Origin of the sequence: Xanthomonas rydalmerensis (genome assembly GCF_033170385.1) — a bacterium.
GTDB lineage: Bacteria > Pseudomonadota > Gammaproteobacteria > Xanthomonadales > Xanthomonadaceae > Xanthomonas_A > Xanthomonas_A rydalmerensis.
Genome location: NZ_CP126170.1, coordinates 56,854 through 112,358 on the forward strand (window position 1 = coordinate 56,854; position 55,505 = coordinate 112,358).

Sequence of the window (55,505 nt, forward strand, 5' to 3'; positions counted from 1 at the left end):
GTCTTCGCGGTCCCTTGGACACGGCGGTGTATGCGCTCTGCCAGGTGCTGTGGGCGCCGCAGGGCGACTATCGCAAGGTGGTCGGCTTCTGTGTGCTGGAACATCAGGCCTCGGCCCCGACGCTTGGTCCGTCGCCGGCACGGCCGCTGCCGGTGCGCGATGGCGACAAGGACATCCGATTGCTGTTTACCGGCGCCCAGAAGCTCAAGAGCGGCGACTGGCAACTCATCGGCCACGCGCCGCTGCCCAGCGACGCCAGGGAACGGCTGACCTTCCACATCACCGGCGCCTTGCACGAGGGCGATACCTTCGTGCGGATGTTGTCGGTGGACGAGTACGCTCGCTATCCGTCGATGTCGGTGCTCGGATTCGAGCTGGTGCAACGACTGCTCAGCGACAGCCGGTGATCGAGGGCACCGGCCGTTGACGGGCACTTGCCGCTCGGCGAGCATCGCATGCAGGTTCAACGGGGCGTGGCCGGCGCCGCACATCACGTCTGTCTGGATCAGGTGACACCATGCCCGCAAGCCTGCTGACCGAGGTTGTGCTGCGCCCACTGTTCGAGATCGTCCTCTACGGCCTGTGCTACGTCGTCGGCATGCTCGTGGTGCCGGCGTTCTCGTTCGGCTATTACAGCGTCGAACCCTGGAGCAGCAAACGGCGCAGCAAATCCGGCAAGCGCAGCGCCTATCTGGCCCCACGCGTGGTCTCGGCCGACGCGGCGGCCTTCTGGGGCGGGTTCGCCCTGGTGGGATTGGGGCTGTCGGGCTATGCGCTGTGGAGCGCGGCGGGCGCTTAACCTCGAAGCGGCTGTATCGCGCTACGCTTTCTGGCCTTGGACTGCAATGGATTGCACCTATGCCGCATTCCGGCACCTGCTTCATCACGCGATACACGCTGTCGGCGCTGCGCGATCAGATTCACCAAAGACCCGAACTGGTGATGGCGCTCGAAGGCTTGATCGAGGTGGAAGAGGAACACTTCCCTGATCCGCCGACCTACGCTGCGCTGTCGCATCTGGCGCAATGTAGCGCTTGCCAGGCCTGGAGTGCGCTCTGGCTGGAGGCACAGTTTCCCGAGAGCGGGGCGTGGCGCGAGCGCGTCGCTCGCTATTGCTGCTTCAGCATGTTCGAGGCAGTGACCAAGCCGGACAGGGTGGTGCGGATCGGGTTCGAGTTGTTCCGTGGCGAGGATCCGACCTGGTACCTCAATGACGCGATCTGCGTGCAGTTCTGCCCGTGGTGCGGGCAGCGACTGCCCGATCGTCCGTTCGAGCCGGATCTGGAGCCGGAGCCGGGGCAAACACCATGACGCCGTGCCGCCGCAGCGTCGCTTTGACCGCTTTAGCGCAACCGGAACGGTTGAACGCCGTGCAGGGTCCTGTCCCCACCTGGCCTTCGCCTCGTCCTGCTTCAAGGTCGCCGGCGTGTGGCTCGCTGCCGCGATCGGCATCTGGGCGTCTCTGGGTGCGCGTGCCTGTCTACGAAGGATGCGATGACTTGTCATGCACGCGTGCTGCAATGGGTCCGGCCGGTTGCGGCGATGGCGTCCGGTTCTGGCCGCCGGACGCTGCGAGCGCGGCACCAACAGCGCCGCGTCCGCTGGCCGCAGGCGATTGCGCCGGGCCGCACGACGCACCGCGCCGCTGTCCACCCTGGACCGACGCGCCCGCGTTTATCCTCCGGGACTGCGCATCCGCGCCTGCACGCATAACGCAGTCGCGCCGATGCGTGCGTCCGTCATCCGATCGTTCGAGAGTCAAGCTGCCGCATGCATCCTGTTATTCACTTCCGCTCCCGCCTGTTCGAGGTGAGCGCCGAGCCGGAAAATCCGATCAATCCGATCCGCGGCAGTTCGCTGCTGGACTGGCTGCGCGTGCGTGTGGGCCACGCCATGGTCCTGTCCGAACCGGACCCGGAGGATTGGGGCTGGGCTTCCGAAGCGGAATGCCAGGGGCGCAGCTATCTGGTCGGCGCCTACGCCGAGGAAGAGGTCGATGGCAACCATACCTGGATGCTGCAGATCGAAAAGCAGCGCTCGTTCTGGGAGCGCATCCTCGGCCGGCATGCGATGCGCGACGACGATCCGTGCTTTGCGCAGTTGCATGCGCTGATCGCCGCCGAACCGCGGTTCACCGAGGTCGTGGTGGAGCGCGAACCCTGACGGCCGGTGTGGTCTCGGCGGCAACGCCGTACGGCACACTGCGGTGATGCCGCCGGGCTGCAGTACGGCCGCCATCGCGCTTGGGTATGCTCGGCGGCCCGTCTCCATCCGCGTGCCACGATGCTGATCCGAACCCTGTCGCTGTTTCCGCTGCTGTCGATCGGCATTGCGCCCGCGCTGATGGCAGCGCCCAAGCATTGCCTGCCGTACGGGCCGACCCAGGTCACTTTGTCCGGCACGCTGGCGCCGTCGTCCGTCGAACCCGCCGCGCCGCATGCGCACACGCATGCCGATGCCGGTGCGGCAGCCACCCAGGAAGAGGTGCTGATCCTGCCGCAGCCGTTGTGCGTGGCGGCGTCGGCGGACGGACGCCAGCCGCGGCACGAGCAGGTGCGCCAGCTGCGGCTGGCGGTCACCGTGGACCAGGCGGCGCATCTGCGCGAGGAAGGCACTGGGCAGGTGGTGCGGGTGACGGGACGATTGGCGCATGCGCCGGCCGGCCCGGACGCACCGCCGCTGCGCCTGAGCGTACTCGGAGTGGACAGCGATTGAGGCACGCCCTGATGACGTGCTGGCGCGCGCGGCCGCGCCCGCATTGACGGCGCGCAGCGCCTGGTCGAGGATCGCCGGGCCGCGCCTGGCGGCCCAAGGGGTCGGCGATCCATGAGGGGAATGCGGTTCCTGTATGCGATGAGCCTGTGGCTGAGCGCGTTCGCCGCCACCGCGGGCGAGTCGCCGGTGAGTACGGTCCAGACGTTCTATGCCTGGGCGATCGCGCCCGAGCATGCCGACGGCGACGTCGCGCAGGTACGGCATCTGCTGGGGCGGGAATTGTTCGCGGCGCTGGAGGCGCAGCGCGCCTACGAGGCGGCCTGCGCCAGGCGAGTGCCGGCAGACGTCAAGCCGCACATGCTGGACCAGAGTCCGTTCTTCCTGTGGCCGGACCAGCCCACCGCGATGGTCTCGACGATCGCGCAGGTCAAGGGCGACACCGCCCGGGTGCGCGCCCGCCTAGCCGTCGATAGCCTGCAGTGGACGGACACGGTGGTGCTCGGCCGGCAGGACGATCGCTGGGTGATTCTCGACATCGCCTGGCGGGAAGGAACGCTCACCCGGCGCCTGGCCGAATTCGCCGCGCAGCGCTGCACGCCTTGATGGGCCACTGGCGCGGGCGAGGGCGTCCGTGCCCAGGGTGTCTGCGCGATGTGGTGACGCGCAGGCCTGACCAGGTGGCGGCGCAGTGAGATGCAGGTCCGCGGATGTCCGCTTCGCGGCGTGGCGCGACGTGAAGCGGTCACGCGCCGCCGCGTCGTGGCCCTGGCGCCGCCATTGCAATGGCCGTGCAACACAAACGACATATCGTGCCGCGCTGCGCCACCGTATGGCGCATGCCGTCGCGGGCTGCTGCGCAAGCCGAACGGACTCGATTCTGCGCGCTCACAAGGATCCGACATGCTGCATCCCCAACTCTCCCCGCGGCCGCTGACCGCGCGCGCCGCGCCGGCCCGTACCCGCCTGGCGCAGGCCTGCGCCGCCCTGGTGCTGGCCTCGGTCGCCGCCGCTGCCGCCGCGCAGGACAGCGCGCCGTCGCTGGCCGGCAGCGAGACGCGGCCGGCCAATGTCGCCGGCAATGGCGATGCGGCAACCTCGCTGGACACCATCATCGTCACCGCCGAGCACCGCGAGCAGAACCTGCAGGAGGTGCCGGTGTCGGTGGGCGTGGTGCAGGGCGAGGCGATGCGCGACTTCACCGCCGGCGGCGACGACACGCTGCTGGCGCTGTCCGGCCGCGTGCCCAGCTTCTACGCCGAAACCACCACCGGCCGCATCTTCCCGCGCTTCTATATCCGCGGCCTGGGCAATATCGACTTTTATCTCGGCGCCTCGCAACCGGTGTCGATCATCCAGGACGATGTGGTGCTGGAGCACGTGGTGTTGAAGTCGAACCCGGTCTACGACGTGGACCAGGTGGAAGTGCTGCGCGGCCCGCAGGGCTCGCTGTTCGGCCGCAACACCACCGCCGGCATCGTCAAGTTCGACAGCATCAAGCCCAGCGACGACTACACCGGCCGCGTCACCGCCAGCTACGGCAGCTACAACACGGTCTCGGTCGACGGCGGCATCGGCGGCCCGATCAACGACGTGCTGTCGTTCCGCGTGTCCACCTTGTACCAGCACCGCGACGACTGGGTGGACAACACCTACAACGGCCCCAGCGCCGACGGCACGGTCACCCCGAAGAAGGACGCGATGGGCGGCTACGACGACCGCAACGCGCGACTGCAACTGCTGCTGAAGCCGAGCGAGAACTTCTCGCTGCTGGGTTCGTTCCACACCCGCGACTACGACGGCACCTCCACCCTGTTCCTGCGCGGCGCGCTGACCAAGGGATCCAACAAGGTCGACGTGCCGCGCGACCAGGTGGCCTACGACGAAGCCCACGACAACCCGCAGGCGTACAAGACCCACGGTGCCTCGCTGAAGGCGATCTACGACTTCGGCGGCGTCTCGCTGACCTCGATCAGCGCCTACGAGACCACCTCCGGCTACAGCCGCGGCGACACCGACGGCGGCGCCGCGGCCAACTTCCCGGTCAACGGCGTACCCAACGGCTACGGCCAGTCGATGGGCCAGGTGCGCGACCTGGACCAGTACACCCAGGAACTGCGCCTGGCCAGCGAAGGCGACGCGCCGCTGCAGTGGCAGGCCGGCGCGTTCTACTTCGACGGCAAGGACACCACCGATTTCTACCAGCGCGCCTACTTCCTGCAGACCGCCGCGCGCAATCCCAACAACTGGGTGCGCCTGCACAACAGCAACACCTCCTGGGCCGGCTTCGGCCAGCTGACCTACAAGGTCACCGATGCGCTGACCCTGACCGCCGGCGTGCGCCAGACCCGCGACAGCAAGGAGACCAAGCTGCTCAAGACCGCCGACACCGCGGCCGGCGTGGTCACCTACAAGGGCCGCCGCGACGTGCGCCTGGCCGACACCCAGCCGAGCTGGGACCTGAGCGCGATGTACGAGCTCAACCCGAACGTCAACGTGTACGCGAAAGTCGCCCGCGGCTTCCGTGGCCCGACCATCCAGGGCCGTTCGGCGGTGTTCAATTCCGACTTCACCACCGCCGACTCGGAAACCATCCTGTCGTGGGAAGCGGGCATCAAGAGCAACCTGTTCGACAACCGCCTGCGCCTGAACGTCACCGGCTTCACCTACACCGTCGACGACATCCAGCTCAACGGCAACGACTCCAACGGCAACGGCGTGCTGTTCAATGCCGACAAAGCCAAGGCCTACGGCATGGAAGCCGATCTGGACTGGCGCCCGATCCCCAACCTGTCGCTGACCGCCGGCCTGAGCCTGCTGCACAGCGAGATCCAGGACAAGCGCGTATACGCGCAGGTGTGCGGCCTGAACGGCGTGGTGGTGTGCACGGTGAAGGATCCGACCATCCGCATCGGCAGCAACACCTTCGCCCAGATCGACGGCAACCCGCTGCCGAACGCACCCAAGTACAACGTCAACCTGGCCGCCCGCTACGACATCCCGGTCAACGACGGCGGCGCGTTCTTCGTCGCCACCGACTGGAACAAGCAGGGCTACACCAGCTTCGTGCTGTACGACTCCACCGAGTTCACCTCCGACGGCAACTTCGAAGGCGGCCTCAAGCTGGGCTACACCGGCGACTACGGCGCATGGGAAGTGGCCGCGTTCGCCCGCAACATCACCAACGAGAAGAACCTCAAGGGCGTGATCGAGAACTACATGGCGGCCGTCTACAACGAACCGCGCATCGTCGGCGTCTCGTTCAACCTGCACTGGCACTGATCGCAGGGCGTCGTAGCACCACGTCGGCACCACCTGCCGGCGCCAGCGGGCGGGAGGGCGAGAGTCCTCCCGCCCGTTTGCGTTTCTCAGAAGCATGTTGCCGTAGCTGTAGCCCAAGCCATATCCCTGGCAGTTGCAGTTGCCGTCGCTGTTGCTGTTGCTGGGCTTTGGCTGTCGCTTTTTATCTGCCGGGTTCCCTTCCGAAGCGGCGGCCAGTTCGGGGAAAAACCCGAAGGGCGGCGCACAGGGATGTGCGCCGTTCGCGGCAGGGGCAGGATGCCCCTTCCGCGAATCCCCGGGCTGGACGCGGACCCGGAGCGCGCAGCGCGGAGGGCGCGTAGGCAGGGCGCGCTTTCTTTTGGTTACCTTTTCTTTGCGCGAGCAAAGAAAAGTAACTCGCCCGAAAGGGCGAAAGCCTTTGCTTTTGCTTGACATGACTGTCGGAAAAGAATGACCGTAGGAGCGGCATCAGCCGCGACCGCGACCTTCGCGTTAAAGCCCGGTCGCGGCTAAAGCCGCTCCTACGACCGCTCGCGACCCCCGCGACCCCGAGGCCCAACCCCAAGGCCCGAGGCAAACCTGCCGCCCATCCCAGATCCCATGGCGACCCAGCCCCTGCTCTGCTAAAGTCCGCGCCCAGCGCTGCCGGGTCCGGCAGCCGGGCACAGCCGCCGCCATGCCTTCATCCGTGAGTCTTTCGGGGGGAGTGGTGCATGCGCGTCGCGCGGTCGGTGTTGTCCTTGTCTGTGGTGTCCGTCTTACTCGGCTTGGCGCCGCCAACGCGGGCGGCTGCCGCCGATGCCGCACCTCCCCCTGATCCCACCACCCTCGACCAGATCGTCGTCACCGGCGAGAAGAGCGGGCGCAGCGTGCAGGACACCACCAGCTCGGTCGCCGTCACCACCGAAGCGCGCATCGAGCAGGAGAACCTGCAGAGCGCCTACGAGGTGTTCAACCGCACCGCCAACATGGCGCAGACCTACGGCGACGCCGGCTTCAGCATCCGCGGCATCCGCAACATCGACGGCGGCAGCGATGCACCGCTGGCCACCATCTACCTGGACGGCGCCGCACTGCCGTGGAAGGCGATCAGCTGGGCGCCGCTGAGCCTGTGGGACCTGCAGCAGGTGGAAGTCCTGCGCGGTCCGCAGTCCACCCTGCAGGGCGAAAACGCCCTGGCCGGCGCGATCGTCCTGCGTACCGCCGAGCCGACCATGGACTGGCAGGGCAAGCTGCGGGTGCTGGCCTCCGATCCGTCCGACCGCAGTCTGGCCGGCGCCGTCGGCGGCCCGATCGTCGCCGACGAGCTGGCGTTCCGCGCCTCGGTGGAGCAGCGCAGCTTCGACGGCTACAACTGGAACCTCACCCGCCAGGCCGCCGACGATGCGCAGGTCTCGGCGATCTACCGCGGCAAGCTGCTGTGGACGCCGTCGGCGATCGCCGGGCTGAAGGTGCAACTGGGCTACACCCGCTCGCACCGCACCGGCCCATACATGTACAGCTACGTGCGCACCGACCTGCCCGACTATGCCGAGCACCGCTACGCCACCAACAACACCCCGGACCGCACCCGCAGCGACAGCGACATCGTCACCCTGCAGGCCGATTACGCGCTCTCCGACGCCTGGTCGCTGTCCTCGGTCAGCGCCTGGAACAAGGTCACCTCGTCCAGCATCTGGGACATGGACCATGGCCCGGACAACGCCGGCTACGCGCAGCGCCAGCTCGACGACACCACTGCCTCGCAGGAACTGCGCCTGCACTACGCCGGCGCCTCGGTGCAGGGCCTGATCGGCGCGTACTGGGCGCGGCATGTGGAAGACAACGACGCGCAACTGCTGAACAACGTCGCCACGCCGACCACGACCATCGCCGGCCTGCTGCGCGGCGCCGGCTTCCCGGCCGCCACCGCCACCGCGATCGCCACCCGCTACGCGCAGGCCTTGCCGGTGATTCCGGTCGACTACGTCAGCGCCAGCCCGACCCGTTCCAGTAACCGCGCGCTGTTTGCCGATGGCCAGTGGCAGGTCGGCAGCGGCTTCTCGCTGCTGGGCGGGCTGCGCTACGACCGCCAGCGCTACGCCATGGCTTCCGACACCACCGCCGCCTTCGCCGGCCGCTATCCCGACCCGGCCGCCTTCGCCGCCAGCGGCACTGCGCTGTACCGCGCGATCGTTGCGATCAACCAGGGCGTGGCCGGCATCGTGCGCTCGGCCAACGGCGAAGTGGCATGGAACACGCGCGACTTCGATGCGCTGCTGCCCAAGCTCGGGGCGCGCTACGACTGGAGCCCGGACCTGTCGACCAGCCTGGTGGTGCAGCGCGGCTACCGCTCCGGCGGCTCCAGCTTCAACTCGGCGCGCAGCCAGGCCTTTCCCTACGACCCGGAATACACCTGGAACTACGAAGCCTCGCTGCGCTCGCAGTGGCTGGACCGGCGCCTGACCCTCAACGCCAACGCCTACTACATCGACTGGAAGGACAAGCAGACCACCGCCTACTTCGGCCTCAACAGCTTCGACTACAACACCGTCAACGCCGGCCGCGCGCATCTGTACGGCGCCGAGCTCGAGGCCAGCCACCGGCCCAACGAGGCGTTCGACTGGTACGGCTCGCTGGGCTACGCGCGCACCCGCTACGACAGCTTCACCACCGTCGCCGGCGCCTCGATCATCGACTACGCCGGCCGCGAGTTCGCCTACGCACCGCGCTGGACCGCGGCGCTGGGCGCCAACTGGCGCTTCGCCGACGGCTGGCTGGCCAACCTCAATGCCAGCTTTCGCGACAGCGTCTACACCGATGTCGGCGCCGGCGCGGTGCAGCTGGCTTCGCGCACCGTGGTCAATGCCAAGTTCGGCTACGAGACCCTGGACTGGAGCGCGTGGATCTTCGCCAACAACCTGCTCGACCGCCACTACGTGCAGTACCGCTGGGCCACCGATCCGATCGCCATCCTGGGCGCGCCGCGCGTGGTCGGCATCGGCTTCGAGGCGCGCTGGTGATGCCTGCCGTTGCCACCGCCGGCTATCTGCTGGCCGCCGCGCTGGCGGCGCTGGCGTTCTACCTGGCCACCGCGCACCAGCGGCTGTGTCCGGCGTGGCGGCGGCACGCACGCGCGCTGCGCGTGGCCGGCACGCTGTTGTGCGTGGTGGCGCTGGGCGCGGCGGTCGTCGCGCTGGGCGTGTGGGCCGGCGTCTTCGCCGCGTTGAGCGCGACGATGCTGGCGGCGGTGGCCTTGCCGTACCTGGATGCCTGGCGGCAATTGCACGGAGGCGATGCCGATGTGGGCTAGGTGGCTGGCGGCGATCGTGCTCGGCCTGCCGCTGGCGGTAGGCGTCATCGGGCTGTGCGTGCTGCTGTGGCCGGGCGACCTGCAGGTGCACACACTGCCGTGGCTGTTGCTGGTGTTCCCGGCATGGATCTGTGCGATGTCGCTGGCCTTCGTGTTCCGCAGCGGCGCACGCGCGTGGCTGTGGCTGGGGACGGCGACCGCGCTGTGCTACGTGGCGCTGTTCCTGCTCAAGGCCAGTCATCTCGTGCAGGTGACCCCATGAAGGCCGCGACCCTGCGCCAGTTCCTGTCGGCGCACAGCTGGATGGGCCTGCTCGCCGGCATGGCCTTGTTCATCGCCTTCTATGCCGGGGCGATCAACGTGTTCACCCACGACCTGGAGCAGTGGCCGCGGCCGCCGGCGGTGCACGCGCCGGCGCTGCGGCCGGAACAGGCCACGCAGGCGCTGGCCGATGCGGTGCTGGCACGGCATCCGGCGCTGGCCGAGTCCTACACGCTGATGCTGCCCGGCGAAGGCCGCACGTTGCCGCAGTTCTATGCGTTCGGCCCGGCCGCGCAGCAGGCCTTCGGCGGCATCGTGCAGTTCCAGCCCGGCGCCGATGGGCAACCGGTGCAGCTGCCGCAGCGCAGTGGTTTCGTCGACTTCCTGTACGACCTGCACTTCACCGCCGGCTTGCCGCGCACCTTCGGCACCTACCTGTTCGGCGTGGTCTGCCTGCTGTACGGGCTGGCTCTGGTCAGCGGCGTGGTGCTGTACGCGCCGGTGCTGCTCAAGGACCTGTTCGCGCTGCGCCGCGGTCGCAACGTCAAGCGCCTGTGGCAGGACGCGCACAACGCCATCGGCATGTTGTCGCTGCCGTTCCACGTGATCTTCGCCTGGTCCGGCGCGGTGCTGACCCTGGGCGTGCTGTTGCTGGCGCCGTTCCAGTACCTGGTGTTCGACGGCAAGCTGATGCAGGTGCTGCAGCCGGACTTCGAACTGGCCCCGCACGTGCAGCCCGCGCACGTGGCCGCACCGATGCTGCCGGTGGCCGAGCTGGTGGCGAGGGCGCGCGCGGCCAATCCCGGCTTCGTGCCGGAGAGTCTGTCCTTCCACGATGCCGGCGACGCCAACGCGCAGGTGGAACTCTACGGCCACCAGGACCAGCGCCGGCTCAATACGCTGGCCGGCGTCGCCCTGCGCGCGGCCGACGGCAAGGTGCTGCGGGTGCTGTCGCCGCAGACCATGTCGCCGGGCGTGGCGTCGCTGCGCGGCCTGCAGACCCTGCACTTCGGCAACTACGGGCGTTGGCCGCTGCAGTGGCTGTACTTCCTGCTCGGGCTCGGCGGTGCGTTCCTGTTCTACAGCGGCAACCTGCTGTGGGTGGAGGCGCGGCGCAAGCGCCGCCAGCACGCGCAGCCGCTGCGCACCCACGTCATGGCACGGCTCACCACCGGCGTGTGCCTGGGCTGCGTGGCCGGGGTGTCGGCGCTGTTCGTGGCTGCGCGCCTGTTGCCGCCGGGGATGGAGCGCGGTGCGTACTACGCCGTGTTCGCGCTGGGTGTGGCCTGGGCGCTGCTGCGGCCGACCGCGCGTGGCGCCTACGAACTGCTGCTGGCCTGCGCGGTGCTGACTGCACTGGTGCCGTTGGCCGGCTTGCGCGGCGCCACCGGTTGGGTGGCACCGTGGAGCAGCGGCACGCTGCTGGCGATCGACGCCTGTGCGGTAGTGCTGGCCTGGGCCTATTGGCAGATGGCGCGCGCCGCGTACCGCCGCGGGCAGGGCGGCGATCCGCACAGTGTGTGGGCGTTCCCGCCGTTGCGCTGATGCTTGCCTGCCGCGTCACGCCGGCGCGGCAGGGCACCACTGTCACGCAACCGATCGTCCCAAAAGTGGACAATCACGCGCCGGTGCTTTTTCATGGTCGCGACGTGGGCACCGCAGCGTCCGCGCGAACCGAATCGGGGCACACGATGTGATGTGACCTGATCCGCACTTCGCGCCGCGTTGCCGTCGACAGGGGACTGCATGCACGAGCGTTACCAGGAGCCAAACGACGCGCCGCCGGGCGAGGCCTACGCGGCGCAATTGCGCAAGGGATTCGCCGGGCTGCGTTTCGATCCTCCGCTGGAACGGGCGTATCGCCACTACACCGCCGCCACACTGGGCTTCGCGCAGCGCGTGGCGGCCTCGCTGGGCGTGTTGATCGCGCTGCTGCTGCTGGGCTGGGACGCGGTGCATTTCGGCTGGCGCGGCGGCGGTCTGCCCGGCTATGCGGTTGCGGTGCGAGCAGCGACCCTGTTGGCGCTGTTGTGGGTGGCCGCCGCGATCCACCGGGCCGACACGCACGGGCCCGGCCGTGCCGCGTTGTTGTTGCTGGTCGGCGGCACCGGGCTGGTGCTGTCGAGCATCGGCTACCCGCCGCAGGAGCTGCGCTATGCGGCGGCGGTGATGACCCTGGTGATCGTGGCCGGCTTCTTTCCGCTGGGCATGGCGCTATGGCAGAGCGTGGCGGTGGCGCTGCTGCTGTGCGCGATCAGCGCCGTGTCCGGCCACCTGCTGCTGGACGGCGCGGCGCACGATGCCTACCTGCGCCTGCAGTGGCTGCTGTGGACCGCGGTGCCGGTCGGCGCGGTCGGCGGCTACCTGCGCGAACACTCGCGCCGCGAAGGCTTCCTGCAGCGGCGGGTGCGCGACGACGAAGCCTTGCGCGACGCGCTCACCGGGCTTGGCGACCGCCGCCGCTTCGACGAACACCTGGCGGTGGCGCTGGCCGAGCGCGGGCGCCTGCAGCGCGGGCTGGCGCTGATCCTGGTTGAGTTGGACGGCTTCGCCGCGCTGGCGCAGCGCAGCGGTGCCGGTGCCGCCGACCGCGCGGTGCTGGAGGTGGCCGAGGCCATGCAATGTCTGCTGCGTCCGCTGGATGTGGCCATGCGCATCGGCGCCGACCGCTTCGCACTGGTGCTGTACGACGCCAGCGGTGCGCACCTGCGCCAGGTGGCGCCGGCGCTGCGCGACATGGTCGAGGTGATGGCGATCGCGCAGGAGACGGCGGACGCGCGGCCGCTGACGGTCAGCGTCGGTGCGCTGCTGGCCGCGCCCGAGGACACGCCGGCCACGCTGATGCAGCGCGCCGAGGCGTTGCTGGACTCGGCGCGCGCCGTCGGCAACCGCGTGGTGCTGGCCGAGGACACCGGCTGGTAGCGCGCGATGCGCGCGCGTGCACGGTGCCGGATGCGGCGACAATCGCCGGCGCTGCCGGCGCACGTTCACTCCGCTGATCGCGACACCGGCGGGCGCAGCACGCAATACGTCGCCGCGCTCCAGCCAGCGCCATCCCTTCGCCCTTGGGCGCCAAGGCTGGAACCCGTACTTGGCGTACTAGTCCAGCGCCACGGTCTGGCGAGGGCTTGGCCAGAACAGGGCGGCCTGGCCCCACCCCGCGGCGCTGCCGAAGCCCAACTGCCAGATTTCGCCATCATGGATGAGGAAGCTGTTGCCCAGCTTGTCGACCCGTGGCCCGCTGTAGCCGCCGGTCAAGCCGTTGCGCGTGACGGTCTCGAGCAATCGTTGCCGTTCGGTGCGATCGGATGGGCCGGCGCTCAGGCGGGACGGCAGTGAGAGCATCTCGCGCTCGCTGTACTTGAAGCAGTTCAAGGCGCAGCGATTGGCGTAGAAGAACACGGGATCGGTGCCGGCGTCATGCGCGAGGATGGCGTACGGCGCATGCGTGTGCAGCCAACGATAGCGATCTGCGATGGTGTCGGGGCAATACAGCCGGTGACCGCTGAGCGCGCGATAGCAGTCGTCGATGCGCGCGAGCAAGATCAGTTGGCGATCGGAAGGCGGCATGGGTGCGTGTAAGTCGCCCGCAGGAGCGGGGATTGTCGCGGAGACTGCGCGATCGTGGACGTGACGCCGCGCATGCTGTGCGCATCCTCGGCGGTGTGTCTACGACGTTGTCACGCACGCGAGGCGGCGCACGGACGCTCAGAACGTCCCACGCTGCACGAACGGCACCTGCGCGTAGAGCCGGCGCTCGCCGCCGCGCGGGTCGTGCGCCAGGCGGCTGTCGGTGTCGAACAACAGGGTTTCGCGCTGGACCAGCGAATACGGTTCCCAGCGCGGCAGGCCGGCGTGGTTGGGGTCGCCATGGCGGGCGAAGGCCAGCAACGCTGCGCTCATCGCATCGGCCATGCGCTGCGCGTCGGCACCATCGCCGGTGCGCGACCCGGATTGGTGGATGTTGTCGAACACCAGCGGGATGTCCAGGGTGTGGAAGGCGCCGAACTTGCCGCCGTCCAGCGGCGAGCCCCAGTCCAGCTGGTAGACCCAGGTCGGCGCGCCCTGCCGCGCGCGCGCCTCGGCTTCCTCCACCGCCCCGCGCCAGGAGCGGCCGGCGGTGGTCGCGGCGAAGAACACCTCGCTCGGCGTGTAGTGCGGATACAGCCGCCGGTATTCGGCGATCACCACCTGCGGCGACAGGTCCACGAACTGCTCCTGCGCCAGCTTGTCCGGCAAGGCATCCCAGCTCAGCGCGAAGTTGGCCGGATCGTGGCCGAGGAAGGCGCGGGTCTCGTCATGGGTGTTGCCGATCACCATCGGGATGCGCGCCGATTGCGGCGGCGCGTCCGGCCAGAACGGATGCCGGTGCAGCACCTGCGCATCCAGCACCGGGCCCAGGTACAGCGCGGTGGTCTCGGCGCGCGACGGGTCGGGCGTGCGCGTGGCCTCGAGCACGCGCTGTAGCGGCAGCGTGCGCAGCGTGTCCAGCTGCGAGGGCTTCAGCTGCAGGGCCTGCAGCAGCAACTGCGCGCGCTGGCTGGCGGCGCGCGGCCCGGCGGCGGTGACCTGCTGCCCGCTCATGGTCCAGGCGCGGTGGAACAGGCCCTGCGCGGCCGGCATCGCCATCAGCGTGGCGATCTTGGCGCCACCGCCGGACTGGCCGAACACGGTGACGTTGCCGGCATCGCCGCCGAACTCGGCCGCGTGCGCGCGCACCCACTGCAATGCCTGCACCAGGTCGAGCTGGCCGACGTTGCCCGAGGCGGCATAGGCGTCGCCGCCGAACGGCGCCAGGTACAGATAGCCGAACGCGTTGAGGCGGTGATTGACGCTGACCACCACCACGTCGCCGCGCTGGCACAGGCGCACGCCGTCGTACAGCGGGTCGCTGCCGGAGCCGTTGTTGTAGGCGCCGCCGTGGATGTAGAACAGGATCGGGCGCCGCGCGCCGTCGCGCAGGCCCGCGGTCCAGACGTTGAGGAACAGGCAGTCCTCGCTGACCGGCTCGGACCCGCCGCGCTGCGGCGCCGACGCGGCATAGGCGCTGCAGTCGCGCACGCCGTGCCACGGCTGTTCCTGCAACGCCGGCTGGAAGCGCCGCGGCGCGGTGTCGGCGCCGTAGGGAATGCCCTTGAACACGCACACGCCCTGATCGCGCACACCGCGGATGCGGCCGCTGCGGGTGCGTGCCAGCGGCGCCGCCGGCGTCGACAGCGCCGCGGTCGCCAGGCCCGGCAGCGCGCCGCTCAAGACCAGGGCGCCGAGCGCGCCGTCGCGCAGGAAGCGGCGGCGGCCATGGTCGTCGGGGATCGCCGCGTCGGGCGCGGCAGGGGGCGGGGCGGGCAGGCGAGGGCGGGCGGTCATGCGTGGATGGGGTCCTGGCTAGGCGATCGGAGACGTGGAAGGAGTGGCAAGCGGCAGCGGGTGTGACTGCCGGCGACCCCGCCGCGTGATGGGTGTGGGCGGGCCGGGCATCGCCGCGTGGTGGAGGCGGTGCCCACGGCGAGGCTCACGGCGTGCCTGCCGGTGGCGCGATCGGCGCGCGAGCACCCGGATCGTCCTGCACGTTGCGCATCCAGCTCAGCGCCAGTTGCGGCCACGCCGCCAACGGCAGGCCGGCAATACCGCGGGTGCCGAAGCCATGGCCGCCGTGCGCGAACAGGTGCAGCTCGGCCGGCACCCCGGCCTGGCGCAGCGCCTGGTAGAACAGCAGGCTGTTCTCCTCCGGCACCACCCGGTCGTCCTGCGCGTGCACCAGGAAGGTCGGCGGCATGCCGGCGTGCACGCGGTTCTGCAGCGAGTAGGTGGCCATGGTCGCCGGGTCGGGGTGGCGGCCGAGCAGGCGTAGCCGCGAGCCGGTGTGCGCCGCGGTGCCGCTGCCCATGTCGATGACCGGGTACAGCAACAATAGGAAGTCCGGCCGCGCGCTGACCCGGTCGATCGCATCGCGGGCCGGGTACACCGGGTCGTCGTAGCGGGTGCCGAGGCTGGCGGCGACGTGACCGCCGGCGGAGAAGCCGATCGCGCCGATGCGGTGCGGGTCCACCCCGTAGTCGGCGGCATGTGCGCGGATCAGGCGCAGCGCGCGTTGCGCGTCGGCCAGCGGCTGGTCGCGCGCCGTAGCGCCATCGGCGGCGGCGTCGGGAAGCCGGTACCGCAGCACAAACAGGGTGATGCCGGCCTGTTCGGCGAAGATAGGCACCAACGCGGTGCCTTCCTTGTCCAGCACCACGCGCGCATAGCCGCCGCCCGGGGCAACCAGCAGGGCGCTGCCGTTCGGCGTCTTCGGCCGGTACACCACCAGGTAGGGCTGGTAGCGACCGCTGAGCGCGCGATCGGGCAGGGCCGGGTCGTCGCTGCGCTCGACCAAGTGCGGTTGATCGGGACCAGCCGTCGATCCCGGCGCCGGACCTGGCCACAGCGGCAGCCGCGCCGCCAGCTCGGCGGCGCTCTCGCTGGCCGGCCGCTCGGCCGCCGCGGCCGTGCCGAGGGCACCCAGCAGCAGGCCCAGCGCCGCCAGCACGGCGATGCACGGACGGGACCGATGCCTGCCGCGGCGCGGGGACAACGGTTCGGCGGGGCGCAGACGGGTGGGGAGCAGCAGGGCCGACATCGTCGAGATCTCCGTCGTGGATGGAAGAAACCCGCGTGGCGCGTGACCGACGAGGGCGGTGGCCCCAGTGTGCGCGTGGCCTGCGCCAACGCATGACGCTGTGTTGCTGTTGCTGTTGCTGTTGCTGTTGCCGTTGCCGTTGCCGTTGCCGTTGCCGTTGCCGTTGCCGACTCCCGACTCCCGACTCCCGACTCCCGACTCCCGACTCCCGATTCCCGATTCCCGATTCCCGATTCCCGACTCCCGACTCCCGACTCCCGACTCCCGACTCCCGATTCCCGATTCCCGATTCCCGGCTCTTTGCCGCACCGCACATTGCCAATGACACCGGTTTACCATATACAACGGCGCAACGCGCTGTCGATGCGCGGCGCAGCAATTCCCCGACCCCCATCCTTGCGGAGATGCCCTTGAGCCTTCCTTCCGGCCCGTCGCAGACGCCACCGCCCGCGTTGGCCGACATCGCGGCCCGCTTCGTCCAGGCCCGTCGCCAGGGCCGCGCGCTGCCTGATTTCCCCGGCGTCATCCCGGACGATCTGGAGACCGCCTATCGCGTGCAGGACCTGGCGATCGCGCAATGGCCGGACCGCGTGGTCGGCTGGAAGGTCGGCTACATCGCCCCCGAGCGCCGCGACCACTCCGGAGACGAGCGTCTGCTGGGCCCGATCTTCGCCGCTGCGCTGTGGAATGCTACCGGTGGAACAGCGGACATCCCGGTGTTCGACGGCGGCTTCGGCGCGGTCGAGGCCGAGTACGTGCTGCGTCTGGATGCGGACGTGCCGGCCGACCAACTGGACTGGACCGCGGAACAGGCAGCGCAGGTCCCGTCCACGCTGTTCATCGGCGTGGAAGTGGCCAGCAGCCCGCTGGCCACGATCAACCAGCTGGGGCCGCGCGTGGTGATCTCCGATTTCGGCAACAACAACGGCCTGCTGCTGGGGCCGCAGGTGCCGGACTGGAGCACGCTGGACGAGACCGCGCTGCGCGCCGAAACCTGGATCGAGGGGCAGTGCGTGGGCAGCGGCGGCGCCACCCTGCTGCCGGGCGGCCTGCGCGCGGCGTTCGCGTTCGCGCTGGCGCGTTCGGCCAGGCGCGGGCGGCCGCTGCGCCGCGGCGAGCTGATCGCCACCGGCAACGCCACCGGCATCCACGACATCGCCATCGGCCAGCAGGCGACGATCCGCTTCGACGGCTACGGCGAACTTCACTGCAGGGCGGTCGCGGCCTAGGCTGCGACGGCAATGACGCGCGGGAGGGCGCAGCATGATCACTCGTAGACGATTCCTGGGCGCGGGCCTGACCGCGGCGGCCGCGGCCGGCGTGCCGCTGGGCGCGCTGGCGCAACGCGGCCAGACGCGCCTGCTCACCGCCACCGACGTGCACGTGGCCGACTACCCCACCGTGGAGGCGGTGCGCTGGTTCGGGCAGACCCTGGAGCAGAAGAGCGGCGGCCGCCTGCGCCTGCGCCAGTACCACTCCGGCCAGCTCGGCCGCGAGGCCGAGGCGATCGACATGGCGCGCTTCGGCGCCATCGACATCACCCGCGTGTACTCCGGCGCGCTGAACAACGCCTTCCCGCTGACCCAGGCGCTGTGCCTGCCGTACGTGTTCGACTCGGTGGCGCACCTGCGCCGCGCGATCGACGGCCATGTCGGCGACAGCATCCTGCGCAGCTTCGAACAGCGCGACCTGGTCGGGCTGGCGATCTACGACTCCGGCGCGCGCTGCTTCTACAACACCAAGCATCCGCTGCGGCAGCCCAAGGACCTGCACGGGCTCAAGCTACGCGTGGCGTCCTCGGACATCTTCCTCAAGCTGATGCGCATGCTCGGCGCCAACCCGACGCCGATGTCGCTGGGCGAGACCTTCTCGGCGATGGAGACGCACATGATCGACGGTGCCGAGAACAACATGCGCAGCTTCCAGTCCAGTCGCCACTTCGAGGCCGCGCACTACTGGTCGCAAAGCGATCACTCCTACGCGCCGGACGTGCTGGTGATGTCCAGGCGCAGCTTCGACGCGCTGGCGCCGGACGAGCGCGCGCTGGTGCTGGAGACCGCGCGGCAATCGGTGACGGTGATGCGCCGGCTGTGGGACGCCTCCGAGGCGCAGGCGCGGCAGCAGGTGATCGACTACGGCGTGGCCATCAACGAGGTGGACATGCCCGCCTTCCGCAAGGCCGCCGCGCCGCTGCTGGCCGAGTACCGGCAGCAGCCGGAGATCGAAGCCCTGTACCGCCGCATCCGCGATTTCGCCTGAGTCCATGCCGATGACCGACCACGACCCCGCCCTCCCGGTGCCGCCGTTGCAGCGGCTGCTGGACCGCATCGCCAACCTCGCCATCGGCATCGCCGCCGCGGCCCTGCTCGGGCTGGTGGTGGTGCAGGGCTGGCAGGTGTTCACCCGCTACGTGCTCAACGACTCGCCGAGCTGGACCGAGCCGGTGACGCTGCTGCTGCTGAGCACGGCGATGAGCCTGGGCGCGGCCGCCGGCGTGCACACGCGCCGCCACTTCGGCTTCTTCCTGCTGGCCGAGACGCTGCACGCCACCCTGCGCCGCGTCATCGACCTGCTGCGCCCGCTGCTGGTGGCCGCCATCGGCGCAGTCATCGCGTGGTGGGGCGCGGTGCTGCTGCTGGACGGCCTGGACATCAAGATCGCCGGCGCGCAGATGCCGCAGAGCATCAACTACCTGCCGCTGTCCATCGGCGGCGCGCTGATGAGCGTGTTCGCGCTGTACCAGGCCTGGCGGGTGCTGCGCCCGGGCACCACCATGGGGAGGAACTGAGCATGGCCATCGCCATCCTGTTGGGATTGTTCGTGGTGCTGCTGCTGATCGGCGTGCCGGTGGCGTACGCGCTGGGCACGGCGGCGCTGGCCACGCTGCTGTACCTGGACCTGCCGGCGGTGGTGCTGGTGCAGCAGATCTCCGCCGGCAGCGGCTCGGCGTCGCTGATCGCGATCCCGTTGTTCATCTTCGCCGGCGAGCTGATGCTGCGCGGCGGCATCTCCGACCGCCTGATCGCGCTGGCCTCCTCGCTGGTCGGGCGCATGCGCGGCGGCCTGGGCCAGGTCAGCGTGCTGTCCTCGCTGTTCTTCGGCGGCGTGTCCGGCTCGGCCATCGCCGACGTCTCGGCGGTCGGCGGCACCATGATTCCGCAGATGATCAACCGCGGCTACGACCGCGACTACGCGGTCAACGTGAGCATGACCGCGGCGCTGGTGGCGCTGCTGGTGCCGCCTTCGCACAACCTGATCCTGTTCTCGGCCGCGGCCGGTGGCGGCCTGTCGATCGCCGACCTGTTCGCCGCCGGCATCGTCCCGGCGCTGCTGATGACCGCGGCGATGATGCTCACCGGCTACGCGGTGGCGCGCTCGCGCGGCTACGGCACCGAGGCGTTCCCGGGCTGGCGCGCGGTGGCGCTGCGCCTGGTCGGCGCGCTGCCGGGCCTGGGCCTGGTCGCGCTGATCTTCGTCGGTATCCGCGCCGGCATCTTCACCGCGGTGGAGAGCGCGGCGATCGCGGTGGTGTACGCACTGCTGGTCACCGCGCTGCTGTATCGGCAGTTGCGCTGGGCCGAGTTCTTCGCCGCGGTGACGCACGCCGCGCGCACCACCGGCGTGATCCTGTTCGTGATCGCCACCGCGGCGGTGTTCGGCTGGCTGCTGGCCTACCTGCAGGTGCCGGCGGCGGCGGTGCACTTCCTGCAGTCCATCGCCCACAGCCAGCACACCGTGCTGCTGATGATCGTGGTGATGCTGCTGCTGCTGGGCATGTTCATGGACCTGGCGCCGAAGATCCTGATCTGCACGCCGATCTTCCTGCCGGTGGCCAAGGCCTACGGCATCGACCCGATCCATTTCGGCCTGGTGATGGTGCTGGCCGGCGGCATCGGCCTGATCACCCCGCCGGTGGGCTCGGTGCTGTTCATCGGCACCTCGATCGGGCAGATCACCGTCGCCCAGAGCATGCGCACCATCTGGCCGTTCTGGCTGGCGGCGCTGTGCGTGCTGCTGATCGTGGCGTTCTTCCCGGAACTGTCGCTGTGGCTGCCGCGCGCGCTGCGCGCCTGAGCCGGCCCGGCGGCGCCGGTTCGCGCCAGGCGGCTGACCGCGGGCCGTGCACGCCGATCGCCGCTGCCGGCGCAGGCCCACGGGTCCCGGGTCCCGGGTCCCGGGTCCCGGCATGGTGCGCCTACACCGCTTGCGTGACCGTACGCTGGAGCGAGCATGACACCCAGTAGAATCCCCTTTCTTTCGTCCGGTCTTCCGTCCATGGCGCCGAACAAGCCCCGTCCCGCCGATGCTCCCGCTTCCGCCCACGGCAAGGCCGCGACGATCAACGACATCGCGCGCCTGTCCGGGGTGTCGAAGAAGACCGTGTCGCGGATCATCAACAACTCCCCGCTGGTGCGCAAAGACACCCGCGAGAAGGTCGAGGCGCTGATGCGCGAGGTCGGCTACGCGCCGGACCCGCTGGCGCGCGGACTGGCGTTCCGCCGCTCGTTCCTGATCGGCATGGTCTACGACAACCCCACCGCGCAGTACATCGTGGACATGCAGTATGGCGCGCTGGACGCGCTGCGCGGTTCCAGCTTTGAGTTGGTGGTGCACCCGTGCGACAGCCGCAGTCCCGGCTACATCGAGGGCGTGCGCCGCTTCGTGCAGCAGCAGAAGCTGCACGGAGTGATCCTGGTGCCGCGCGCCTCCGAGGACCAGGCGCTGGCCGACATGCTCGCCGGCATCGGCGTGCGCTACACCCGTATCGCCTCGCTGCCGCTGGACGACACCTCGCAGATGGTGGTCACCCACGACCGCGACGGCGCCGCCGAGGCCGCCGACTACCTGCTGTCGCTGGGCCACCGCGACATCGCCCTGATCACCGGCCCCAGCGCCTACCGCTCCGCGCACGAGCGCACCGCCGGCTTCATCGACGCGCTGACCCGGCGCGGCATCGAACTGCCGCCGGCGCGCATCGTCGAGGCCGGCTACACCTTCGAATCGGGCGTGGCCGCGGCGGAGAAGCTGCTGCTGGGCAAGCAGCGCCCCAGCGCGATCTTCACCGGCAACGACGAAATGGCCGCCGGCGTGTACAAGGTCGCGCTGCGCGCCAACATCAACATCCCGCGCCAGCTCTCGATCATCGGCTACGACGACAGCCCGCTGGCCTCGCGGCTGTGGCCGTCGCTGACCTCGGTGCGCCGCCACACCCGCGACACCGGCCGCACCGCCGCGGCGATGCTGATCCAGCCCGAGGGCACGCCGTCGCTGGCGGTGGCCAGCGTGCGCCCGCACCTGATCGTGCGCGACTCCTGCCAGCCGCCGGAAGACTGAGCACGGCGCGGCGGGTGTAGACTGCCCGCCGACCGCGCGGACACCGCTCCGCCCATCGAAGGCCCGCTCCGTTCCGGCACCGCCCGGGCGGATCCACGCGGCCTTCCTGCGAGGAGCCTTCGCCATGTCGTCCCCTGTCCCTGCCGCCACCGCGGTCCGTTTCGGCCGCCTGGCGCCGACCGTGCCCGTCGCCGAGATCGCCCGCGCCGTCGCCTTCTACACGGAACGGCTAGGGTTCCGCAGCGTGTTCCAGAACGGCAGCCCGGTCGGCTTCGTGATCCTGAAGAAGGACGACGCCGAATTGCACCTGACCCTGCGCCCCGGCCACCGCGGCAACACCAGCAACGTCGCCCATCTGCTGGTCGACGACGCGGCGGCGCTGCACGACCACCTGCAGACCCAGGGCGTGCGCATCATCAAGGCGATCCGCGATGCCGACTTCGGCCTGCGCTGCTTCGTCTTCGCCGACCCCGACGGCAACCGCATCGACGTCGGCCAGCCCCTGTCGCGTTGAGCCGCTGAGCCGCTGCGCCGCCCCGCGGCGCAGTGCTGTCCATCCCCAATCCCGAATCCCCAATCCCCGCCCTTCGTGCACTGCGCAATGACACCGGTTTACCAGACCCGCTAGACTGTCTTCCGTGGCGGGCTGCCGCATGCCGTCGCCTGCACTGGAGAAGCCCATGTCCCTGTACTGCAAGACCCACTACGCCACCCATCCCGACGCGATCAAGGGCGCCAGCAACGACCAGTTGCGCGACCTGTACCTGCTCGACGGCCTGTTCGTGGACGACGCGGTGACCCTGAAGTACACCCACTACGAGCGCTTCGTGCTCGGCGGCGCCGCCCCGCGCACACGGGCGCTGACGCTGCCGGCGCAGACCGAGCCGGCCTCGGCCGCCGGCCACCCGTTCCTGGAGCGGCGCGAGCTGGGCGTGATCAACGTCGGCGCCGGCGGCGGCACCGTCACCGTCGACGGCACCGCGTATCCGCTGGGGCCGAAGGACGGCCTGTACGTGGCGATGGGCAGCGCCGAGGTGGTGTTCGCCTCCGACGACGCGGCCACGCCGGCGCAGTTCTACCTGGCCTCCACCCCGGCGCATGCGCGCTTCGCCACCAAGCGGCTGTCGATCGCCGAGGCGGTGGCGCTGGACCGCGGCGCGCTGGAGACCAGCAACGAACGCACCATCTACCAGTACATCGTGCCGGCCACCTGCCAGTCCTCGCAGCTGCTGCTGGGCCTGACCGTGCTGAAGCCGGGCAGCGTCTGGAACACCATGCCGCCGCACCTGCACGACCGCCGCAGCGAGGTCTATTTCTACTTCGACCTCGGCGCCAACGACCGCGTCTACCACTTCATGGGCGAGCCGGACGCGCAGCGCCACATCGTGGTGCAGAACAACGAGGCGGTGGTGTCGCCGCCCTGGTCGATCCACATGGGCGCCGGTACCGCCAACTACGCCTTCATCTGGGCGATGGGCGGCGAGAACCTCGACTACACCGACATGCACGTGCTGGACATCTGCCAACTCAAGTAGGCCGTCGTCCGCGCCGTGCCCCGCCACCGTCCCCGCCGTCCGCATCCTCTAGGAGCCCCCGCAATGACCCATCCGTTCAGTCTCGAAGGCAAGGTCGCCCTGGTCACCGGCGCCAACACCGGCCTCGGCCAAGGCATCGCCGTGGCCCTGGCGCAGGCCGGCGCCGACATCGCCGCCGCCGGCATCCAGGCGCCGACCGAGACCGAGGCCAAGGTCACCGCACTGGGCCGGCGCTTCCTCGCCATCGAGGCCAACCTGATCAGCATCGAGCCGGTGCAGCGCATCCTCGACGAGACCCTGGCCGGCCTCGGCCGCCTCGACATCCTGGTCAACAATGCGGGCCTGATCCGCCGCGCCGACGCGGTGGACTTCAGCGAGCAGGACTGGGACGACGTCATGAACGTCAACATCAAGTCCGCCTTCTTCATGTGCCAGGCCGCCGGCCGCCACTTCATCGCCCAGGGCAGCGGCAAGATCATCAACATCGCCTCGATGCTGTCGTTCCAGGGCGGCATCCGCGTGCCGTCCTACACCGCCAGCAAGTCCGGCATCGCCGGCATCACCCGCCTGCTGGCCAACGAGTGGGGCGCCAAGGGCGTCAACATCAACGCCATCGCCCCCGGCTACATGGCCACCGACAACACTGCGCAGTTGCGTGCCGACGCCGCGCGCAACCAGGCGATCCTGGACCGCATCCCGGCCGGCCGCTGGGGCGTGCCGGAAGACCTGGGCGGTACCGCGGTGTTCCTGGCCAGCAGCGCCTCAGACTACGTCAACGGCACCGTGATCCCGGTCGACGGCGGCTGGCTCGCCCGCTAAGCAGAGCGCGTGGCCTTTCCCTTCCCCCACCGGGGGAAGGTGCCCGCAGGGCGGATGGGGGTACGCCCACCGCCGACCCATCCCAACCAAACCCAAACCCCCCACCAAGGACCCCCATGAAAATCGCTCTAATGAACGAATTTAGCCAGGCCGCCAAGAACCCGGTGATCCTGCAGCAGCTCAACGACGTCGCCGCCGCGCAGGGCCACAGCGTGTTCAACGTCGGCATGGACGGCGACGCCGACCATCGCTTGACCTACATCCACCTCGGCATCTGCGCCGGCCTGCTGCTCAACGCCGGCGCGGTGGACTTCGTGGTCGCCGGCTGCGGCACCGGCCAGGGCGCGATGATGTCGCTCAACGCGCACCCGGGCGTGTTCTGCGGCTATTGCATCGAACCCACCGACGCCTACCTGTTCGCCCAGGTCAACAACGGCAACGCGCTGGCGCTGGCCTTCGCCAAGGGCTACGGCTGGGGCGCGGAGATCAACGTGCGCTATATCTTCGAGAAGGCCTTCAGCGGCGAGCGCGGCATGGGCTACCCGGCCGAGCGTCGCGAATCGCAGCAGGCCAACGCCGGCATCCTGACCCAGGTCAAGCAGGCCCTGGCCAAGTCCTACCTGGACGGCCTGCGTGCGCTGGACCCGGAACTGGTCAAGCAGGCCGTGGGCGGCTCGCGCTTCCAGCAGTGCTTCTTCGACAACGCCAAGGACGCCGACCTGCGCGCCTTCGTCGCTGGCGTGCTGGGCAAGGCCGACGCGGCCGCGGCCTGAGGTCGCAGAGACACTCGGGCGCATTCGCCCGGTCGCGTGTCCGCCAAACGCCCCGCACCTGCGGGGCGTTTGCATGCGGACTTACTGCACCAGCAGCAGGCCTTCCGCCAGCGGATAGTTCCGCTCCGGGCAGGCGATATGCATGCTGTCCACCACGTAGAACGTCTGGCCCAGCTTCTGCTCGGTGTGCACCAGGTAGGTCAGCGTGCCGCGCGGCGCGTACAGCTTGGCCAGGATGCCGTGGCCGACCAGCAGCCGCTTCAGGTCCTTGGCGAAGTTGTTGGCGATGGAGTTGGTCTGGCTCTGCGCGCCGACCTGGCACGCCATCAGCACGATCTCCTCGAACGACTCCCTGCCCAGCCCCTTGGCCAGCAGTTGCTGCAGGAATGCCTCCGGCGTCAGCCCGGCAAAGACATTGACGTTGCCGTGCGAATTGATCACCAGGCGCTTGCCGCGGGTCTTGTTGCTGGGCGACAGCGATGTCGCGTCGAGCATGGTCAACGCGTGCGACTGGGTCTCGCCGAAGTGGGATTGCAAGGCCTTCAGCTTGGCGCCGCGCTGATCCGCCTGATCGCCGTCCAGGCCGACATAAATGAGCATGAGGAGTCTCCCGACGCACAGGACCGCCAACACGTGTTGGGCGGGAGCGTCCGGGAATCCGGGGTGACCGCGTCGTGGCGCACCGATCTCGCTCGCTGCGCAGCGTAGGTGCGCCATCGGTGGCGCCGGGATCGGCGCATTGCCGATTTGCCGACGTGTACCGGCCGATCCGTGCCGCGGTGCAGCTTGTCGCAGCTGCCAGTCGCCGCAGCGGCCCGGCCTGACTGTGCGGCGGCGCGAGGACGCGCTGTCCGTGTCCTGGGCATCGCGACGCGTCTGCAAAACACGCCTAGAGTTTCAGGTGACGCCGCCGATACCCATCGCCTAGCTGGGTCCCGCTGCGTCGCGGGACGACATGGATTTTTCTTTCCCTGCCCTGCGCAGGAGGGTCATGGAGCGACATCAATCTTCCGCTGTGCCTGTTCTCTCCCTCTCGCCGATGGCACGCATCGCGTCCTATGCACGCGGTGCGCGCATGCGTGTGGCATGCGGCGACGCTGGGCAAGGGCAGAGCCGCTGGCGATGCATTTTTCTCGTAGCTGTATCAACAAGGGGTAGTCGATGAAGGACAGTGTGATCAAGGGGACCATGGGGTTGGCGCTTGCGTTGGGCCTGGCGGCTTGCGCGACCGAAACCCATCAGAGCGTCAAGCCGCAGACCGTGGCGGCGGCCAGCGTGCCCTACGCCGGCGCACGCGCGCCGATCGCGGTGGGCAAGTTCGACAATCGCTCGTCCTTCATGCGCGGCCTGTTTTCCGATGGCGCGGATCGTCTGGGCAGCCAGGCCAAGACCATCCTGATCACCCACCTGCAACAGACCAATCGCTTCCGCGTGCTGGATCGCGACAACATGGGCGAGATCCAGCAGGAAGCCCAGATCAAGGGGCAGGCGCAGCAGCTCAAGGGCGCGACTATGTCATTACCGGCGACGTGACCGAGTTCGGCCGCAAGGAGACCGGCGATACGCAGCTGTTCGGCATTCTCGGTCGCGGCAAGCAGCAGCAGGCCTATGCGAAGGTCAGCCTGAACGTGGTCGATAGCGCGACGTCCGAAGTGGTGTATTCGGTGCAGGGTGGTGGCGAGTACACCTTGTCCAATCGCGAGATCGTCGGTTTCGGCGGGACCTCCAGCTACGACTCCACGCTCAACGGCAAAGTCCTGGATCTGGCGATCCGCGAGGCCGTCAACAATCTCACCACCGCGGTCGACGCCGGCGCATGGAAGCCGGTCAAGTGACCCGCAACGCACCCTCGCACATGAACACCATCAACGTCCGCAAGCGGATCTGGCTCGGCGCCTGCGCCATGCTCGCGCTGGTCGGCTGCGCTCACCAGAACGCATCGCTCTACCAGTGGGGCAGCTACCAGGATCAGGTCTACAGCCACTTCAAGGGCGATAGCCCGGAGCAGCAGATCCAGGCGCTGGAAAAGGACCTGCAGGTGATGCAGGCCGCCAATCGCAGGCCGCCGCCCGGACTGCAGGCGCACCTGGGGATGCTGTACGCGGAAACCGGCAACGATGCCAAGGCCCAGCAGCAACTCCTCGCCGAGAAGGCCCAGTACCCCGAGTCCACCACGTACATCGATCTGCTGTTGAAGAACGGCAGCAACGCGAGGAGCGCGCAATGAAGAACGTCGCAAGAATGGCCTGCGTGGCCGTGCTCGGTCTGCTGCTGAGCGCCTGCGCGACGCAGCCGATGTCCCGCGATTACAGCGCGTACAAGGCCAGCAAGCCGCGGTCGATCCTGGTCCTGCCGCCGGTCAGCCATGCCCCGGATGTCAACGCCAGCCTGAGCGTGCTGTCGGTGACCACGCTGCCGTTGGCCGAAGCCGGCTACTACGTGCTGCCGGTGGCGCCGGTCTACGAGACCTTCAAGCAGAACGGCATCACGGTGGCCGACGAGGCCCAGGCGGTCGCGCCGGAGAAGCTGCGCGAGATCTTCGGAGCCGACGCGGCCCTGTACATCACCGTGGAAAAGTACGGTGCCGTGTATCAGATCATCAACAGCGTGGTGGTGGTTTCAGCCAACGCCAAGCTGGTGGATCTGCGCACCGGGACGGTGTTGTGGCAGGGCCAGGCGCAGGCGTCGAGCGGCGAAAATCAGAACAACGCCGGTGGCGGCCTGGTCGGGATGCTGGTGACGGCGGCGATCAATCAGGTCGTCAACCAGGTCACCGACCAGGGGCATCAGATGGGTAACGTGGCCAGCCAGCGTCTGCTGTCCGCCGGCCACCCTGGCGGCCTGCTGTACGGACCCTACAACCCGAAGTACGGCACCGATTGACCCTGCGCCATGCCCGGTCTCCGTCAGGTTCGGCGGAGACGGGCATGGCCGCACCTCACACGTCGCCGCCGTCCGCCCAGCCTTCGCCGCTGCCGGCATGGAACACGCGGTCCTGCGGCTGCACCTGGCCGGCCGGCAGCTGCGCCTGGTCGGCCAGCGCCGCATAGATCGGGGTGAAGTCCGGCGAGGTCGCCTGCATCAGCTGCTCGAAGCTGTCGATGACGAAGTAAGTCTTCTGGTAGGTGTCGATGCGGTAGCGGGTGCGCATGATCCGCTGCAGGTCGAAGCCGATGCGGTTGGGCGCGTCCGACTCCAGCGAATACAACGATTCGCCCTTGGACGAGACGATGCCGGCGCCGTAGATGCGCAGGCCGTTCGGCGTGTCGATCAGGCCGAACTCCACCGTGTACCAGTACAGCCGGGTCAGGTTCTGCAGCGCCTCCGGGCCGATCGCATGCGCCTTCACCCCGCCGCGGCCGTAGGCCTGCATGTAGTCGGCGAACAGCGGGTTCATCAGCAGCGGCACGTGGCCGAACAGGTCGTGGAACAGATCCGGCTCGGCGATGTAGTCGATCTGCTCGGGACGGCGGATCCACCAGGTCACCGGGAAGCGGCGGTTGGCCAGGTGGTCGAAGAAGTCCAGTTCCGGCAGCAGCCCCTCGACGCCGACCAGGGTCCAGCCGGTGGTCGCCTGCAGTACCGCATTGAGCGCGTCGAAGCGCGGGATCGCCTGCGGACTCATGCCCATCGCGTCCTGCGCCTGCAGGAACTCGTCGCAGGCGCGGCCGACCAGCAGCTCGCGCTGGCGCGTGTACAGCGTGCCCCAGGTGGCGTGGTCGTCGGCGCTGTAGCTGTCCCATGGCTGGGTCACCACGGCGGTGGTGTAGACCGGCACGTAGCCCTTGTCGGTCTGCTGGTGTTCGACGCGGCGCGGTGCGGTGTCCATGGTCGACGCTCCGGAAAGGGATGCCACGATGGTAGGCGCGCAGCCACGCAATGAGCTTGCGAAGTTGCAGGGATCCACGCGCTGCGCGCAAGATTGTTGCGTAGATTCCATGTTGCAGAGCAATAAATGACCGGAACACCGACCTTCGACCGCACCGACCTGCGCCTGCTCGCCCTGCTGCAGCGGCAGGGCCGCGCCAGCAATGCCGAGCTGGCGGCGCAGGTGAACCTGTCGCCCTCGGCCTGTCTGCGCCGGGTGCAGCGGCTGGAGGCCGAGGGTGTGGTCGCCGGCTACGCCGCGCGGCTGGTGCCGGCGGCGATCGGCCTGGGCCTGCAGGCCTTCGTCCGCGTGCAGCTGGAGAAGCACGGCCAGAGCGGCATCGCCCATTTCGCCGACAGCGTGCAGGGCTGGGACGAGGTCGTCGCCTGCCATGCGCTGACCGGCGACATGGACTACCTGCTGCACGTCTACGTCCGCGATCTGGCGCACTTCTCCGCGTTTCTGCTGGACAAGTTGCTGAACGCCGCTGGCGTCGCCGACGTCAATTCCAGCTTCGTGCTGCGTACCGTCAAGGACTTCGCCGGCCTGCCGTTGCCGCGCGGCTAGCGACCGAACCCGGGTGTGCCACTGCGTGTCGGCGCATGGCAGCCCTTGTTAAGTTGTTGCTAACGATTTACATTTGCGTTCTGCGACGGCCATCCATGGCCACAGCCCCTCCGCCAGCCCTCTTGGGCCAGCCACGCCGGATTCCCCGCCGTGGAGCGCGGCTGCGCCTGTCCTTTCCTCCACCCGCGGCGCGACCGTGTCGCCGCCGCGCCCACCCCGCGAGATCGATCCATGCTTCCCTCCGCTCCACGCCGCCTGCTGTCCCTCGCCGTGCTGTCCGCGCTCTCCGCCGCTTCGGCCCCGTTGTTCGCCGCCGAGGCCGAGGTCGCCGCCGACGTGCAGCCGACCACGCTGGACAAGGTCGAGGTCAGCGGCAGCCCGAGCCGTGCGCAGCCGTCGACGACCACCCGCCTGCCGCTGACGCTGCAGGAGACGCCGCAATCGGTAAGCGTGCTGGGCCAGCAGCGGCTGGAAGAGGAATCGCTGTTCAGCATCAACGACGTGATGCGCAACGTCACCGGCGTCAACGTGTCCTTCTTCGACACCCAGCGTCCGCTGTACTTCGCGCGCGGCTTCCAGATCACCGACTTCCAGGTCGACGGCCTGCCCACCTACAGCGGCTCCACCAACCAGGAATACGACATGGTCTTCTACGACCGCGTCGAGGTGATCCGCGGCGCCAACGGCCTGCTCAGCGGCGCCGGCATTCCCTCGGCCACGGTCAACCTGCTGCGCAAGCGCCCCGGCAAGACCTTCGATGCGTCGTTCGCGGCCTCGCTGGGCACGTGGGACTTCCGCCGCACCCAGGCCGACGTCACCGCGCCGCTGACCGCCGACGGCCGCTTCCGCAGCCGCTTCGTCGCCGCCTGGCAGGACCGCGGCTACTACTACGACCACTACACCGAGCAGAAGATGTCGGGCATGGCGGTGCTGGAAGGCGACCTCACCGACACCACCACGGTTACCGTCGGCTACCAGCGCCAGGACAACGATCCAGTCGGCTCGACCTGGGGCACGGTGCCGTACTTCTTCGCCGACGGCGGCTTCGCCGACCTGCCCAGCTCCACCAACCTGGCGCCGAAGTGGGCGCGCTGGCAGCGCAACACCCGCACCACCTTCGCCAACCTGGAACAGCGCTTCGGCGAGAACTGGCTGCTGAAGGTCAATCTGGCGCGCACCGAGGGCGAGGTCGAAAACCTGCGCGTCTACGGCAGCGGCTATCCCCAACGTGACGGCAGCGGCATCTACCTGCGCGCCGCCGCCGGGCAGACCACCGACACCCGCGACGGCCTGGACGTGTACCTGTCCGGCAGCTTCCCGCTGTTCGGCCGCGACCACGATGTGGTCGTCGGCGGCAGCTGGCAGGACCTGCAGTCGAACACGCCGACCATGGCGCTGCGCTATCCGGGCGACTGGACCACCTGCGGCCGCGAGCGCTGCTACTACATCCCCAACGTCTACGACTGGCAGGGCGACGTGGGCCAGATCACCACGGCCCGCACCGGTGCGCGGCGCGAGGCGCGCACCACCCAGCGCGGCGTGTACGCCTCGACCCGGCTGCGCCTGGCCGAGCCGCTATCGCTGATCGCCGGCGCGCGCCTGAGTTCCTGGCAGACCCGCACCCAGGCCTTCGCGGCCGACGGCAGCTACACCGGCACCAGCGGCCGCTACCGGGTCAGCGACGAGGTCACGCCCTACGTCGGCCTGGTCTACGACATCACCCCGGCCATCTCCACCTACGCCAGCTACACCGAGATCTTCAATCCGCAGAACTACAAGGACAAGGACAACAACCTGCTGGCGCCGGTGCAGGGTTCCAACCTGGAGGCGGGCATCAAGGCGCAGCTGGCCGACGGCCGCGCGCTGCTCAGCGCCGCAGTGTTCGAGGCCAAGCAGGACAACTACGCGGTGCGCGACATGACCCAACCCGAGGCCTCGCTGCCCGACGGCAGCTCGGCCTACATCGGCGTCGACGGCACCAAGAGCCGTGGCTGGGAACTGGAGTACAACGGCGAATTGCGCCCGGGCTGGACGCTCAATGCCGGCTACACCCACGCCAAGGTCACCCGCGCGCCCACCGATGCGATCTACGCCAACCTGCCGGAGGACTATCTGCAGCTGTCCACCCAGGTGCGCCTGCCCGGCGCCTGGCAGCGCCTGAGCCTGGGCGGCGGCGTGAGCTGGCAGAGCGCGGTGCGTGGCTACAACATCCAGCGTCCGCTCGGCGACGGCAGCGCCGCCACGCGCCCGGTCACCGTGGTGCAGGATCCGTACGCGCTGGTGCACTTCAATGCCAACTACCAGCTCAGCACGCAGTGGACCGCGACCCTGGCGGTGACCAACGCGCTGAACAAGAAGTACTGGGCCAACCTGGACTACCAGAACTACGGCGAACCGCGTTTCGTCAGCTTTACGTTGCGCTGGCGGTACTGAGCGGCGGCGCATGGCGGGCAAGGACGCCCGTCGCACAGCCTGATATGGCTGCGGCGGTGGCCGCTGTGGCGATGCGTGCCGGTGGCCGGCACCGCGCGTCTATACTGCCGCCGCCATTATCGGAGGATGCAGATGCGACCCGCCACGCGCTTGGCCCAGTGCTTGTTGCTTGCCGGCATCCTGCCCCTGGCGGGGTGCGCCCAGTCCGGCTCTGCCGACACGCCGGCGTCCACCTCCACCAATGCCCAGGGCTGCGTGCGAAAGCGCCAGCTCGGCCCACAGGATCCGTTCAAGACGCCGCCGCCACTGATGGAGGCATGCCTGGGTCCGTACAAGCTACGCATTCCGGCCAACTACTTCGGCGACCAGATGGGGCCGAACTTCGACGACAGTTTCGGCCTGTACCTGGAATACCCGTCGCTGCAGCCGTTCGCGCCGGGCGAACGCACGCATCTGCGCCTGGATGTGTCGACGCGGACGGTCGATATCGGGTATCACTATCTGGATCGGGTGAATGTCCATGAGGCGCTACGCAGGCGCTATACAGGCTATTCCGCAGACAAGGACAATCCGGCAGAGCATCTGGAAAGCCGTCTCGAACAAAGACCGGTGTATGGGCTGACCCCCTACTATGCGGACCTGCCGAAAGTGTTTGCCTACTACCAGGCAAAGGGATACCAGGCGTCGGCGCCCGTGTTCAAAGCGGAGGAACACGACGATTGGTATGTCGAACGGGATGCGGATGGCGAAATCCGTACCTTCATCAACTGTACCTCGCATGTGGTCGCCGAAACCGGTGTCGAGTATCGAGACGGCAAGCTGGTGCGCAGCAAGGACGCCGAACTTCCAGAGTGCCATCATATCTTCGCGCTTCCCGAGATCAGTACGCTCGTGGAGGTGCGCTACGTGCGCGCCGCATTGCCGGACTGGAAACGAATAGAGGATGCAGCCCGCAGCTATCTAGATAAGTTCATGGTGACACGGGATAAGACGCAGAACAGGTAGTTCTGCAGGCGTAGGGCAAAGGAGCTCTGGAAATGAATGGTCTGGACAAGCGCGATATCGAGGTTCTCGGTTACTACGCCGGGCAGGGGAATCGGGAGCTTTACTGGAACTACCTTGCAAACAAGCAAGGCAACGATGGCTATGGGTTGCTCGCGCTCGGCGTAGTCCGTAACGATAACGCGCCAGGCGCCACCGCAAACGCGTTCGCCGAAAGCCAGGCACGCAGCGATGGCGTCGCAATGAGCGAACGGCAGTGGAACGAATTCGGCGTGGATCTGATGAAGCGCGACTTCGAGAGTCGGCGAAGCTACTTTGACAATGACCAGCCCGCACAAGCACTGAATCTTCCAGTCAAGGACGTCGAAGCCGTCCACGACGCCACCTTTCAGAAGCACCACATCAATCCCAACGGCTGGACGCCACGCGAGCTGCTCGACGCCGCGCGCCGCCATGGCGGTGAGCCCGAGGCGGAAAAGGTCTGGTCGATGATGCTCGACAACTCCGCGCTGGGCCTGGATCGTGCAGGCGCCACGTTGAACGACGTACGCAAGTACGACGACGCGCAACTCGATGTGGTGTCCTACACCACACGCATGACCGCCGCGCGCCTACTCGCGCACGAAGCGCGGCCGATCACCGATCCGGACCGGATCGGTGCACAGAGCTTCTATTACGAGCGCGATGCGCGAACCGGGCAGTGGACCAATTGGGTGTCCGGTGGCGAGCAGACCATCGCCCAGCCGGTGCGCGACCCGCAGCAGATCCGGGAACTCGACGAGACCCGTGCGCTGCGCCTGGAGCGCCAGCAATTCCGCGAGCATTTCCATCCCGAGGATCCGTATCGCCACCAGCCGATCCTGCGCAGCCCGCAGACGCTGGCCGAGGCCGATCCGGTCCAGGCGGGTCCGGCGGTCGCGCAGGCCGCGCACATGTCCGATCCCACCGAGCCGGGCCATCCGCGCCATGCGCTGTACCAGCAGTGTGCCGCCGGCACCCAGGCGCTGGACCGGCAGTTGGGACGCATCCCCGATGCGGACAGCGCCTGCATGGCGGCCAGCGTCACCGACCTGGCCGCACGCAACGGTCTGCAGCGAGTGGATCACGTGCTGTTGAGCGAGCAAGGGCGCACGGCGCAGCCGGGCGAGCGGGTGTTCGTCGTGCAGGGCGATCCGAAGGATCCGGCGCACGTGCGCGCCCACATGTCCACCGAAGAAGCGATCCGCACGCCGGTAGCGCAGTCCTTTGAGCGGCTTGCCGAGTTCGATCGGCAGCAGGCGTTGGTCCAGGCGCAGCAAGTCGCGATGCAGCAGGATGTACACCAGCAGGACGCGCAGCGGCAGAGTGCGGCGGTGCCGCGGATCTGAGCGAAGCGAACCCTGTGGCGCTGCGATCAGGTCCGCAGCGCGGATGGCTGAAGGTACCTGTGGCCTCGACATGAGCCCCAGGTTGGATGAGCCGGCGAGGGGCGTTCGTGTAGAGGCCCCTGGCGCCCGGACCCTCACCCCCGGCCCCTCTCCCGGTGGGAGAAGCGAAGCCTCAGTCCTTCGGCTTGCAGGGATCGTCGCGGCGCAGCAGGCGGCCCAGGCGCGATGGCGGTTCGCATGGCGGTGGCGCCGGTTGCGCGGCCTTTGCCGCCGCGGCTGCGGCGGCCGCGCGCTGCTGCTGCAGTTGCGCCAGCTTGGCCTTGATCTGCGGCATCGCCGCCAATGCGGCCTTCTCGCCTTCCAGGATCGCGGCGTTGCGCTGGGCGAAGTCGGCCGCGCCGATGTCGTTGACCTTGGGCCGGATCACGATGTCGGCGCGGCCCAGTTCCTGCTGGCCCAGGCGCTGGCCCATGATCGCGATCGACTGGTTGACGGTGCCGAGCATGCTGCCCGGGTTCTTGCCGCTGGCCTTGCTGGAGATGTCCACGGCGATGACGAAGTCCGCGCCGAGCTGGCGTGCGGCGTCCACCGGCACCGGGCTGACCACGCCGCCGTCCACGTAGTGGAACTTGCCGATGGTCACCGGCTCGAACACGCCGGGGATGCTGCTGGACGCGCGCACCGCCTGGCCGGCGTTGCCGCGCACGAACACCGTGCGCTCGCCGTCTTCCAGGCGGGTGGCGACCGCGGCGAACGGCTTGGCCAGCTTCTCGATCGGCTTGCCCTTGAGCTGCGCGTTGACATAGTCCTGCAGCGCCTGGCCCTGCACCAGGCCGCCGGAGAACAGGCGCATGTCGCGGATGCTGCTCTCGTCCAGCGCCACCGCCGCCTGCTGCATCTGGAACGCGTCCATGCCGCTGGCGTACAGCGCGCCGACCACGCTGCCGGCACTGGTGCCGGACACCACCGTCGGCTCCAGGCCGTTGGCCTGCAGCATCTTGATCACGCCGATGTGGGCGAAGCCCTTGGCCGCACCGCCGCCCAGGGCGATGCCGATGCGCAGCGGCTTGGCCGCCGGCGACGGGGCCGGTCCGTTCACCACCGGGGCTGGCGGCGCCGGCTTGGGCTCGCCGCCGCAGGCGGCAAGCAGGCCGAACAGGGACAGGGACAGCAACAGGCGCGGGGAACGGAACACGGTCATGGAAGCGTCGCGGACAGGAGGAAGGAGCCGGCGCGAGCATAGCCGCATCCTCCTGCACCGCCCACGACCGGAGGTCATGCCACGGGTGGTTCTTGCGCTTCAGCGGAGGTGTGGGCGCCTGTGCTCCTGATGCTGCGAGGCGCTGCGCGCCCGTCCCCTCGCCCCAACCCCTCTCCCGGGGGGGAGAGGGGCTAAGTGTGCCGCCTCAGAAGTTGTTGTCGCCGTCCAGGATCCGGCCGAAGCCGCCCAGCACCGAGCCTTCGCCGCGGTTCTGCCCGCCGCCTTGCGGCGCGGCGGCGAACATGCGCCCGGCCAGGCGCGAGAACGGCAGCGATTGCAGCCATACCTTGCCGGGGCCGGTCAGGGTGGCCAGGAACATGCCTTCGCCGCCGAAGAACATGCTCTTGATGCCGCTGACCGGGCGCACGTCCATGTCCACCGAGGAGTGGAACGCGACCACGCAGCCGGTGTCCACGTCCAGCCGCTCGCCGGCAGCCAGCTCGCGCTCGATCACGCAGCCGCCGGCGTGCACGAACACCCAGCCGTCGCCCTCGAGCTTCTGCATGATGAAACCTTCGCCGCCGAACAGCCCGGTCATGATCTTGCGCTGGAAGTGGATGCCCAGCGACACCCCGCGCGCGCCGGCCAGGAAGCTGTCCTTCTGGCAGATCAGGCGACCGCCGTGCTGGTCCAGCTTCATCGCCAGCACCGTGCCGGGGTAGGGCGCGGCGAAGGCGACCTTGGCCTTGCCCTGGCCCTGGTGGGTGAACACGGTGGTGAACAGGCTCTCGCCGGTGACCAGGCGTTTGCCCGCCGACAACAGCTTGCCCATCAGGCCGCTCTGGTTGCCGCCGGAGCCGTCGCCGAACACGGTGTCCATCTGCACCGCCGCGTCCTTGAACATCAGTGCGCCGGCCTCGGCCACCGCGCTCTCGCCCGGGTCCAGCTCGATCTCCACGAACTGCATCTCGTGGCCGACGATGCGGTAGTCGATCTCGTCGGCGCGGCCGCCCGCGGCCGGCGGCGGCGGCAGGCCCGGCGGCAGGAACGCCGCGCCGCCCTGCAGCGCGGCGATCTGCGCCACCGGGAGCCAGCCGCTCTGGCCCTGGCACCAGGCCAGCGCCGTGGGGTTGTTGCGGGCGAAGGCGACTGCGTCGGCATCGTCGAACGGGCCGGAGCGGGTCTGTTCGCTGCCGGTCAGGAAGTACCACTGGGTCATGGGTGCAGGTCCTTGGCGGGTAGTGGCGGCGAGTCTAGCCTGCCGTCCCGGACCGTTCGCATCTGTCCAAAGGCAGGGGGGCCGCAGCGCCCGGTGGCCGCCGCGGGCGCAGGCGTGGGGCAAGCGTCACCTCGACGCGGTGGCTGGATGCACACGCTGCCTGTCAGGCGGATCGTCCATGGATGCGTCCTCGGCGCGCGGGCGCGCACCGATAGGCGTTGCTACAGCACGCTGGCCGGGCGCACCTGCAGGACGTCGGCCTCCGCGGCGCAGTCGCTGGCCGGCGCGCGCCCGGCCGCGCGCGCGGCGGCGATCTCGCCGCGTGCCGCGGCCAGGTCGGCGCGGAAGTCCGAGTCGTCGTGCAGCCGCGCCACCGTGGCTGCGCCCATGAAGCGGCCGGCGAGCACGTCGCTTTGCCAGTGCACGTTGCACACCAGCCGGCTCTCGCCGTAGTTGCGGCCGCGCGCGATCAGCGCCTCCGCGCGTTCGGGCGCGATCTCGCTCAGGACCAGCGCCCAGGCCCAGCCGATGGCGCTGTGTCCCGACGGATAGGAACCGCTTTGGCGCAGGTCGTCGAGATCGCCCGGGGTGCACACCGCCTGCTGGTTGCGCAGGAACGGCCGCGCGCGCTGGTACTGGCGCTTGGCCGCCTTGGTGGCGGCGCTGGCGTCGATGCGGCTGCGTTCCAGCAATGTGTAAAGGTGCGGGGTGTGTTGCGCATCGATCGCCACGCCCAGCGCGCAGGCGAACTGGCCGGCGCCGGTCGGGAAGCTCAGATCGGCATCGCGCGCGGCCTGCTGCCAGCGCGCGCTGCCGCGCAGGGCCAGCGCCTCGCGGTTGACCCCCAGGTCCAGCGCCTCGCCTGGCGAGCCGGCCGCTGGCGGTGCCGGCAGCAGTTGCAGGCTGTCCGGGACCGCGGTGGCCGGCAGATAGCCCACGGCCTTGTCCGCTGCAGGCGACGGCGCACGCAGCGCGGGGCCGCTGCACGCGGCCAGGGCGAGCGCCAGCACGGTAGCGGCGAAGCGGACACGACAGGCGGGCGACACGGGCATGCGAACTCGGACAGCGACGGCGGACCGGTCAGTGTACGGCGCGTGGCGGGGCGAGCGTCGCCTGCGACGGTGTCCTTCGCTGGACGCGCTTTGCTGTAGGAGCGGCTTCAGCCGCGACCGGGTTCCACGCGGCAAGTCCGGTCGCGGCTGAAGCCGCTCCTATGCATTGTCATGCTCATCCCCCGTCACGCTCCTCGCGCGGCGGGAAGCGCAGCACCACCCCGCGCGACACCGGCGGCGGTTGCCACAGCACCGGCACCTGGGTCGGCGGCGGCGGTTCCAGTTCGTCGTCTGCGACGAGGATCTCGTCCGCGTCGTCCTCGTCCTCCCAGCTGTAGCGCTTGCGTGGCGGCAGCGGATCGCGATGGCGCAGCAGCAGCGCGGCGACCACGCCGCCCACCGCACCGCCCAGGTGCGATTGCCAGGACACCCCGTCCTCGTGCGGCAGCACCGTCACCAGCATGCCGCCGTAGAACAGGAAGGCGATCATGCTGGCGGCGATCGCGGCGCGGTCGCGGCGCAGCAAGGCGAGCACGAATACCAGGAATAGCAGGCCGTGGGCGACGCCGCTGGCGCCCAGGTGATGGCTGCCGGGGTCGCCGAGCCACCAGGCGCCCAGGCCCGAGCCCAACCACAGCAAGGGCAGCCCGGCCAGGGTGGCGCGCGGATACACGCTGCCGGCCAGGGTGCCCAGGATCAGCAGTGCGCCGGCATTGGCCCCCAGGTGCTCCGGCGAGCCGTGCAGCAGCGGCGCGGTCAGCACGCCGAGCAGGCCGGCGGCCGTGTGCGGCGCGACCGCCCACGGCCGCCAGTCGAACAGGCCCTGGCTGGCGAACACCGCCACCAGTACCGCCACAAAGGCCAGGCTGGCATTGAACGCGCGCAGGATCCGCGCGCGGTCGAAGCGGCCCTGCGCCTCGGGTTCGGGCGGGGGCGAGGGGAGCGAAGAGGTGTCCATGCTCCCTGGATGGCGGCGCCCGGCCTGCAAGGCAAGGCGCCGCCGGTGGGAGGGACTGGCCACGGCCGCGGGACAATCCGCGGCCGCGGTGCCAGTGCCGGGTCAGTGCGCCGGCTTGGCCGGGCGCAGCAGGCTCAGCACGATGGTCGCGCCGATCACCACCGCCACCGCCAGCAGCGACACCAGCACCGGGATCTTGTACAGGTCGATGATCAGCATCTTGGTGCCGATGAACACCAGCACGATCGCCAGGCCGTAGGGCAGCAGGTGGAAGCGGTCGGCCATGCCGGCCAGCAGGAAGAACATCGCGCGCAGGCCCAGTACCGCGAACACGTTGGAGGTCAGCACGATGAACGGGTCGGTGGTGATCGCGAAGATCGCCGGGATGCTGTCCACCGCGAAGATCACGTCGGTGATCGCGATCAGCATCAGCACCGCGAACAGCGGAGTGAACCAGCGCTTGCCTTCCTGGGTCACGCTCAGCGCGTTGCCGTGGTACTGCGGGGTCAGGCGCAGATGCTTGCGCATGAAGCGCAGTACCGGGTTGGCTTCCAAGTCAGGCTCCTTGCCCGCCGAGAACCACATCTTGATGCCGGTCAGCAGCAGGAACGCGCCGAACACGTACAGCAGCCAGTGGAACTTGGTCAGCAGCACCGAGCCGGCGAAGATCATCACCGCGCGCAGCACGATTGCGCCGAGTACGCCGATCACCAGCACGCGCTGGCGCTGCTCCTCCGGCACCGCGAAGTAGCTCATGATCATCAGGAACACGAAGATGTTGTCGACCGCCAGCGACTTCTCGACCAGGTAGCCGGTCAGAAACTCCAGGCCCAGGCGGTTGCCGGTGGCCACGTCGATGGTCTCGCGCAGGTACCACCACAGGCCGCCATTGAACGCCAGCGCCAGCGCGATCCAGCCGATGCTCCACCACAGCGCTTCCTTGAAGGTGACCTTGTGCGGACCGCCGTGGCGCATCAGCACCAGGTCCGCCAGCAGCGCCACGATCACCACGATCGCGAAACCGCCCCACAACCACACGTTGCCTATCGTTTCCATTGGGAATTTTCCGTCAGTGAACAGGGAACCTCGGGGCCGCGGTGGCGGAGGCGTTCCGGACGGAGACGACGGATGTCGTCCAGAGGGTGCCTTCGCCACTGCGGCGAAGGTCTCGCTCGCAGCCGATGAACCGGCTGCCGTTGCACCGGAGCCCGCGGGCTCGAATTGACGGCGACAACGTCGGGAGCTACTCCCCTTCTGCGCGCATTCTTGCCGCTGCCGGCGGTGCCGTCAATCGGGGCGGCTACAATGGCGTTCATGAATAGTCCCCTGCCCGTAGTCCGCCTCAAGAACGCCTGGCGCTCCAGCCATCCTTGGATCTTCCAGAAACTGGTCGAAAAACCCGCCGCCAAGCCCAAGCCGGGCGCGCTGGTGGACGTGGTCGGGGTGGATGGCGACTGGATCGGTCGCGGCTTCTACAACGGCCACTCGCGCATCGCCGTGCGCATCCTCGAGACCAACCCCGACATCGCCGTCGACGAGTCCTGGTTCGCGCGCAAGATCGCCGAGGCGGTGTCGCTGCGCCGTGACGTGCTCAAGCTGGATGCGGTCAGCGACGCCTGGCGCGTGGTGCATGCCGAGGGCGACGGCCTGTCCGGGCTGGTGGTGGACCGCTACGGCGACCTGCTGGTGGTGGAATTCTTCAGCGCCGGCATGTTCCGCCACCGCGAGTGGATCTACGCCGCGCTGCGCGCGCAGTTCCCCGGCGCGCGCTTCTACAGCTTCGCCGAGGAGCACGTGCAGAAGCAGGAGAGCTTCGACTACCGGCCGGTGTCCAGCAGCGGCGAGCGCCCGGAGCCGGCGATCATCAGCGAATACGGCGTGCGCTTCCGCGCCGATCCGGCCGGCGCGCACAAGACCGGTTTCTTCGCCGACCAGCGCGAGAACCGCCAGTGGCTGAGCCAGCAGGTGGAGGGCAAGCGCGTGCTCGACCTGTGCTGCAACACCGGCGGCTTCGCCGTCTACGCCAAGGTCCGCGGCGCCACCGAAGTGGTCGGCGTGGACATCGACGAGGACGTGATCGAGATCGCCAAGGGCAACGCCCGGCTCAACGACGTGCGGCCCAAGTTCGTGCAGGCCGACATCTTCCCGTACCTGCGCGATGCCGCCGCGCGCGGCGACCGGTACGACGTGGTGATCCTGGACCCGGCCAAGATGACCCGCGACCGCGACCAGGTGATCCCGGCGCTGAAGAAATACCTGGACATGAACAAGCTGGCGCTGGGCGTGGTCGCCCCGGGTGGCCTGTTCGCCACCTTCTCCTGCACCGGCCTGGTCGCCGAGCACGAGTTCCTGGACATGCTGCGCCGCGCCGCCTATTTCTCCGGCCGCACCATCCAGATCCTGAAGGTGGCCGGTGCCGGCGCCGACCACCCGTTCATGGCCCACGTGCAGGAATCGCGCTACCTCAAGGCGGTGTTCTGCCGCGTGCTGGACTAGCGCGCCGCGCATGTGCCGGGCCGAGCGGCGGTTCCTGCGCAGCGCACCGGTGCGGGTGCGCGCGACGCTGACGACCGCGCGCCGCGCATGAAAATCGTCATCGCCCCGGACGCGTTCAAGGAAAGCCTGTCCGCGGCGCAGGCGGCCGCGCAGATCGCGGCCGGCTTCCGCAGCGTGTTCCCGGAGGCGCAGTACGTGCTGCTGCCGTTCGCCGACGGCGGCGAGGGCACCGTGGACGCGCTGGTCGCCGGCGGCGGTGGGCGCCGGGTCGCCTGTACGGTGACCGGTCCGCTGGGCACGCCGGTCGCGGCGCAGTTCGGCCTCAGCGAGGATGGCGGCACTGCGTTGATCGAGATGGCCGCGGCCAGCGGGCTGATGCTGGTGCCGCCGCCACGGCGCGATCCGCGCCTGACCGGCACCCGCGGCGTCGGCGAACTGATCCTGGCCGCGCTGGATGCCGGCGCGCGCCGGCTGTTGATCGGCATCGGCGGCAGCGCCAGCAACGATGGCGGCGCCGGCATGGTGCAGGCGCTGGGCGTGCGCCTCCTGGACGCGCATGGCCGCGACCTTGCGGCTGGCGGCGCGGCGCTGGGTGCGCTGGCGCGCATCGAGATGGGAGGGCTGGATCCGCGGCTGCGCGGCTGCACCATCGAAGTCGCCTGCGATGTCGACAACCCGCTGACCGGGCCGACCGGCGCCTCGGCGGTGTTCGGGCCGCAGAAGGGCGCGATGCCGGCGATGGCCGCCCAGCTCGACGCCGGGTTGCAGCACTACGCCGCGGCGATCGAACGTACCCTGGGCGTGGCGGTGGCGCAGCTGCCCGGGGCCGGCGCGGGCGGCGGCATCGGCGCGGCCCTGGTCGCCTTTCTCGGCGCGCGCCTGCGGCCGGGCGTGGAGATCGTCGCGCAGGCACTGGGTCTGGAAGCGCACCTGGACGGCGCCGACTTGCTGGTCACCGGCGAGGGCCGTCTGGACGGGCAGAGCGCGCAGGGCAAGGTCCCGGTCGGCCTCGCCCGCATCGCCCGGCGCCATGGCGTGCCGGTGCTGGCCATCGCCGGCGGCCTGGGCGAGGGCGCGGCGGACCTGCATGCGCAGGGGATCGACGCGCTGTTCGGCGCGGTGCAGCGGGTGGCCACGCGCGAGGCCGCCCTGGCCGACGCCGCGGACGCCCTGCGCCAGGCGGCACGCAACGTGGCCGCGGCGATCGCGCTGGGCCAGCGCTTGGGCGGCTCCCGGGCGCAATAGCGGCCTGCGCAATAGGCTCGGCTTGGCGGCGCGCTGGAATCCGCGGCGTTGGCTCGCGGTACGTCAGCCCCTGTGGGAGGGACTTCAGTCCCGACCCGATGACCGGTGGCGATCGCAATGCAGGAAGGGAAGCCCGCCCCGGGCCAGGTGTGGCGTCGGCGCTAGCCTCGCTGTAGCCAATCCCGAATCCCGAATCCCGGGCAATCGTGCCTGCACCAAACTGGTGCTCCAGTCCGCGCCCATTTGGCGCGCGCTGCCCCGTTCAGGTAAACTGAAAACGTTTACAACACGGATGCTCATAACCATGGAAACGCCCAATCTCCCGCAACGCGCTCCGCTCAGCCCGAAGTGGCAGTTCCGCTTTGATTTCTTCGACCGTTACGGCGGACCGTCCACGCCCGAGTACAAGGCCGCGTTCAAGGCGCTGCCGTTCATGGAACGGCTGAAGATCAACATGAATTTCTTCGCGCTGTTCTTCGGCTTCATCTACTTCTTCATTTTGGGCATGTGGCGCAAGGCGCTGGGGCTGATCGGCATCTCGCTGGCGGTGGGCATCATCGCGGCGTTCCTGCCCGATGCAGTCGGTCGCGGCCTGGGATTCGCCTACTCGGTGCTGGTCGGCATGGCCGCCAACTACGCCTATTACCTCGACCAGCGCAAGGGCAGCGTCAGCTGGAACCCGTTCGAAGGCGTGCGTTGGTGGTAATGGCCGGGCGCGGCGGCGCGCAGGTGCGATGCGCCGCCGCCGCGTTCAGCGCTTGCGTTTCCAGAACTGCCAGGCCGGTGCCGGCGTTGGCGTGACCACGGCGGCGGCCGGCGCCGGGGCCAGCTGGCCTTGCACGCGGGTCAGCCGCGCCTGCGCATCGAACTCCAGCACGATGCGGGTGTTGCCGCGGGTCGCCACGGTCTGCGCGGCGTCGCGCTGCAGCGCATAGCCCTGATCCCCGAGCAGGCCTTCGCTCATGACGCGGTGGTCGAGCGTGAACTGCATCGGCAGTTCCCCGAGCAGGCGTAGCACGCGGGCGTCGTCGCAAGGCGCGAACACCGTGGCCGGCACGTCCTCGAGCAGGAAGAACAGCGCGCCGCCATCGTACGGCGCGCGGTAGTAGCAGCGCCCGCGCAGGGCGCCGGCAAGCAGGGCGACGTGGTGGCCGCCGTCCTCGTCCAGCGCCGAGGACGGCGTGGCCAGCTCTTCGATGCCTTCGCGCTCGCCGTGCATGCGCAGCGCTTGCGCTTCGGTCAGCAAGGCCGGCGGCAGGTTGCTGGCGGTATTGGCCCAGGCCCACAGCCAGCTGGCGCTGGCCTCGGCGGCGGTGCCCAGCAGCTGCATCGGAAACGACAGATCCTCGCCGAAGCGCACCCGGCCGTCGCCCAGGTCCACGCGCCAGTCGCGCTCGCCCAGCACGTCGGCCAGCGCCTGCTGGCGGGCGTAGGCGCTGCCGATGTGCCGTGCCAGCGCCGCCTGGAAGGCCGGACTCATCGCGGCGTCTGCGGCGCGCGCTGCAGCAGGCTGTTGCGGCGGCCGTACAGCAGGTAGGCGACCACGCCCAGCGCGTTCCACAGTGCGAACCAGATCTGCGTGGTGTGCGGCAGGCTCCAGAACAGGTACAGGCAGCCGCCGATCGCCAGCGGCCCGACCACCCACGCCAGCGGCGTGCGGAAGGTGCGGGTGCGGCCGGGTTCGCGGCGGCGCAGGACCAGCATGCACGCGGCCACGGCGATGAAGGCGGCCAGGGTGCCGGCATTGGCCAGTGCGGCGATCTCGTCCAGCCGCGCCACGCCGGCCAGCGCCGCCACCAGCGCCGCGGTGAACAGGGTGGTGGCCACCGGCGTGCCGGTGCGTGCGTTGACCTTGGACAGTCCGCGCGGCAGCAGGCCGTCGCGCGACATCACGAAGAAGATCCGGCTCTGCCCGTACAGGAACGCCAGCAGCACCGTGGGCAGCGCGATCACCGCGACCACGCCGATCGCCGCCGCCGCCTTGCCGTGGCCGAGCTCGCGCAGGATCAGCGCCAGCGGCTCGGCGCTGGCGCCGAACACGTCGTAGCGCATCGCGCCGACCGCGGCCAGCGCCACCAGGATGTAGATCAGGGTGCAGCCGATCATCGAGCCGACGATGCCGATCGCCAGGTCGCGCTTGGGGTTCTTGGTTTCCTCGGCGGCGGTGGAGATCGCATCGAAGCCGTAGAAGGCGAAGAAGATGATCGCCGCCGCCGCCATCACCCCGTGCGCGGCGCCATCGGCGCCGACCGTCTTGGGGAAGCCGTAGGGCATGAACGGATGCAGGTTGGCGCTGTTGAACGCCGGCAGCGCCACCGCCACGAAGATGCCCAGCGCGATCAGCTTCAACACCACCAGCACCGCGTTGAGCGTGGCGCTCTCCTTGGTGCCGGCCATCAGCAGGCCGGCCACGGCGAAGGTGATCAGCACCGCCGGCAGGTTGACGATGCCGCCGGCGTGCGGCCCGGCGGTCAGCGCCGCCGGCAGGTTCAGGTCCATGCCGGTCTGCGCGCTGGCCCAGTGCAGGAAGCCGACGAAGTAGCCGGACCAGCCCACCGCCACCGTGCTGACCACCAGCGAGTACTCCAGGATCAGGCTCCAGCCCACCACCCAGGCGATCGCCTCGCCCAGCGCGACGTAGCTGTAGGTGTAGGCGCTGCCGGCGGCGGGCATCATCGTCGCCATCTCCGCATAGGCCAGCGCCGCGCAGGCGCAGATCGCCCCGGCCACTGCGAACGACACCAGCACCGCCGGCCCGGCCAGTTGCGCGCCGACGCCGATCAGGGTGTAGATGCCGGTGCCGACGATCGCGCCGATGCCCAGCGCCACCAGATGCGGCCAGCTCAGCGACGGCACCAGCCGGCGGCCGGCCTCGTGGACGGTGACCAGGTCGAGCGACTTGCGCCGGAACAGGAACGACATGCGGGCCTCATGGACGGGAGTGACAAGCCCGGCAGTGTCGCCGAACGCAGTGCAGCAAAGCTATGCCTGCGGCGTGGCGCTCGTGCGGGTCGCGGCCAGCCCAGCGAAGCGCGCGTTCGGCGATATCGAGCCGAGACCGCTCTCTCGTAGGAGCGGCTTCAGCCGCGACGAGCGTTCCCGATGACGCCCGTCGCGGCTGAAGCCGTTTCTATGAAATACCGGTGCGTCAGGACGTGTTCCGCCGCGCGCGGCAACCGTGGGTTCTTGCAACCGCCCTACAGCCCCAGCCGCTCGGCCAGCCGCACCAGTTCGGCCAGCGAGCCGACCTCCAGCTTGCGCATCGCATTGCCGCGGCGCACCTTCACCGTGATCTCGCTGAGCTGCAGCCGCGCTGCCACCTGCTTGTTCAACAGGCCCTGCACCACCAGCTCCACCACCTCGCGTTCGCCGCCACTGAGTCGCGCCCAGCGCGCCTGCAGTTCCGCCTGCGCCGCATCGGCGGCGCGCCGCGCGCGGTCGCGGGCGATGCCCTGGCCGATCGCGTCGAGCAGGTCCTGGTCGCGGAACGGCTTGGTCAGGAACTCGATGGCACCGTTCTTCATCGCCTCCACGCTCATCGGGATGTCGCCGTGGCCGGTGATGAAGATGGTCGGCAGCGCCAGCCCGGCCTCGTGCATGTTGCGGTGGAAATCCATGCCGCTCTGCCCGGGCATGCGGATGTCCAGTACCAGGCAGCTCGGCGCATCGGCGCGCGGATGCGCCAGGAAGTCGCGGGTCGAGGCGAAGGCGTGCACCTGCAGGTCCACCGAGGCGAACAGGTCTTCCAGGGCGGCGCGGATCGAGGCGTCGTCGTCGATCAGGTACACCACCGGGCGCGCGGTCGCGTCGGCGTTCATGACTTGGCTCCGCCAGCGGTGGGCAGGCACACGCAGAACACCGCGCCGCGCGGCCGCCCGGGTTCGGCCCAGATCCGCCCGCCGCCGGCTTCGACGATGCTGCGGCTGATGCTCAGGCCGATGCCGATGCCGCCCTGCTTGGTGGTCCAGAACGCATCGAACAGATGCGCCTGCGCCTGCGCGGACAGGCCTTCGCCGCTGTCGGCCACGCTCAGCCGGACCGAGCGCGTGTCCTCGCGCGCGGTGACGATGCGTAGCGTGCGCTGCGCCGGCGGCGTGGCGGCCATCGCCTCGATCGCGTTGAGCAACAGATTGCCGATCACCTGCTGGATCTGCACCGGGTCGGCCGACACCGGCGGCAGCAGCGCCGACAGCTCGGTGTGCACGCTGACCGCGCTGCGTTCCAGTTCGCCCTGCGACAGCGCCAGTACTTCGTTCACCGCGGCGTTGAGATCGAAGACGCGCTGCTGCGGCGCTTCGCCCCGGGTCAGGCTGCGCACCCGCGCGATCACCTCGCCGGCGCGTTCGGCGTCGGCGAGGATGCGCGCCAGCGCCGCGCGCGCCTTGTCCAGGTTCGGCGGCTGCTGGTCGAGCCAGCGCTGGCAGGCGTTGCCGCTGGTGACGATGGCCGCCAGCGGCTGGTTGACCTCATGCGCGATCGACGCGGTCAGGCTGCCCAGGCTGCGCACCCGCGCCAGCCGCAGCAACTGCGCCTGCGCCGCGTGCGCGGCGGCCTTGGCGCGCTCCATGCGCACCGCGATGGAGGCGGTCACCGCCACCACCACGATGCTGATCGCCGAGTTGATCACGCCCACGTGATAGGCCCCGGCGTGGGTGAGATGGAAGCTGAGCACGACCAGCACCACGCAGATGCCGGCCAGCACGCCCAGCCCGGCCGGCGCCAGCAGCCGTACCGCGCCCAGGATCGCCACGGTGTAGAACAGCGCCGCGGCCACCGCGTAGTCGGTGACCGTGTCGGCGACGAAGATCGCGCCCAGCGCCAGGCCCAGCGCGGTCAGGCCGAGCAGGCGGCGGTGCGGTGGCAGCGGCTTGAACCAGATGATCATCGGCGGCGCAGGGTGAGGGAGGACGCGGGGAGGGACATGGCCGGCTCAGCCTTCGACGCCGGCGTTCCAGAACGCCTGTTGTACACCGGGTTCGCCCTCCAGGCGCTGCACCACCGCATCCAGTTCCTCGGCACGCACCGCGGTGGCGTACAGCGTGGCGGCGATCTCCACGTCCTTCTGTCCGAATGGATGCTGCTCGACTTCGCGCGCCGGGTAATGCGCTTCCTCCAGCAGCTCGATCAGCCGCTCGCGCACGTCGCCGTGCACCTCGCGCGCGCAGATCGCGTAGAACATGTAGGTGGCTTCCAGCGAGGATTCCTTCAGCGGATGCCGGTTGATCCGGTTCACCATCGGCCGCAGCAGGGTATTGCTGAGCAGCACGAACATGGCCGCCAGCACCGCCTCGGCGACCAGCCCGGCACCGGCGCAGGCGCCGACCGCGCCCGATCCCCACAGCGTGGCCGCGGTGTTGAGCCCGGTGACGTTGGCGCCTTCCTTCATGATCGCGCCGGCGCCGAGGAAGCCGATGCCAGAGACCACGTAGGCCACCACCTGCACCGCGCCCTGGGTACCACCGTGGATTTCGAACAGGCGGTCGCCGAGCGAGACGAAGATCGCCGCGCCGACCGCGACCAGGGTGTTGGTGCGCAGCCCGGCGGTGCGCTGGCGCACCTGGCGCTCGAAGCCGATGATCGCGCCGAGCACGAAGGCGGCGGTCAGGCTCACCAGGGTGTCGAGCAGCGAGCCGAGATTGAACAGGCGCAGTGCTTCCATCAGGGCGCGTTCCGGTAGGCGAGGGGAGCGATCATGGCGGCTCCAGGAAAGGGAGTGAGCGGATGCAGGGCAGCGCATGATGCCGGGGCAAGATGGCATCCAACACCGCGGCTCAGGCGCGCGCGGCTCAGCGCACCCCGGGCCACCACGCGAGCGCGACATGCAGCCAGTGTGCAGCCGGGGCGCTGGCCCCGGCCTCGTGCAGGCGCCGCTGCGCCGCATGCGGCAGGCGCGCGCGGACGCGGATGCGGTCTGCGACCGGCAGCTGCGACAGCGCGTCGGCCATCACCCGCGGCGATTGTGCGGACAGCGCCAGGGCGAAGGCGCGGGGGCCGTGGGCGGCGAGCAGATGCCGCAGCGCCTCGGTGCGGCGCATGGCGACCGCGGCGCGCAGCGCGCGCTGCAGGCCGCGCTGCAGACGGAAACGGCGGGAAAACAGCGAGAACGCGAACATGACGACCTCCTTGCGGCGCGTGGCCGGCAAGGACGTCGCGGCGTGCGGGCGGCGGGCGTCTTCCGGCTCAGCGCCAGGCAGCGACCAGGCGGGGGGAATGGCAGTGGAATGCGGCGCTGACGCCGCGTCGATGCGGATCGGGGTCCATTACTCGCCTCCAGTGTCAGGGGGAACGGATCGCGCGGTGCGCGACGCCCTGGCGCGGCTTGATGCCGCAGCGCCGCCCACTGGCCGGGCCAGGAGCGGGTGGCGCAAAGCTTGGCATGGGGCATCTGGGCGCACCAGCCTGCATGAGGCCATGGCGGCGATACCAAGGTATATCCCGGCCCCTTCCGCCTACCGGCGCGTGGCGCAGCGACTGAGACGCGGCCGGCTACACTGGCCGCATGCAAAACGATGCCCATTTCCTGATCCTCGCCGGCCTGTTGTGCGCCGTCATCGTCCTGTTGCTGGCCGTGCTGCTGCGGCGCGGCAACCACGCCGCGCTGGAGACGGCTCTGCGCGAGGAGCAGCGCAGCGGCCGCGGCGAACTGCGCGAGCAACTCGACAGCCTCGCCCGCCAGCAGGACGCGCGCAGCGAAGGCTTCGCCCGCAACCTGGCGGATCTTTCCACCCGCACCGACCAGCGCCTGGACCTGCTGCGCGAAGCGCTGACCGAGGACGCACGGCGTGGCCGGGTCGAGGCCGGCGCCGCGCAGCAGCGCATGGCCGAGCTACTCAGCCAGCGCCTGGTCGAGATCCGCGGCCAGCTGGATGCCTTCGGCCAGCAGCAGGACGCGCGCATGGCCCAGTTCGGCCAGCAGCAGGCCGAACTGATCGCGCGCATCGACGCGCAACTGGGCGCGTTGCGCGAGGCCCTGCTCGAGGACACGCGCAAGGGCCGCCAGGAAGGCGCGGACGCGCAGCAGCGCTTCGCCGACGCGCTTGGCCAGCGTCTGAGCGAGCTGGTCCAGCGCAACGAGCAGCGCCTGGGTGAGATGCGCGGCACCCTGGAAGAGCGGCTGAAGGAGTTGCAGGCCGATAACGCGGCCAAGCTCGAGCAGATGCGCGGCACCGTCGACGAGAAGCTGCAGACCACCCTCAACACGCGCCTGGACGCCTCGTTCAAGCTGGTCTCCGAACGGCTCGAGCAGGTCCAGCGCGGCCTGGGCGAGATGCAGCAGCTCGCCACCGGCGTCGGCGACCTCAAGCGCGTGCTGAGCAACGTCAAGAACCGCGGCGGCTGGGGCGAGGTGCAGCTGGAGAACATCCTCGAGCAGACCCTGACCCAGGAGCAGTACGCCCGCGGCGTGCGGGTGCGCCCGGAGCGCAACGAGATGGTCGATTTCGCCGTGCGCCTGCCCGGCCGCGGCCACGAGGACACGCCGGTATGGCTGCCGATCGACGCCAAGTTCCCGCGCGAGGACTACGAGCGCCTGCTCGACGCGCAGGAGCAGGGCGATCCGGAGCTGGTGCAGGCGATGGGCGTGCAGCTGGAGCGCGCGATCCGGGTGCAGGCCAAGTCGATCGGCGACAAGTACATCGCCCCGCCGCACACCACCGACTTCGCGGTGATGTTCCTGCCCACCGAGGGCCTGTACGCCGAGACCCTGCGCCGCCCCGGCCTGGCCGACCTGCTGCAGCGCGAACATCGCATCGTCGTCGCCGGTCCGACCACGATCACCGCGCTGCTCAACAGCCTGCAGATGGGCTTTCGCACCCTGGCCATTGAGAAACGCTCCAGCGAGGTGTGGGGTGTGCTGGCCGCGGTCAAGAGCGAGTTCGGCAAGTTCGCCGGCATCCTGGAGAAGGCCGAGAAGCAGATCAGCACCGTCGGCAAGAGCCTGGGCGAGGCCAGCCGCAAGACCCGCACCATCGAACGCCGCCTGCGCGGCGTCGAGACCCTGGCCGACGCGCAGGCCGCGCCGCTGCTGGACCTGTCGCTGCCGCTGGACGATGCCGAGGCCGACACCGACGTGGAGGAGTCGTCGCGCGACGAGCAGGGGTGAGGGCCGCGCGTTGCGGGGCCGGGATTGGGCATTCGGGATTGGGGATGATCAGTCATTCTGCTGCTGACAGGCCGGGGATTCGCGGAGCCAGCACTGCGCGCCTTGATGGTGCTCGCGCCGACCAGGGAGGCTTTCCGGCAGGCTAAGCGTCGCCGGCGCGGGTGCAGCCAGCGTCGCGCAGACGCATCGAAGCGTGTCGCATAGCGCGCGGCATGTGGGAGACGCATCCTGGGCCTGCGCTGTCGCGACGCGAACGTCTGCCGCGTGCGCGTTGCCACCCCTGCCACGCCGCCAGAGGCAGGCATGCATCCGGCTGTCGGCGGGCTGAGCGGAGGGCGGGCGATGCCCTGTCGGCGGTATCGGCAGCGACTATGCTGGCGCTCCCTTTCGACCGAGGTAATGCTCCATGTCCGAGTCGCTGACCGCCATCCCGCTGACCCGCATCGACGGCCAGCCGGCCACCCTCGCCGAGTTCGCCGGCAAGGTGTTGCTGATCGTCAACGTCGCCTCCAAGTGCGGCCTCACCGCGCAGTACGCCGGCCTGGAAGCGCTGTACCGCGAGAAGCAGGCCGCGGGACTGGAAGTGCTCGGTTTCCCCGCCAACGATTTCAAGGGCCAGGAGCCGGGCAGCGAGGCGGAGATCCAGCAGTTCTGCCAGCTCACCTACGACGTCACCTTCCCGATGTTCGCCAAGATCGCCGTCACCGGCGAGGACACGCATCCGCTGTACCGCGCGCTGATCGCCGCGCAGCCGCAGACCGAGGGCGAGGGCCCGATGCGCGAGAAGCTGGCCGGCTACGGTATCGAGCCGAATCCGGCGCCGGGCGTGCTGTGGAACTTCGAGAAGTTCCTGATCGGCCGCGATGGCCAGGTGCTGGGCCGCTTCGCCCCGGACGTCACCGCCGAGGATCCGCGCCTGCGCGCGGCGATCGACGCGGCGCTGGGGTAATGGCGCGCTGCGTTCGACACCGAGAGGCGCCTCCTGTGAGCTGGACGCGTCGTTCGGGCTTGCAGATCGGTGTTGACCGAGCCGAGACGTTGTCGGTGCTCTTGTGATTTTCGGCGTCGTCTATCGCGGCTGAAGCTGAGGGCTTCGCTCCGCACCCTCACCCCAACCCCTCTCCCGAGGGGAGAGGGGCTAGCGCTCTACGCGAGGCTTGCAGTTCCATGCTGCCCGCTGCCCGCTGCCCGCTGCCATTGCCATTGCCATTGCCATTGCCATTGCCATTGCCGTTGCCGTTGCCGTTGCCGTTGCCGTTGCCGTTGTTTTTGCTGGTGCTTTTGACTTACCGGGTTCCCTTCCGAAGCGGCGGCCAGCGCGGGGAAAAACCCGAAGGGCGGCGTACATGGATGTACGCCGTCCGCGGCAGGGGCAGGATGCCCCTGCCGCGGATCCCCGTGATGGACGCGGACCCGGAGCGCGCAGCGCGGAGGGCGCGAAGGCAGGGCGCGCTTGACCAGCCTTCGGCTGTGGTAAAGCGCTTCTTTTGGTTACTTTTCTTTGCGCGAGCAAAGAAAAGTAACTCGCCCGCAAGGGCGAAAGCTTTGCTTCTGCTGTTGTCGTTGATGTGGTTGCTGCGTTTGGAAGCTTGAAAGCAACAACAAAGGCTTTCGCCTGGCGGCGAGTCACTTTTCTTTGCTTGTGCAAAGAAAAGTAACCAAAAGAAAGCACACCCCGCAGCGCGCCCTCCGCGCTACGCGCTCCGGGTTCGCAGCCACGACGGGCATTTTTCGACGGCACATCCATGTGCCGGCGAAAAACGACGCGCATCCTGCGCGTCGCCCTTCGGGTATTCGCCCGCCGTGGCTGCCGCGCCGAGGGGACCCCGATAAATCAACAGCAACAGCACGAGCAACAGCAACGCCGGCCGTATGCTGACGTCCGCCACGACATCGCATCACCCACTGCAAACCGAGCACTCATTCCCGCACATCGCGCTGCGCCCAAGGACGATGCCAGCAAAAGCTGCAGACACAAAAAACCCGGCCGAGGCCGGGCTTTTCGTAGGTGCGTGGTACGCCGGACTCAGCGGCCGCCGCGCCACTCCGGGACCGGCATCGCGTCCACCGGCACCGTCGGGTTGGTCTCTTCCTCGCGCAAGTAGGCCGGCAGATCGTCGTCCTGACGCTTGTGCCCGCGCATGTCGCTCTCGATCTGATAGTTGCGGCGCTGCAGCCACGCATCGCGGGTCAGCTGGTACTCGTCCGGCGCCTGGTCGCGCAGGCTGTCCAACGACAGCAACTGCGCGCGCGTGTCGACCAACTGCAGGCCCTGCAGGCCGACGCGTACCCGGTCTTCCTCGATCTGCTGCAGCGGCGACAGCGGCGCGTCGCCGACCAGGCCGAAGGTATCGCGCACCGTGCGCGGACCGAACAGCGGCAGTTCCAGGTAGCGCGAGCGGCGCCAGCCCCACACGCCCAGGGTCTGGCCGAAGTCCTCGCTGCGTCGCGGCAGGTTGGCGTCGGTGGCCGGGTCGAAGATGCCGCCGATGCCCAGCGTGCTGTTGATCAGGAACCGGCTCAGGGTCTGCCCCGCCTGCAGCGGACGGCCCTGCAGCAGCTGGTTGACCATGGTCAGCGGCGAGCTGAGGTTGTCGAAGAAGTTGGTCACGCCCAGCCGTACCGGCCGTGGCACCACGTTGACGTAGGCACGCGCCAGCGGCCGCGCCACGGCGCGGTCGACCACGTTGTTGAAGGCATGCACCTTGCGGTTGTACTTCTCCCACGGGTCGTAGCTCGGCGGCGCCTGCACGCCCGCCGGCAGGGTCGGATCGGCCACCGGGTTGTACGGATCGCTGCCGTACAGCGCGGCGTAGTCGTCTTCGGCCGAGGTCGGTGCGCCGTTGGCGCCCGCCGGAGGCGTGGCCACCGTCGCGCTGGACGACGCCGGCGTGGCGCTGGCGTCCATGCCGGTCGTGCTGTCGGTGGACGCCGCCATGGCGTTCGCATCGGCGGTGGGGGCGCTGTCGCCGGCAGCGGGCGCGGTCTGCGCCGTCGGCGGCGGAGGCGGTGGCGGGGTGCGCTTGGGCGCGCCGGCGCAGGCGCCAAGCGCGGCGGCCAGGGTCAGGGAGGTGAGGATACGCAGCACGTTCATGTGTCAGCTCGCCGCAGGGGGAGAGTGGAAGTCCAGGGTCGAGGCCAGCCGGTAGGCGGCGCTCAGGTCGGTCAGGCCGGCCGGGGCGCCATGGATGGCGACCTCGGCCTGGCCCTGGGTGCGCAGGCGCGCGGCGAGTTCGGCGAGCAGTGCCAGGCCGGCGCTGTCCACCCGCGACACCGCCTGCAGATCCAGCGCGCGTGCGCCCGGCAGCGCGCGCAGCGCCGCCGGCCACAACGCGGTGGCCGCGGCGCGGTCGAGCACGCCGCTCAGCGCGAGCGTGTCGCCGTCGCGGCGCACCTGCGGCGCATCACTTGCCACTGTTGCTCGCCGGTGCCGCCTGCAGCGTGCCGTTGCGCAGCTCGGCCGCGACCTCGGCGATCGACTTGTTGCGCAGCGGGGTGTCGAACTGGTTGCGGAAGGTCTGCACGTAGGACACGCCTTCGACCATCACGTCGAAGATCTTCCAGCCCGCGCCGGTGTTGCGCAGCAGGTAGTCCACCGGCACCGGGTCGCCGCCGCTGCGCAGCAGCTCGGTGGAGACCTTGACGCCGCGGCCGCCCGGCAGCGGGGTTTCCGACTTCACCCGCACCTGCGGCTTGCCTTCGAAGGTCAGCAGCGAGGTGCCGTAGCGCTGCATCAGGTTGTCGGCCATCGCGTCGCCGAACAGCTTGACGTCGCCGTCGGAGGCGCCGCGGCCGTGCACGCCCAGCACCAGGCGGGCGGCGTAGTCGCGGTCGAAGGACTTGTTCATCTCGCTGTCGATGAACTGGCGCAGCGCGGAAGGGTTGCTCTTGAACTCGCTGCGGCGCTGTTCCAGCGTGGTCAGGATGCGCGTGCTGTTCTCCAGCACCACCTTGCTGGCCGAACCGGCCTGGGCGGCGGCGGCGGCCGGCGCGGCCTGGGCCAGGGCGGCGGAGGGCGCGGCCACGGCCAGCGCGGCGGCGAGAGCGGCGGAAAGCAGTTTGATCGTCATGGCTTGGGTTCCGTTGCGGGCGTGGTGGGGTCGGCCGAGGGTGCGGCAGCGGGCGTTGCGTTCTTGTCGCCGCCGGCGCTGCCGCCGCCGAACATGTACTTGCCGACCAGCTGGATCAGGTCCACCGCCGGCTGGGTGAAGGCGATTTCCTGGCCGGGCTTGAGCGTGTCGGGGTCGCCGCCGGGCTGCAGGCCGACGTAGCTCTCGCCGAGCAGGCCGCTGGTCAGGATCGCCGCCGAGGTGTCGGCCGGCAGGTCCTTGTACTTGTCGTCGATGGACAGGGTGACCACCGAGTCGAACTTGGTCGGGTCCAGGTCGATCTTGGCGACCTGGCCGATGATGACGCCGCCGATCTTCACCGGCGCCTGCGCGCGCAGCTGGCCGATCTGCGAGAAGCGCGCGACCAGGTCGTAGCGGTGGCCGCCGAAGCCCCACTGGCGGTTGGTGGAAGCCAGCGCCAGCACCAGCAGCGAGGCCAGGCCCAGCAGCAGGAAGGCGCCGACGGCGAACTCGAGACGGGGACCACGGAGAGCCATAACGTGTCTACCTTGTTGATTCAGCGTGGCCGCGGCGCCAGTGCCGCGACCGGGATGTTGCCGCGGGGCCTGCCGTCGCCGGCCGGCTCCGCGTTGGCGCCGCTCAGCGGAACAGCAGCGCCGACATGACGAAGTTGAACATCAGCACCAGCAGCGAGGCGTTGACCACGGCGCGGGTGGTGGCCACCGAGGTGCCCTCGATGGTCGGCTCGGCGTGGAAGCCGACATAGGCCGCGACCAGCGCCGCCGTGCCGCCGAACACCGCCGACTTCAGCATCGCCACGCCGAAGTCGTCCCAGAAATCCACGCTGCTCGACAGCGCCGACCAGAACGTGCCGCGGTCCAGGCCGAGCGCCGCCACCGCCTCGAAGTAGCTGGCGCTGATCGCCAGCGAGCAGAAGATGCCGGTCAGCAGCGGCACGGTCAGCACCGCCGCCCAGAAGCGCGGCGCCACCGCCTTGGCCACCGGGTCGATCGCCATCAGCTCCAGCGCCTTGATCTGGTCGGTGGCGCGCATCAGGCCCAGCTCGGCGGCGATGGAACTGCCGGCGCGGCCGATGAACAGCAGCGCGGTCAGCACCGGCGCCAGCTCGCGGTACAGCGACAGCCCGAGCAGGGTCGACAACGCATCGGAGGCGCCGTAGGTCTGCAGCGTGCGGTAGCCCTGCAGGGTGAGCACCAGCCCGACGAACGCACCGCCCACCGCGATGATCGGCAGCGAGCGCGCGCCGACCTTGTAGATCTCGCGGATCAGCTCGGCCAGCAG

Annotated in this window: 54 protein-coding genes and 1 pseudogene (1 of these 55 running past the window's edge); 34 read left to right on the top strand and 21 right to left on the bottom strand. The window is 69.6% G+C overall.

The window, feature by feature from the left end; genetic code table 11:
• Positions 1–26 precede the first annotated feature (26 nt).
• The 12 genes from QN245_RS00250 (at position 27) to QN245_RS00305 (ending at position 12,469) form a co-directional block, all read left to right on the top strand.
• On the top strand, positions 27–407 hold the full coding sequence (locus QN245_RS00250; protein WP_317844229.1) for a hypothetical protein: 381 nt from the start codon (positions 27–29) through the stop codon (positions 405–407).
• Between the two features lie 110 nt (positions 408–517).
• Positions 518–799, top strand: coding sequence for a hypothetical protein (locus tag QN245_RS00255; protein ID WP_317844230.1), 282 nt, complete (start codon positions 518–520; stop codon positions 797–799).
• Between the two features lie 59 nt (positions 800–858).
• The gene (locus tag QN245_RS00260) at positions 859–1,311 is read left to right on the top strand and encodes a hypothetical protein (RefSeq protein WP_160967254.1); all 453 of its coding nucleotides are present in this window, start codon (positions 859–861) and stop codon (positions 1,309–1,311) included.
• A 459-nt stretch (positions 1,312–1,770) separates the two neighbouring features.
• On the top strand, positions 1,771–2,163 hold the full coding sequence (locus QN245_RS00265; RefSeq protein ID WP_184646937.1) for a hypothetical protein: 393 nt from the start codon (positions 1,771–1,773) through the stop codon (positions 2,161–2,163).
• 120 nt (positions 2,164–2,283) lie between these two features.
• The gene (locus QN245_RS00270) at positions 2,284–2,715 is read left to right on the top strand and encodes a hypothetical protein (RefSeq protein WP_317844231.1); all 432 of its coding nucleotides are present in this window, start codon (positions 2,284–2,286) and stop codon (positions 2,713–2,715) included.
• Between the two features lie 120 nt (positions 2,716–2,835).
• Complete coding sequence (locus QN245_RS00275; protein ID WP_184646941.1) at positions 2,836–3,318, top strand: nuclear transport factor 2 family protein; 483 nt, start codon at positions 2,836–2,838, stop codon at positions 3,316–3,318.
• 297 nt (positions 3,319–3,615) lie between these two features.
• Positions 3,616–5,994, top strand: coding sequence for a TonB-dependent receptor (locus QN245_RS00280; protein ID WP_317844232.1), 2,379 nt, complete (start codon positions 3,616–3,618; stop codon positions 5,992–5,994).
• 746 nt (positions 5,995–6,740) lie between these two features.
• Positions 6,741–8,996 carry a TonB-dependent receptor gene (locus tag QN245_RS00285; protein ID WP_317845416.1) on the top strand — a complete coding sequence of 752 codons (2,256 nt, stop codon included), beginning with the start codon at positions 6,741–6,743 and terminating at the stop codon, positions 8,994–8,996.
• Positions 8,996–9,286, top strand: coding sequence for a hypothetical protein (locus tag QN245_RS00290; RefSeq protein ID WP_317844233.1), 291 nt, complete (start codon positions 8,996–8,998; stop codon positions 9,284–9,286). Before QN245_RS00285 ends, QN245_RS00290 begins: the two co-directional genes overlap by 1 nt.
• The gene (locus QN245_RS00295; protein ID WP_317844234.1) at positions 9,276–9,548 is read left to right on the top strand and encodes a hypothetical protein; all 273 of its coding nucleotides are present in this window, start codon (positions 9,276–9,278) and stop codon (positions 9,546–9,548) included. Before QN245_RS00290 ends, QN245_RS00295 begins: the two co-directional genes overlap by 11 nt.
• Complete coding sequence (locus tag QN245_RS00300; RefSeq protein WP_317844235.1) at positions 9,545–11,092, top strand: PepSY-associated TM helix domain-containing protein; 1,548 nt, start codon at positions 9,545–9,547, stop codon at positions 11,090–11,092. Before QN245_RS00295 ends, QN245_RS00300 begins: the two co-directional genes overlap by 4 nt.
• A gap of 201 nt (positions 11,093–11,293) precedes the next feature.
• Positions 11,294–12,469: a GGDEF domain-containing protein gene (locus QN245_RS00305; RefSeq protein ID WP_160971029.1), complete on the top strand. Its 1,176-nt coding sequence runs from the start codon at positions 11,294–11,296 to the stop codon at positions 12,467–12,469.
• Between the two features lie 177 nt (positions 12,470–12,646).
• On the opposite strand, the gene QN245_RS00310 is transcribed toward QN245_RS00305, so the two are convergent.
• From QN245_RS00310 to QN245_RS00320, 3 genes are all read right to left on the bottom strand, one after another.
• Positions 12,647–13,117, bottom strand: a complete 471-nt coding sequence (locus QN245_RS00310) for an MEKHLA domain-containing protein (RefSeq protein WP_317844236.1) — start codon at positions 13,115–13,117, stop codon at positions 12,647–12,649.
• A gap of 138 nt (positions 13,118–13,255) precedes the next feature.
• Positions 13,256–14,914: a carboxylesterase/lipase family protein gene (locus QN245_RS00315; RefSeq protein WP_317844237.1), complete on the bottom strand. Its 1,659-nt coding sequence runs from the start codon at positions 14,912–14,914 to the stop codon at positions 13,256–13,258.
• A gap of 145 nt (positions 14,915–15,059) precedes the next feature.
• Positions 15,060–16,073 carry an alpha/beta hydrolase gene (locus QN245_RS00320; RefSeq protein ID WP_317845417.1) on the bottom strand — a complete coding sequence of 338 codons (1,014 nt, stop codon included), beginning with the start codon at positions 16,071–16,073 and terminating at the stop codon, positions 15,060–15,062.
• Between the two features lie 494 nt (positions 16,074–16,567).
• Here QN245_RS00320 and QN245_RS00325 point away from each other — a divergent pair, with 494 nt between their 5' ends.
• The 9 genes from QN245_RS00325 (at position 16,568) to QN245_RS00365 (ending at position 24,624) form a co-directional block, all read left to right on the top strand.
• Positions 16,568–17,392: a 2-keto-4-pentenoate hydratase gene (locus QN245_RS00325; RefSeq protein WP_167088071.1), complete on the top strand. Its 825-nt coding sequence runs from the start codon at positions 16,568–16,570 to the stop codon at positions 17,390–17,392.
• Positions 17,393–17,426: 34 nt separating this feature from the next.
• A complete protein-coding gene (locus QN245_RS00330) occupies positions 17,427–18,422 on the top strand; it encodes a TRAP transporter substrate-binding protein (RefSeq protein ID WP_317844238.1) in 996 nt (331 codons plus the stop codon).
• A 10-nt stretch (positions 18,423–18,432) separates the two neighbouring features.
• Positions 18,433–18,951, top strand: a complete 519-nt coding sequence (locus QN245_RS00335; RefSeq protein WP_317844239.1) for a TRAP transporter small permease — start codon at positions 18,433–18,435, stop codon at positions 18,949–18,951.
• 2 nt (positions 18,952–18,953) lie between these two features.
• The gene (locus QN245_RS00340) at positions 18,954–20,237 is read left to right on the top strand and encodes a TRAP transporter large permease (RefSeq protein WP_317844240.1); all 1,284 of its coding nucleotides are present in this window, start codon (positions 18,954–18,956) and stop codon (positions 20,235–20,237) included.
• A 201-nt stretch (positions 20,238–20,438) separates the two neighbouring features.
• A complete protein-coding gene (locus tag QN245_RS00345; RefSeq protein ID WP_010343057.1) occupies positions 20,439–21,497 on the top strand; it encodes a LacI family DNA-binding transcriptional regulator in 1,059 nt (352 codons plus the stop codon).
• Positions 21,498–21,621: 124 nt separating this feature from the next.
• Positions 21,622–22,011, top strand: a complete 390-nt coding sequence (locus QN245_RS00350) for a VOC family protein (RefSeq protein WP_184646962.1) — start codon at positions 21,622–21,624, stop codon at positions 22,009–22,011.
• 166 nt (positions 22,012–22,177) lie between these two features.
• Positions 22,178–23,032 carry a 5-dehydro-4-deoxy-D-glucuronate isomerase gene (gene kduI / locus QN245_RS00355; RefSeq protein WP_184448784.1) on the top strand — a complete coding sequence of 285 codons (855 nt, stop codon included), beginning with the start codon at positions 22,178–22,180 and terminating at the stop codon, positions 23,030–23,032.
• A gap of 63 nt (positions 23,033–23,095) precedes the next feature.
• Entirely contained in the window at positions 23,096–23,851 is a 756-nt protein-coding gene (gene kduD, locus QN245_RS00360) for a 2-dehydro-3-deoxy-D-gluconate 5-dehydrogenase KduD (protein ID WP_317844241.1), read from the top strand.
• Between the two features lie 116 nt (positions 23,852–23,967).
• Positions 23,968–24,624: an RpiB/LacA/LacB family sugar-phosphate isomerase gene (locus QN245_RS00365; protein WP_317844242.1), complete on the top strand. Its 657-nt coding sequence runs from the start codon at positions 23,968–23,970 to the stop codon at positions 24,622–24,624.
• An 81-nt stretch (positions 24,625–24,705) separates the two neighbouring features.
• Here the strand turns inward: QN245_RS00365 and QN245_RS00370 are convergent, their stop codons facing one another.
• Complete coding sequence (locus QN245_RS00370; protein WP_184448781.1) at positions 24,706–25,224, bottom strand: hypothetical protein; 519 nt, start codon at positions 25,222–25,224, stop codon at positions 24,706–24,708.
• Between the two features lie 738 nt (positions 25,225–25,962).
• Here QN245_RS00370 and QN245_RS00375 point away from each other — a divergent pair.
• From QN245_RS00375 to QN245_RS00385, 3 genes and pseudogenes are all read left to right on the top strand, one after another.
• A pseudogene (locus QN245_RS00375) lies at positions 25,963–26,459 on the top strand (CsgG/HfaB family protein).
• Complete coding sequence (locus tag QN245_RS00380) at positions 26,456–26,851, top strand: DUF4810 domain-containing protein (protein ID WP_317844243.1); 396 nt, start codon at positions 26,456–26,458, stop codon at positions 26,849–26,851. The pseudogene QN245_RS00375 and the gene QN245_RS00380 overlap by 4 nt, the downstream one beginning before the upstream one ends.
• Complete coding sequence (locus tag QN245_RS00385; RefSeq protein ID WP_184646972.1) at positions 26,848–27,507, top strand: DUF799 domain-containing protein; 660 nt, start codon at positions 26,848–26,850, stop codon at positions 27,505–27,507. Before QN245_RS00380 ends, QN245_RS00385 begins: the two co-directional genes overlap by 4 nt.
• 55 nt (positions 27,508–27,562) lie before the next feature.
• Here the strand turns inward: QN245_RS00385 and phhA are convergent, their stop codons facing one another.
• On the bottom strand, positions 27,563–28,453 hold the full coding sequence (gene phhA / locus QN245_RS00390) for a phenylalanine 4-monooxygenase (RefSeq protein ID WP_184448777.1): 891 nt from the start codon (positions 28,451–28,453) through the stop codon (positions 27,563–27,565).
• Between the two features lie 126 nt (positions 28,454–28,579).
• Here phhA and QN245_RS00395 point away from each other — a divergent pair, with 126 nt between their 5' ends.
• The 4 genes from QN245_RS00395 to QN245_RS00410 all read left to right on the top strand — a co-directional run bounded on the left by QN245_RS00395 (position 28,580) and on the right by QN245_RS00410 (position 33,861).
• The gene (locus tag QN245_RS00395) at positions 28,580–29,059 is read left to right on the top strand and encodes an Lrp/AsnC family transcriptional regulator (RefSeq protein WP_160968584.1); all 480 of its coding nucleotides are present in this window, start codon (positions 28,580–28,582) and stop codon (positions 29,057–29,059) included.
• A gap of 231 nt (positions 29,060–29,290) precedes the next feature.
• Entirely contained in the window at positions 29,291–31,492 is a 2,202-nt protein-coding gene (locus tag QN245_RS00400) for a TonB-dependent siderophore receptor (protein ID WP_317844244.1), read from the top strand.
• A 132-nt stretch (positions 31,493–31,624) separates the two neighbouring features.
• On the top strand, positions 31,625–32,497 hold the full coding sequence (locus QN245_RS00405) for a hypothetical protein (protein ID WP_167088077.1): 873 nt from the start codon (positions 31,625–31,627) through the stop codon (positions 32,495–32,497).
• A 32-nt stretch (positions 32,498–32,529) separates the two neighbouring features.
• A complete protein-coding gene (locus QN245_RS00410; RefSeq protein ID WP_167088075.1) occupies positions 32,530–33,861 on the top strand; it encodes an XVIPCD domain-containing protein in 1,332 nt (443 codons plus the stop codon).
• A 172-nt stretch (positions 33,862–34,033) separates the two neighbouring features.
• Here the strand turns inward: QN245_RS00410 and QN245_RS00415 are convergent, their stop codons facing one another.
• From QN245_RS00415 to QN245_RS00435, 5 genes are all read right to left on the bottom strand, one after another.
• Positions 34,034–35,062 (bottom strand): patatin-like phospholipase family protein, encoded by a 1,029-nt coding sequence (locus QN245_RS00415; RefSeq protein ID WP_160968578.1) that lies wholly within the window; start codon positions 35,060–35,062, stop codon positions 34,034–34,036.
• Between the two features lie 205 nt (positions 35,063–35,267).
• Positions 35,268–36,281, bottom strand: coding sequence for a TIGR00266 family protein (locus QN245_RS00420; protein ID WP_160968576.1), 1,014 nt, complete (start codon positions 36,279–36,281; stop codon positions 35,268–35,270).
• A 221-nt stretch (positions 36,282–36,502) separates the two neighbouring features.
• On the bottom strand, positions 36,503–37,333 hold the full coding sequence (locus QN245_RS00425; protein ID WP_317844245.1) for an acid phosphatase: 831 nt from the start codon (positions 37,331–37,333) through the stop codon (positions 36,503–36,505).
• Between the two features lie 175 nt (positions 37,334–37,508).
• Entirely contained in the window at positions 37,509–38,291 is a 783-nt protein-coding gene (locus QN245_RS00430) for a rhomboid family intramembrane serine protease (protein ID WP_184646978.1), read from the bottom strand.
• Between the two features lie 102 nt (positions 38,292–38,393).
• A complete protein-coding gene (locus QN245_RS00435) occupies positions 38,394–39,347 on the bottom strand; it encodes a TerC family protein (protein WP_160968569.1) in 954 nt (317 codons plus the stop codon).
• A gap of 258 nt (positions 39,348–39,605) precedes the next feature.
• Here QN245_RS00435 and QN245_RS00440 point away from each other — a divergent pair, with 258 nt between their 5' ends.
• The 3 genes from QN245_RS00440 to QN245_RS00450 all read left to right on the top strand — a co-directional run bounded on the left by QN245_RS00440 (position 39,606) and on the right by QN245_RS00450 (position 42,738).
• Positions 39,606–40,787, top strand: coding sequence for a class I SAM-dependent rRNA methyltransferase (locus QN245_RS00440; protein WP_160968567.1), 1,182 nt, complete (start codon positions 39,606–39,608; stop codon positions 40,785–40,787).
• 87 nt (positions 40,788–40,874) lie between these two features.
• Positions 40,875–42,032, top strand: a complete 1,158-nt coding sequence (locus QN245_RS00445; protein WP_317844246.1) for a glycerate kinase — start codon at positions 40,875–40,877, stop codon at positions 42,030–42,032.
• Positions 42,033–42,336: 304 nt separating this feature from the next.
• Positions 42,337–42,738 (top strand): DUF2628 domain-containing protein, encoded by a 402-nt coding sequence (locus QN245_RS00450; RefSeq protein ID WP_160968563.1) that lies wholly within the window; start codon positions 42,337–42,339, stop codon positions 42,736–42,738.
• A gap of 45 nt (positions 42,739–42,783) precedes the next feature.
• Here QN245_RS00450 and QN245_RS00455 read toward each other — a convergent pair whose 3' ends face one another.
• The 6 genes from QN245_RS00455 to QN245_RS00480 all read right to left on the bottom strand — a co-directional run bounded on the left by QN245_RS00455 (position 42,784) and on the right by QN245_RS00480 (position 48,145).
• Entirely contained in the window at positions 42,784–43,512 is a 729-nt protein-coding gene (locus QN245_RS00455; RefSeq protein WP_317844247.1) for a DUF6882 domain-containing protein, read from the bottom strand.
• Entirely contained in the window at positions 43,509–44,954 is a 1,446-nt protein-coding gene (locus tag QN245_RS00460) for an amino acid permease (protein WP_160968559.1), read from the bottom strand. Before QN245_RS00460 ends, QN245_RS00455 begins: the two co-directional genes overlap by 4 nt.
• A 275-nt stretch (positions 44,955–45,229) precedes the next feature.
• Positions 45,230–45,850: a response regulator transcription factor gene (locus tag QN245_RS00465; protein ID WP_317844248.1), complete on the bottom strand. Its 621-nt coding sequence runs from the start codon at positions 45,848–45,850 to the stop codon at positions 45,230–45,232.
• Complete coding sequence (locus QN245_RS00470; RefSeq protein WP_317844249.1) at positions 45,847–46,917, bottom strand: sensor histidine kinase; 1,071 nt, start codon at positions 46,915–46,917, stop codon at positions 45,847–45,849. Before QN245_RS00470 ends, QN245_RS00465 begins: the two co-directional genes overlap by 4 nt.
• A gap of 45 nt (positions 46,918–46,962) precedes the next feature.
• Entirely contained in the window at positions 46,963–47,691 is a 729-nt protein-coding gene (locus QN245_RS00475) for an MgtC/SapB family protein (protein WP_160968553.1), read from the bottom strand.
• Between the two features lie 127 nt (positions 47,692–47,818).
• Positions 47,819–48,145, bottom strand: a complete 327-nt coding sequence (locus QN245_RS00480; protein WP_184448764.1) for a hypothetical protein — start codon at positions 48,143–48,145, stop codon at positions 47,819–47,821.
• Between the two features lie 386 nt (positions 48,146–48,531).
• On the opposite strand from QN245_RS00480, the gene QN245_RS00485 reads away from it, so the two are divergent.
• The 3 genes from QN245_RS00485 to QN245_RS00495 all read left to right on the top strand — a co-directional run bounded on the left by QN245_RS00485 (position 48,532) and on the right by QN245_RS00495 (position 51,726).
• Positions 48,532–50,133, top strand: coding sequence for a DNA recombination protein RmuC (locus QN245_RS00485; RefSeq protein ID WP_317844250.1), 1,602 nt, complete (start codon positions 48,532–48,534; stop codon positions 50,131–50,133).
• Between the two features lie 406 nt (positions 50,134–50,539).
• Positions 50,540–51,082, top strand: coding sequence for a glutathione peroxidase (locus tag QN245_RS00490; protein ID WP_317844251.1), 543 nt, complete (start codon positions 50,540–50,542; stop codon positions 51,080–51,082).
• Positions 51,083–51,300: 218 nt separating this feature from the next.
• Positions 51,301–51,726, top strand: a complete 426-nt coding sequence (locus tag QN245_RS00495; RefSeq protein ID WP_317844252.1) for a hypothetical protein — start codon at positions 51,301–51,303, stop codon at positions 51,724–51,726.
• 433 nt (positions 51,727–52,159) lie between these two features.
• Here QN245_RS00495 and QN245_RS00500 read toward each other — a convergent pair whose 3' ends face one another.
• The 5 genes from QN245_RS00500 to QN245_RS00520 all read right to left on the bottom strand — a co-directional run.
• Positions 52,160–53,227 carry an MlaA family lipoprotein gene (locus QN245_RS00500; RefSeq protein ID WP_317844253.1) on the bottom strand — a complete coding sequence of 356 codons (1,068 nt, stop codon included), beginning with the start codon at positions 53,225–53,227 and terminating at the stop codon, positions 52,160–52,162.
• Between the two features lie 3 nt (positions 53,228–53,230).
• On the bottom strand, positions 53,231–53,548 hold the full coding sequence (locus QN245_RS00505) for an STAS domain-containing protein (RefSeq protein ID WP_160968543.1): 318 nt from the start codon (positions 53,546–53,548) through the stop codon (positions 53,231–53,233).
• Positions 53,538–54,203, bottom strand: coding sequence for an MlaC/ttg2D family ABC transporter substrate-binding protein (locus QN245_RS00510; protein WP_160968541.1), 666 nt, complete (start codon positions 54,201–54,203; stop codon positions 53,538–53,540). The genes QN245_RS00505 and QN245_RS00510 overlap by 11 nt, the downstream gene beginning before the upstream one ends.
• The gene (gene mlaD / locus QN245_RS00515; RefSeq protein WP_017909944.1) at positions 54,200–54,739 is read right to left on the bottom strand and encodes an outer membrane lipid asymmetry maintenance protein MlaD; all 540 of its coding nucleotides are present in this window, start codon (positions 54,737–54,739) and stop codon (positions 54,200–54,202) included. Before mlaD ends, QN245_RS00510 begins: the two co-directional genes overlap by 4 nt.
• Positions 54,740–54,842: 103 nt before the next feature.
• Positions 54,843–55,505, bottom strand: partial view of an MlaE family lipid ABC transporter permease subunit gene (locus tag QN245_RS00520; RefSeq protein ID WP_017909945.1) — the 3' portion only. 87 nt of this gene lie beyond the right edge of the window; the window shows 663 of its 750 coding nt (coding positions 88–750); the start codon falls outside the window, past its right edge; the stop codon is at positions 54,843–54,845.

Excerpts from the sequence above, each read along its gene's own strand:
- QN245_RS00255 (WP_317844230.1), top strand. The coding sequence starts at position 518 with ATGCCCGCAAGCCTGCTGACCGAGGTTGTGCTGCGCCCACTGTTCGAG.
- QN245_RS00260 (WP_160967254.1), top strand. The coding sequence starts at position 859 with ATGCCGCATTCCGGCACCTGCTTCATCACGCGATACACGCTGTCGGCG.
- QN245_RS00265 (WP_184646937.1), top strand. The coding sequence starts at position 1,771 with ATGCATCCTGTTATTCACTTCCGCTCCCGCCTGTTCGAGGTGAGCGCC.
- QN245_RS00270 (WP_317844231.1), top strand. The coding sequence starts at position 2,284 with ATGCTGATCCGAACCCTGTCGCTGTTTCCGCTGCTGTCGATCGGCATT.
- QN245_RS00275 (WP_184646941.1), top strand. The coding sequence starts at position 2,836 with ATGCGGTTCCTGTATGCGATGAGCCTGTGGCTGAGCGCGTTCGCCGCC.
- QN245_RS00280 (WP_317844232.1), top strand. The coding sequence starts at position 3,616 with ATGCTGCATCCCCAACTCTCCCCGCGGCCGCTGACCGCGCGCGCCGCG.
- QN245_RS00290 (WP_317844233.1), top strand. The coding sequence starts at position 8,996 with ATGCCTGCCGTTGCCACCGCCGGCTATCTGCTGGCCGCCGCGCTGGCG.
- QN245_RS00295 (WP_317844234.1), top strand. The coding sequence starts at position 9,276 with ATGTGGGCTAGGTGGCTGGCGGCGATCGTGCTCGGCCTGCCGCTGGCG.
- QN245_RS00300 (WP_317844235.1), top strand. The coding sequence starts at position 9,545 with ATGAAGGCCGCGACCCTGCGCCAGTTCCTGTCGGCGCACAGCTGGATG.
- QN245_RS00305 (WP_160971029.1), top strand. The coding sequence starts at position 11,294 with ATGCACGAGCGTTACCAGGAGCCAAACGACGCGCCGCCGGGCGAGGCC.
- QN245_RS00310 (WP_317844236.1), bottom strand. The coding sequence starts at position 13,117 with ATGCCGCCTTCCGATCGCCAACTGATCTTGCTCGCGCGCATCGACGAC.
- QN245_RS00315 (WP_317844237.1), bottom strand. The coding sequence starts at position 14,914 with ATGACCGCCCGCCCTCGCCTGCCCGCCCCGCCCCCTGCCGCGCCCGAC.
- QN245_RS00325 (WP_167088071.1), top strand. The coding sequence starts at position 16,568 with ATGCCCTTGAGCCTTCCTTCCGGCCCGTCGCAGACGCCACCGCCCGCG.
- QN245_RS00330 (WP_317844238.1), top strand. The coding sequence starts at position 17,427 with ATGATCACTCGTAGACGATTCCTGGGCGCGGGCCTGACCGCGGCGGCC.
- QN245_RS00335 (WP_317844239.1), top strand. The coding sequence starts at position 18,433 with ATGACCGACCACGACCCCGCCCTCCCGGTGCCGCCGTTGCAGCGGCTG.
- QN245_RS00340 (WP_317844240.1), top strand. The coding sequence starts at position 18,954 with ATGGCCATCGCCATCCTGTTGGGATTGTTCGTGGTGCTGCTGCTGATC.
- QN245_RS00345 (WP_010343057.1), top strand. The coding sequence starts at position 20,439 with ATGGCGCCGAACAAGCCCCGTCCCGCCGATGCTCCCGCTTCCGCCCAC.
- QN245_RS00350 (WP_184646962.1), top strand. The coding sequence starts at position 21,622 with ATGTCGTCCCCTGTCCCTGCCGCCACCGCGGTCCGTTTCGGCCGCCTG.
- kduI (WP_184448784.1), top strand. The coding sequence starts at position 22,178 with ATGTCCCTGTACTGCAAGACCCACTACGCCACCCATCCCGACGCGATC.
- kduD (WP_317844241.1), top strand. The coding sequence starts at position 23,096 with ATGACCCATCCGTTCAGTCTCGAAGGCAAGGTCGCCCTGGTCACCGGC.
- QN245_RS00365 (WP_317844242.1), top strand. The coding sequence starts at position 23,968 with ATGAAAATCGCTCTAATGAACGAATTTAGCCAGGCCGCCAAGAACCCG.
- QN245_RS00370 (WP_184448781.1), bottom strand. The coding sequence starts at position 25,224 with ATGCTCATTTATGTCGGCCTGGACGGCGATCAGGCGGATCAGCGCGGC.
- QN245_RS00385 (WP_184646972.1), top strand. The coding sequence starts at position 26,848 with ATGAAGAACGTCGCAAGAATGGCCTGCGTGGCCGTGCTCGGTCTGCTG.
- phhA (WP_184448777.1), bottom strand. The coding sequence starts at position 28,453 with ATGGACACCGCACCGCGCCGCGTCGAACACCAGCAGACCGACAAGGGC.
- QN245_RS00395 (WP_160968584.1), top strand. The coding sequence starts at position 28,580 with ATGACCGGAACACCGACCTTCGACCGCACCGACCTGCGCCTGCTCGCC.
- QN245_RS00400 (WP_317844244.1), top strand. The coding sequence starts at position 29,291 with ATGCTTCCCTCCGCTCCACGCCGCCTGCTGTCCCTCGCCGTGCTGTCC.
- QN245_RS00405 (WP_167088077.1), top strand. The coding sequence starts at position 31,625 with ATGCGACCCGCCACGCGCTTGGCCCAGTGCTTGTTGCTTGCCGGCATC.
- QN245_RS00410 (WP_167088075.1), top strand. The coding sequence starts at position 32,530 with ATGAATGGTCTGGACAAGCGCGATATCGAGGTTCTCGGTTACTACGCC.
- QN245_RS00415 (WP_160968578.1), bottom strand. The coding sequence starts at position 35,062 with ATGACCGTGTTCCGTTCCCCGCGCCTGTTGCTGTCCCTGTCCCTGTTC.
- QN245_RS00420 (WP_160968576.1), bottom strand. The coding sequence starts at position 36,281 with ATGACCCAGTGGTACTTCCTGACCGGCAGCGAACAGACCCGCTCCGGC.
- QN245_RS00425 (WP_317844245.1), bottom strand. The coding sequence starts at position 37,333 with ATGCCCGTGTCGCCCGCCTGTCGTGTCCGCTTCGCCGCTACCGTGCTG.
- QN245_RS00430 (WP_184646978.1), bottom strand. The coding sequence starts at position 38,291 with ATGGACACCTCTTCGCTCCCCTCGCCCCCGCCCGAACCCGAGGCGCAG.
- QN245_RS00435 (WP_160968569.1), bottom strand. The coding sequence starts at position 39,347 with ATGGAAACGATAGGCAACGTGTGGTTGTGGGGCGGTTTCGCGATCGTG.
- QN245_RS00440 (WP_160968567.1), top strand. The coding sequence starts at position 39,606 with ATGAATAGTCCCCTGCCCGTAGTCCGCCTCAAGAACGCCTGGCGCTCC.
- QN245_RS00445 (WP_317844246.1), top strand. The coding sequence starts at position 40,875 with ATGAAAATCGTCATCGCCCCGGACGCGTTCAAGGAAAGCCTGTCCGCG.
- QN245_RS00450 (WP_160968563.1), top strand. The coding sequence starts at position 42,337 with ATGGAAACGCCCAATCTCCCGCAACGCGCTCCGCTCAGCCCGAAGTGG.
- QN245_RS00455 (WP_317844247.1), bottom strand. The coding sequence starts at position 43,512 with ATGAGTCCGGCCTTCCAGGCGGCGCTGGCACGGCACATCGGCAGCGCC.
- QN245_RS00460 (WP_160968559.1), bottom strand. The coding sequence starts at position 44,954 with ATGTCGTTCCTGTTCCGGCGCAAGTCGCTCGACCTGGTCACCGTCCAC.
- QN245_RS00465 (WP_317844248.1), bottom strand. The coding sequence starts at position 45,850 with ATGAACGCCGACGCGACCGCGCGCCCGGTGGTGTACCTGATCGACGAC.
- QN245_RS00470 (WP_317844249.1), bottom strand. The coding sequence starts at position 46,917 with ATGATCATCTGGTTCAAGCCGCTGCCACCGCACCGCCGCCTGCTCGGC.
- QN245_RS00475 (WP_160968553.1), bottom strand. The coding sequence starts at position 47,691 with ATGGAAGCACTGCGCCTGTTCAATCTCGGCTCGCTGCTCGACACCCTG.
- QN245_RS00480 (WP_184448764.1), bottom strand. The coding sequence starts at position 48,145 with ATGTTCGCGTTCTCGCTGTTTTCCCGCCGTTTCCGTCTGCAGCGCGGC.
- QN245_RS00485 (WP_317844250.1), top strand. The coding sequence starts at position 48,532 with ATGCAAAACGATGCCCATTTCCTGATCCTCGCCGGCCTGTTGTGCGCC.
- QN245_RS00490 (WP_317844251.1), top strand. The coding sequence starts at position 50,540 with ATGTCCGAGTCGCTGACCGCCATCCCGCTGACCCGCATCGACGGCCAG.
- QN245_RS00495 (WP_317844252.1), top strand. The coding sequence starts at position 51,301 with ATGCTGCCCGCTGCCCGCTGCCCGCTGCCATTGCCATTGCCATTGCCA.
- QN245_RS00500 (WP_317844253.1), bottom strand. The coding sequence starts at position 53,227 with ATGAACGTGCTGCGTATCCTCACCTCCCTGACCCTGGCCGCCGCGCTT.
- QN245_RS00510 (WP_160968541.1), bottom strand. The coding sequence starts at position 54,203 with ATGACGATCAAACTGCTTTCCGCCGCTCTCGCCGCCGCGCTGGCCGTG.
- mlaD (WP_017909944.1), bottom strand. The coding sequence starts at position 54,739 with ATGGCTCTCCGTGGTCCCCGTCTCGAGTTCGCCGTCGGCGCCTTCCTG.